The 57,671-nt window shown below is 54.2% G+C and carries 50 protein-coding genes (1 of these 50 running past the window's edge); 44 read left to right on the top strand and 6 right to left on the bottom strand.

What is annotated here, in order from left to right:
• Positions 1–172: 172 nt before the first annotated feature.
• Positions 173–1,810, bottom strand: coding sequence for an AMP-binding protein (locus tag HCN83_RS07085; protein ID WP_168006012.1), 1,638 nt, complete (start codon positions 1,808–1,810; stop codon positions 173–175).
• A gap of 305 nt (positions 1,811–2,115) precedes the next feature.
• Here HCN83_RS07085 and HCN83_RS07090 point away from each other — a divergent pair, with 305 nt between their 5' ends.
• From HCN83_RS07090 to HCN83_RS07140, 11 genes are all read left to right on the top strand, one after another.
• Positions 2,116–2,430 (top strand): hypothetical protein, encoded by a 315-nt coding sequence (locus HCN83_RS07090; protein WP_246238135.1) that lies wholly within the window; start codon positions 2,116–2,118, stop codon positions 2,428–2,430.
• Positions 2,402–4,048, top strand: a complete 1,647-nt coding sequence (locus HCN83_RS07095) for a solute symporter family protein (RefSeq protein ID WP_168005839.1) — start codon at positions 2,402–2,404, stop codon at positions 4,046–4,048. Before HCN83_RS07090 ends, HCN83_RS07095 begins: the two co-directional genes overlap by 29 nt.
• Positions 4,049–4,072: 24 nt before the next feature.
• Positions 4,073–4,612, top strand: a complete 540-nt coding sequence (locus HCN83_RS07100; RefSeq protein ID WP_168005840.1) for a YIP1 family protein — start codon at positions 4,073–4,075, stop codon at positions 4,610–4,612.
• A 36-nt stretch (positions 4,613–4,648) separates the two neighbouring features.
• Positions 4,649–6,223 (top strand): acyl-CoA synthetase MbcS, encoded by a 1,575-nt coding sequence (gene mbcS, locus HCN83_RS07105; RefSeq protein WP_168005841.1) that lies wholly within the window; start codon positions 4,649–4,651, stop codon positions 6,221–6,223.
• 358 nt (positions 6,224–6,581) lie between these two features.
• Positions 6,582–7,415 (top strand): polyamine aminopropyltransferase, encoded by an 834-nt coding sequence (speE, locus tag HCN83_RS07110; protein WP_168005843.1) that lies wholly within the window; start codon positions 6,582–6,584, stop codon positions 7,413–7,415.
• On the top strand, positions 7,416–8,297 hold the full coding sequence (gene speB, locus HCN83_RS07115; RefSeq protein WP_168005845.1) for an agmatinase: 882 nt from the start codon (positions 7,416–7,418) through the stop codon (positions 8,295–8,297).
• Positions 8,298–8,358: 61 nt separating this feature from the next.
• Positions 8,359–8,799, top strand: a complete 441-nt coding sequence (locus HCN83_RS07120; protein ID WP_168005847.1) for a DUF1934 domain-containing protein — start codon at positions 8,359–8,361, stop codon at positions 8,797–8,799.
• Positions 8,796–10,463 (top strand): arginine--tRNA ligase, encoded by a 1,668-nt coding sequence (gene argS / locus HCN83_RS07125; RefSeq protein WP_168005849.1) that lies wholly within the window; start codon positions 8,796–8,798, stop codon positions 10,461–10,463. Before HCN83_RS07120 ends, argS begins: the two co-directional genes overlap by 4 nt.
• Before the next feature lie 169 nt (positions 10,464–10,632).
• On the top strand, positions 10,633–10,803 hold the full coding sequence (locus tag HCN83_RS07130; protein ID WP_168005851.1) for a XapX domain-containing protein: 171 nt from the start codon (positions 10,633–10,635) through the stop codon (positions 10,801–10,803).
• A gap of 143 nt (positions 10,804–10,946) precedes the next feature.
• Positions 10,947–11,405, top strand: a complete 459-nt coding sequence (locus HCN83_RS07135; protein ID WP_168005853.1) for a nucleoside deaminase — start codon at positions 10,947–10,949, stop codon at positions 11,403–11,405.
• Positions 11,402–11,854 carry a nucleoside deaminase gene (locus HCN83_RS07140; protein ID WP_168005855.1) on the top strand — a complete coding sequence of 151 codons (453 nt, stop codon included), beginning with the start codon at positions 11,402–11,404 and terminating at the stop codon, positions 11,852–11,854. Before HCN83_RS07135 ends, HCN83_RS07140 begins: the two co-directional genes overlap by 4 nt.
• Before the next feature lie 202 nt (positions 11,855–12,056).
• On the opposite strand, the gene HCN83_RS07145 is transcribed toward HCN83_RS07140, so the two are convergent.
• The 3 genes from HCN83_RS07145 to HCN83_RS07155 all read right to left on the bottom strand — a co-directional run bounded on the left by HCN83_RS07145 (position 12,057) and on the right by HCN83_RS07155 (position 15,781).
• Positions 12,057–12,296, bottom strand: a complete 240-nt coding sequence (locus HCN83_RS07145) for a hypothetical protein (protein WP_168004821.1) — start codon at positions 12,294–12,296, stop codon at positions 12,057–12,059.
• 242 nt (positions 12,297–12,538) lie between these two features.
• A complete protein-coding gene (locus HCN83_RS07150) occupies positions 12,539–14,428 on the bottom strand; it encodes a heavy metal translocating P-type ATPase (RefSeq protein WP_168005857.1) in 1,890 nt (629 codons plus the stop codon).
• Between the two features lie 162 nt (positions 14,429–14,590).
• On the bottom strand, positions 14,591–15,781 hold the full coding sequence (locus HCN83_RS07155) for a phospholipase D-like domain-containing protein (protein WP_168005859.1): 1,191 nt from the start codon (positions 15,779–15,781) through the stop codon (positions 14,591–14,593).
• A 240-nt stretch (positions 15,782–16,021) separates the two neighbouring features.
• Between HCN83_RS07155 and HCN83_RS07160 the strand changes: the two genes are divergently transcribed.
• The 10 genes from HCN83_RS07160 (at position 16,022) to HCN83_RS07205 (ending at position 30,870) form a co-directional block, all read left to right on the top strand.
• The gene (locus tag HCN83_RS07160; RefSeq protein WP_168005861.1) at positions 16,022–18,124 is read left to right on the top strand and encodes a (Fe-S)-binding protein; all 2,103 of its coding nucleotides are present in this window, start codon (positions 16,022–16,024) and stop codon (positions 18,122–18,124) included.
• Between the two features lie 248 nt (positions 18,125–18,372).
• On the top strand, positions 18,373–19,563 hold the full coding sequence (locus tag HCN83_RS07165) for an acetyl-CoA C-acetyltransferase (protein ID WP_168005863.1): 1,191 nt from the start codon (positions 18,373–18,375) through the stop codon (positions 19,561–19,563).
• A 4-nt stretch (positions 19,564–19,567) separates the two neighbouring features.
• Entirely contained in the window at positions 19,568–20,419 is an 852-nt protein-coding gene (locus HCN83_RS07170) for a 3-hydroxybutyryl-CoA dehydrogenase (RefSeq protein WP_168005865.1), read from the top strand.
• A 19-nt stretch (positions 20,420–20,438) separates the two neighbouring features.
• Positions 20,439–21,581 carry an acyl-CoA dehydrogenase gene (locus HCN83_RS07175; RefSeq protein ID WP_168005867.1) on the top strand — a complete coding sequence of 381 codons (1,143 nt, stop codon included), beginning with the start codon at positions 20,439–20,441 and terminating at the stop codon, positions 21,579–21,581.
• A gap of 35 nt (positions 21,582–21,616) precedes the next feature.
• Complete coding sequence (locus HCN83_RS07180; RefSeq protein WP_168005869.1) at positions 21,617–22,759, top strand: acyl-CoA dehydrogenase; 1,143 nt, start codon at positions 21,617–21,619, stop codon at positions 22,757–22,759.
• A 20-nt stretch (positions 22,760–22,779) separates the two neighbouring features.
• Positions 22,780–23,703, top strand: a complete 924-nt coding sequence (gene meaB / locus HCN83_RS07185; protein WP_168005871.1) for a methylmalonyl Co-A mutase-associated GTPase MeaB — start codon at positions 22,780–22,782, stop codon at positions 23,701–23,703.
• A gap of 4 nt (positions 23,704–23,707) precedes the next feature.
• Positions 23,708–24,373 (top strand): TetR/AcrR family transcriptional regulator, encoded by a 666-nt coding sequence (locus HCN83_RS07190; RefSeq protein ID WP_168005873.1) that lies wholly within the window; start codon positions 23,708–23,710, stop codon positions 24,371–24,373.
• Positions 24,374–24,376: 3 nt separating this feature from the next.
• Positions 24,377–27,649: a fused isobutyryl-CoA mutase/GTPase IcmF gene (gene icmF / locus HCN83_RS07195; protein ID WP_168005875.1), complete on the top strand. Its 3,273-nt coding sequence runs from the start codon at positions 24,377–24,379 to the stop codon at positions 27,647–27,649.
• Between the two features lie 135 nt (positions 27,650–27,784).
• Positions 27,785–28,276: a DNA-directed RNA polymerase subunit delta gene (gene rpoE / locus HCN83_RS07200; protein ID WP_168005877.1), complete on the top strand. Its 492-nt coding sequence runs from the start codon at positions 27,785–27,787 to the stop codon at positions 28,274–28,276.
• Positions 28,277–29,274: 998 nt separating this feature from the next.
• The gene (locus tag HCN83_RS07205; protein WP_168005879.1) at positions 29,275–30,870 is read left to right on the top strand and encodes a CTP synthase; all 1,596 of its coding nucleotides are present in this window, start codon (positions 29,275–29,277) and stop codon (positions 30,868–30,870) included.
• Between the two features lie 144 nt (positions 30,871–31,014).
• Here HCN83_RS07205 and HCN83_RS07210 read toward each other — a convergent pair whose 3' ends face one another.
• Positions 31,015–31,521: a DUF2529 family protein gene (locus HCN83_RS07210; RefSeq protein ID WP_168005881.1), complete on the bottom strand. Its 507-nt coding sequence runs from the start codon at positions 31,519–31,521 to the stop codon at positions 31,015–31,017.
• A 207-nt stretch (positions 31,522–31,728) separates the two neighbouring features.
• Between HCN83_RS07210 and HCN83_RS07215 the strand changes: the two genes are divergently transcribed.
• The 13 genes from HCN83_RS07215 to fabG all read left to right on the top strand — a co-directional run bounded on the left by HCN83_RS07215 (position 31,729) and on the right by fabG (position 46,362).
• On the top strand, positions 31,729–32,103 hold the full coding sequence (locus HCN83_RS07215) for a response regulator (RefSeq protein ID WP_168005883.1): 375 nt from the start codon (positions 31,729–31,731) through the stop codon (positions 32,101–32,103).
• Positions 32,104–32,322: 219 nt separating this feature from the next.
• Positions 32,323–33,189: a class II fructose-1,6-bisphosphate aldolase gene (gene fba / locus HCN83_RS07220; protein ID WP_168005884.1), complete on the top strand. Its 867-nt coding sequence runs from the start codon at positions 32,323–32,325 to the stop codon at positions 33,187–33,189.
• A 114-nt stretch (positions 33,190–33,303) separates the two neighbouring features.
• Complete coding sequence (gene fsa, locus HCN83_RS07225) at positions 33,304–33,951, top strand: fructose-6-phosphate aldolase (protein WP_168006014.1); 648 nt, start codon at positions 33,304–33,306, stop codon at positions 33,949–33,951.
• Between the two features lie 113 nt (positions 33,952–34,064).
• Positions 34,065–35,351 carry a UDP-N-acetylglucosamine 1-carboxyvinyltransferase gene (locus tag HCN83_RS07230; protein ID WP_168006016.1) on the top strand — a complete coding sequence of 429 codons (1,287 nt, stop codon included), beginning with the start codon at positions 34,065–34,067 and terminating at the stop codon, positions 35,349–35,351.
• A gap of 15 nt (positions 35,352–35,366) precedes the next feature.
• Positions 35,367–36,335, top strand: coding sequence for a class II fructose-bisphosphatase (gene glpX, locus HCN83_RS07235; RefSeq protein WP_168005885.1), 969 nt, complete (start codon positions 35,367–35,369; stop codon positions 36,333–36,335).
• A 229-nt stretch (positions 36,336–36,564) separates the two neighbouring features.
• The gene (gene rho, locus HCN83_RS07240) at positions 36,565–37,836 is read left to right on the top strand and encodes a transcription termination factor Rho (RefSeq protein ID WP_168005886.1); all 1,272 of its coding nucleotides are present in this window, start codon (positions 36,565–36,567) and stop codon (positions 37,834–37,836) included.
• 134 nt (positions 37,837–37,970) lie between these two features.
• A complete protein-coding gene (locus HCN83_RS07245; RefSeq protein ID WP_168005887.1) occupies positions 37,971–38,213 on the top strand; it encodes a type B 50S ribosomal protein L31 in 243 nt (80 codons plus the stop codon).
• 181 nt (positions 38,214–38,394) lie between these two features.
• On the top strand, positions 38,395–39,024 hold the full coding sequence (locus tag HCN83_RS07250) for a thymidine kinase (RefSeq protein ID WP_168005888.1): 630 nt from the start codon (positions 38,395–38,397) through the stop codon (positions 39,022–39,024).
• A gap of 168 nt (positions 39,025–39,192) precedes the next feature.
• Positions 39,193–40,383, top strand: coding sequence for an acetyl-CoA C-acetyltransferase (locus HCN83_RS07255; RefSeq protein ID WP_168005889.1), 1,191 nt, complete (start codon positions 39,193–39,195; stop codon positions 40,381–40,383).
• Positions 40,384–40,405: 22 nt separating this feature from the next.
• Entirely contained in the window at positions 40,406–42,412 is a 2,007-nt protein-coding gene (locus HCN83_RS07260; protein WP_246238136.1) for a sigma 54-interacting transcriptional regulator, read from the top strand.
• Between the two features lie 302 nt (positions 42,413–42,714).
• Entirely contained in the window at positions 42,715–44,283 is a 1,569-nt protein-coding gene (locus HCN83_RS07265; protein ID WP_168005890.1) for an acyl CoA:acetate/3-ketoacid CoA transferase, read from the top strand.
• 15 nt (positions 44,284–44,298) lie between these two features.
• The gene (locus tag HCN83_RS07270) at positions 44,299–45,597 is read left to right on the top strand and encodes a GntP family permease (protein ID WP_168005891.1); all 1,299 of its coding nucleotides are present in this window, start codon (positions 44,299–44,301) and stop codon (positions 45,595–45,597) included.
• Positions 45,598–45,621: 24 nt separating this feature from the next.
• Entirely contained in the window at positions 45,622–46,362 is a 741-nt protein-coding gene (gene fabG, locus HCN83_RS07275) for a 3-oxoacyl-ACP reductase FabG (RefSeq protein WP_168005893.1), read from the top strand.
• A 667-nt stretch (positions 46,363–47,029) separates the two neighbouring features.
• Here fabG and HCN83_RS07280 read toward each other — a convergent pair.
• On the bottom strand, positions 47,030–48,358 hold the full coding sequence (locus tag HCN83_RS07280) for an FAD-dependent oxidoreductase (protein ID WP_168005895.1): 1,329 nt from the start codon (positions 48,356–48,358) through the stop codon (positions 47,030–47,032).
• Positions 48,359–48,550: 192 nt separating this feature from the next.
• Here HCN83_RS07280 and prfA point away from each other — a divergent pair, with 192 nt between their 5' ends.
• From prfA to glyA, 10 genes are all read left to right on the top strand, one after another.
• Positions 48,551–49,618 carry a peptide chain release factor 1 gene (prfA, locus tag HCN83_RS07285; RefSeq protein ID WP_168005897.1) on the top strand — a complete coding sequence of 356 codons (1,068 nt, stop codon included), beginning with the start codon at positions 48,551–48,553 and terminating at the stop codon, positions 49,616–49,618.
• A 10-nt stretch (positions 49,619–49,628) separates the two neighbouring features.
• Positions 49,629–50,483 carry a peptide chain release factor N(5)-glutamine methyltransferase gene (prmC, locus tag HCN83_RS07290; RefSeq protein ID WP_343033669.1) on the top strand — a complete coding sequence of 285 codons (855 nt, stop codon included), beginning with the start codon at positions 49,629–49,631 and terminating at the stop codon, positions 50,481–50,483.
• A 142-nt stretch (positions 50,484–50,625) separates the two neighbouring features.
• Positions 50,626–51,678, top strand: a complete 1,053-nt coding sequence (locus tag HCN83_RS07295; protein ID WP_168005901.1) for an L-threonylcarbamoyladenylate synthase — start codon at positions 50,626–50,628, stop codon at positions 51,676–51,678.
• A gap of 164 nt (positions 51,679–51,842) precedes the next feature.
• Complete coding sequence (locus tag HCN83_RS07300; protein WP_168005903.1) at positions 51,843–52,508, top strand: low molecular weight protein arginine phosphatase; 666 nt, start codon at positions 51,843–51,845, stop codon at positions 52,506–52,508.
• 5 nt (positions 52,509–52,513) lie between these two features.
• Entirely contained in the window at positions 52,514–52,954 is a 441-nt protein-coding gene (gene rpiB / locus HCN83_RS07305) for a ribose 5-phosphate isomerase B (protein ID WP_168005904.1), read from the top strand.
• A gap of 13 nt (positions 52,955–52,967) precedes the next feature.
• Positions 52,968–53,507, top strand: a complete 540-nt coding sequence (locus HCN83_RS07310) for a TIGR01440 family protein (RefSeq protein WP_168005905.1) — start codon at positions 52,968–52,970, stop codon at positions 53,505–53,507.
• Positions 53,508–53,709: 202 nt separating this feature from the next.
• Positions 53,710–54,681 carry a LytTR family transcriptional regulator DNA-binding domain-containing protein gene (locus HCN83_RS07315; protein ID WP_168005906.1) on the top strand — a complete coding sequence of 324 codons (972 nt, stop codon included), beginning with the start codon at positions 53,710–53,712 and terminating at the stop codon, positions 54,679–54,681.
• Positions 54,682–54,787: 106 nt separating this feature from the next.
• Entirely contained in the window at positions 54,788–55,639 is an 852-nt protein-coding gene (locus HCN83_RS07320; protein WP_168005907.1) for an ABC transporter ATP-binding protein, read from the top strand.
• Complete coding sequence (locus HCN83_RS07325) at positions 55,636–56,346, top strand: ABC transporter permease (RefSeq protein WP_168005908.1); 711 nt, start codon at positions 55,636–55,638, stop codon at positions 56,344–56,346. The genes HCN83_RS07320 and HCN83_RS07325 overlap by 4 nt, the downstream gene beginning before the upstream one ends.
• A gap of 225 nt (positions 56,347–56,571) precedes the next feature.
• Positions 56,572–57,671, top strand: the 5' portion of a protein-coding gene (glyA, locus tag HCN83_RS07330) for a serine hydroxymethyltransferase (RefSeq protein ID WP_168005909.1). The gene runs 166 nt beyond the window's last position; the window shows 1,100 of its 1,266 coding nt (coding positions 1–1,100); it begins with the start codon at positions 56,572–56,574; its stop codon lies off the right edge, out of view.

Below are 57,671 nucleotides of genomic sequence, written 5' to 3' on the forward strand. Positions count from 1 at the left end.
TTCTTCCCTTCATACAGGGTCGCCCTGAGAAATAGCTGAAGGCCAGCCCACGGCAGGCTCGGTAAGCAGAGGGGAAATACAATCAAACGAATAAATATGTAAGTTGAAAGACTTTTTCAACAGCCTGAAAAGCAGATCCCCTCTCATCGGGATCCGCTTTTTTGAGCTGCTGTTACCGGCTTTGTTCTTCTTTCAGGGCAATGCTTTCTTGTTTCAGCTTATATTTCTGGATTTTACCCGATGCCGTCATCGGATATTCCTCGCAGAAGGTGATGAAGCGCGGGATTTTAAAGTGGGAAATGCTGCCGCGGCAATAGTCGCGGATTTCCTCCGCCTCAGCGGATTCGCCTTCCTTTAAGCGAATCCAGGCGACAATCTCTTCGCCGTACTTTTCATCCGGCACGCCGACGATCTGGACGTCGAGAATTTTCGGGTGCTGATAAAGAAACTCCTCGATTTCCCGAGGATATATATTTTCGCCGCCGCGGATAATCATATCCTTGAGGCGTCCCGTGATGCTGAAATAGCCGTGCTCGTCCTGTACAGCGAGGTCCCCGGTGTAGAGCCAGCCGTCGCTGTCAATCGCATTTTCTGTTTCTTCAGCGTTATTGTAATAGCCGCGCATGACATGGTAGCCGCGCGTTATCAGCTCACCCTGCTCGCCGTTTGGCACTTCTTCGCGCGTGCCCGGGCGTACGACTTTCGCCTCTACGTTCGGCAGCGTCCGTCCGACAGTGGAGACGCGGACGTCGAGCGGGTCATCCGTCCGTGTCTGCGTGATCACCGGCGATGATTCCGTCTGGCCGTAGGCGATCGTAATATCAGATGCCCCCATGTCGTTGACGACTGCCTTCATGACTTCAATTGGACAGTTGGAGCCGGCCATAATGCCCGTTCGCAGTGACGTCAGGTCATAGGAGGCAAAGTCCGGGTGATTCAGCTCGGCAATAAACATCGTCGGGACTCCGTGAAGCGCCGTACAGCGCTCTTTCGATACCGCATCAAGCACCTGTTCCGGATCAAACTCCTGCACCGGCACGATCGTAGACCCGGCATTCACTGCAGCAAGAATACCGAGCACGCAGCCGAAGCAGTGGAAAAACGGCACAGGAATACACATGCGGTCATCCTTCGTCAGCTTCATGCATTCGGCAATGTTCAAGCCGTTGTTCACGATGTTTGAGTGGGTCAGCATGACACCCTTCGGAAATCCGGTCGTCCCGGACGTATATTGCATGTTAATAACGTCGGACGGATCGAGTGACGCAAGCTGCTGATCAAGCTCCGCTTCGCTCACGCTTTCAGCGGCGCCTGCGACTTCCTCCCAGGAATACGTGCCCGGATAGCGGTTGTCACCAAGCACGATCACGCGCTTGAGATGGGGAAGCTTTTCGGACTGGAGATTGCCCGGCTCTGCATCCTTCAGCTCGGGCGCAATGTCATACAAAATATCAATGTAGGACGTTCCTTTATACGACTCCATTAAAATCAGCGTGGAGCTTTCAGACTGCTGCAGCAAATACTGCAGTTCGGCTTTCTGATAGCTCGTGTTTACCGTAACGAGCACCGATCCCATCAGGCCGGTCGCGAACTGGGCTTCTATCCACTCCGGACGATTGGTCGCCCAGACAGCAGCATGATCGCCTTTTTTCATGCCGATTCCCATAAATCCACGGGCGGTGCGGCGTGCCCGCTCGTAAAACTGCTCGTACGACAAGCGCAGGCCGCGGTCGGGATACACGACGGCCTCGTGATCCGGATGGGCTGCGGCTTTTTCTGCAAGTAAACCTCCGACTGTCACACTGCGGATCTCTGCCATATGTAACTAACCTCCATGCGGGATCTGAACACCCGCTCAGAATGAGTGCTGTTTCCATTATAAGCAATATTCTAACAAAAAGAAAACGCTTTCAATAAAATAAGACGAATGACTTATACCAGGTCGTAAAACGACAAAAAATAAACTGTCGAAAAATTGAAAACATATTGACACTTTTTATTGAAAGCGATTACAATTTAAGACATGTACTAGAACAGAATTTGGGAAAGGAGGAAAACTGAGTTACTTCGACTGAACGGTCAGTCAGAATTTCAACTATGAATGGGGGACTCCGCTTGAAAGCGTATCGTATGGAGGTCAGGTTTACGGTCATCATGACGCTGCTGCTCGTCGCTGCCGGTAATGTCGCGCTCTTCTTTTCCATATTTCCGGTAGAGGGAATGCTGTTCGGCTTTCCGATTATGTACATCATTCCAATTTTGTCCGGCTGGTTTGGCATTCTGTTTCTCGCCATACTCGCCAATCATTTCGGCAATAAGATAGATGCGGAAATAGAGAAGGCGAACGAAGAGGAGATTGAGGAGCTGGAACAGAGATCAGAAGGAATGGGGGAAATGGAAGATGGAAGAGACAGCATGGCAGTTAAGTAATCCAATACTTGGGATCGTCGCCATCGTCGCGATGTTTGTCTTGTTTTATATCGTCAGCTTCATTTCGAATAAAAAGAGTCAGTCAGTCGCAGACCTCTACGTTGCAGGCTCCACGATCGGACCGGTCACAAACGGACTGGCCATGGCTTCTACATACATGAGCCTCGCGACGTTTCTCGGTATTACAGCGCTGATTTTAGAGCTGCAGGTGCCGTTTATCATGCTCTGGATCCAGCTGATCTTATCGATTCCTCTTATTACGATTATTTACGGTACGAGCCTGCGGCGAATGGGAGCTTTTTCGCCGACGCACTTCATCCGTGAGCGTTACGGCGTGAGTGCCTCCATCATTGCCGCGTTGTTTATGATTCTCGTCTCGCTCATGTATGCGCTCGGGCAGATGATCGGGGTCGCCCTTGCGTTTGAAATGGCGTTTGGTATCCCGTATCTGCCAGGTCTTCTCGTCGGCGGACTGCTGATCGTCGGCTACGTGACGCTTGGCGGCATGGCGGGAGCATCGAACAATGCCGCGATTCAGATGGTGATCATCGCGCTCATGTTCATTATTCCGCTCGGTGCGATCATGAAAGCCGTCGGCGGAAGCGGCTGGTTTTTCCCGCCGCTACTCTATGCAGATATGGTGCCGGCGATGGTCGACGCGATGCCGGGATTCTTTGACTACCAGTTCTCGCCGAAATGGTACGTCAGTCTGATCGGACTTACAATCGGCTCGCTAGGACTGCCGCATTTAGCCATGCGGATTTACACAGCATCCAACCTGAAGTCGGCGCGTAATGCGATGGTCTGGTTTACGTTTATTATCGGGCTGGTGTTTTCTGCCACGTACGCGATGGGCTTTGTCGGTGTATACGCGACACAGACACAGGGAGTATCGATTTCGTCTGCTGACGCGGATAAACTAACGCTCATTTTGAACCTCGTTTACAATCCGGAATGGGTAACCGCACTTGTTATTGCAGGGGCGATCGCAGCCGGACTGTCGACAATAAGCGGAAACCTGCTCGCAATCGGCGCTCTGCTGTCACAGGACATCATTACAACGCTGAAGCCGTCCATTCCGACGAAGATGCGCGTGAAGCTCGGCTATGCTGCTATTTTCACCGGTGGTATTGTCAGCATCCTGCTTGCCATTAATCCTCCGGCCTTCCTCGTCGTCAGTATTTTGTGGGCGTTCGGACTCGCCGGGGTAACGAACGCACCGCTTATCATCGTCGGTGTCTGGTGGAAGGAAGCAAACAAGTACGGTGCTATCGCAGCATCGGTTATCGGCGGGTTTCTTTACATCATCGTTTCCCCGTTCGTCTTTCCATCTGTCGTCATCACCGGCCACGGCGTGACAGACGGAATGGGCTTATCCGGTGCGATGCTGGCAATTCCGATCAGCTTTGTTCTGCTCATCATCGTTTCCTACGTGACGAACAGAATGCCGTCCCTGTCCAGACACTTAACGCCTGACGCCGATAAGCGTCTGATTGAACGGATCCACGGCTGGTCAAACGTCAATCCAAAGCGGTACAACAGCCAGCTCGGAGCGGCGATCACCGTTATTTTATTTTCTGCAGTAGCTGTATGGGCATTGTTCCCATGGAATATGTAGGGCAGTAGTCAGGAGGCCGCTTTGATGACCGTAGCACGCATGCTGCTTATGCAGCAGGACGCGTATCAGACATTTTTAGAAAAGGAAAACAGTGCCGTGCTCGTCCGGCTGCTCGTGTTGACGGTCGGCCTGCTGTACGGCATTGCCGGCATTCTTGCCAACCTGTCGTTCATTGCCGACTTTGACGCAGCGTTTTTACAGTATGGATTAGCCCCGCTTATCTTTATCATGTTCGGACTCTTCACCGCATGGCTTTCGCGGCTCGGACTCGGACTGCTTCTCTGGGCAGGGGCACGGGGGTTTGGAGGACCCGGCCGCGTGCGGGACGTCAGCCGGATGAGTTCTGTCATGCTGGTGCCCGGACTGCTCGCGGTGCCGCTCATGACCGGGCTTGCCGGCGGACCGGCTGCGGCAGTGCTGACAGCGGCCGGCGTCGCCTGGATGACGCTCGCCGGGATTCATGTCTTAATGACAACACAGCAGTTTTCCACGACGAAAGCAGCGGCCGCTGCCGTTGCGGTCATTATTTTCTTTTCAAGCATCTTTTATTTAATTCTCCCATAGACAGACTGTGGGGTATCACCATGAGGAGGGGCATGTATGCAAACGACTGAACTGATAGCACCAGAACAATACAATATTTCCGAAGAGGTGGACCGCCACCAGGACAGCACGACGCTTGCCGTCCGCTGGCGCGACCAGGCGGGGAACCGGCGGGACGTGACGTACAAGGAACTGACGGAGCGGACAAACCAGTTCGCACGGGCGATGCAGTCGCTCGGTCTGCGGAAAGGGGATAAAGTACTCGTTCTGCTGCCGCGGATTCCGGAAGCGTACATGACGTATCTTGGCTGCCTGAGGGCAGGAATCGTTGCTGTTCCGTGCTCGGACATGCTGCGCAAAAAAGACCTGCAGTACCGGGTGGAGCACTCCGGTGCAAAAGCCGTGATCGCTTACCACGAAAGCACCGGCGAAGTGAACAGCATGGAAACGGAAGAGAAGCTGCACAAGCTGATCGTCGGCGGTGAAGAGAGCGGCTGGGAGCGGCTTGAATCACTTGCTGAACAGGAGTCTGCGGAAGCACTGAAGCTGGAAACGACGCGTGATGACATGGCATTTCTTTCCTACACGTCCGGTACGACCGGCAATCCGAAAGGTGTGGTGCACACACACGGATGGGGCTACGCCCACGTGCGGACCGCTGCGAGAGAATGGCTCGGCGTCCGCGAAGGCGACGTCGTCTGGGCAACGGCTGCACCAGGCTGGCAGAAGTGGATCTGGAGCCCGTTCCTCTCCACCATTACGCTCGGAGCAACCGCCTACGTCTACCACGGACCGTTTGATGCGGAAACGTATTTACAGATGATGGAGGACGAAAAAATAAACGTCCTTTGCTGCACGCCGACCGAATACCGGATTATGGCGAAGCTCGACAAGCTCGGCTCGTATGACCTGTCGGCGATGAAGAGTGCGGTCTCAGCAGGAGAACCGCTGAACCGTCCGGTGATCGACGCCTTCCGTGAAGCCTTCCGGATCGAAGTCCGCGACGGCTACGGCCAGACCGAAAACACGCTGCTCGTCTGCAACGTGCAGGGGATGGAAGTGAAGCCCGGCTCGATGGGACGGCCGACGCCGGGCAACCAGGTCGACCTCGTCGACGAATCCGGAAGTCCGGCACCAGCCGGCGAGGTCGGGGATATTGCCGTGCACAAAGACTGTCCGGCACTCTTCCGTGAATATTACCTCGATCCGGAGCGGACGCAGGCAGCGTTCCGCGGCGACTGGTATATCACCGGTGACCAGGCGGTAAAGGATGAAGACGGCTACTTCTGGTTCAAAGGCCGCAGCGACGATATCATCATCAGCTCCGGCTACACGATCGGACCGTTTGAAGTGGAAGATGCGCTCCTGAAGCATCCCGCCGTCCGCGAATGTGCCGTCGTCGCCTCGCCGGATGAAACCCGCGGCCACGTCGTCAAAGCTTTCATCGTGCTTCGGGAAAAAGCCGACAAGCCGGAAGACGAGCTGATCCAAGAGTTGCAGGATCACACGAAGCAGATGACCGCGCCGTATAAATATCCGCGCCGCATCGAATTCATGGATGAACTGCCAAAAACGACATCCGGCAAAATCCGCCGTATCGAACTGAGGCTGCAGGAGCTTGGAGAATCATAAACAAGAAGGAACCGTCCCGGCTAGCAGCCGGGGCGGATTTTTTTATGACGGAAGAACAAAGAAATTTTCGACAAGAACGGTGATTCCATGTGGCAAAAGCTGCACAGCACCGAGGAAAAGGAATACAGCACTGCCTGAACGTTACTCAGCGGCGGATAAAAGCGATTCAGGCAACGTAACAGGCCGTTATAACGAATAAAGCCACTTAACGCTCCGCAAAAGCTGCACAAGCCCGTCCAAAAACAACAATCCCGCCGTCCGGGTCCTTTCAAAAGATAACGACCTGAAAACACTTGCGATTTCAGCGTTTTTCCGCTACGTTAAGAAACGAACTTAAAAGAACGGAGTGACGTTATTTATGAGCATTTGGTTTACGGAAAAACAGACAGAGCATTTCGGCATCACGGCCGAAATTACACGCACGTATGTCAGTGAAAAGACAGATTTTCAACAGCTCGATATGGTAGAGACGAAAGAATTCGGCAACATGCTGCTGCTTGACGGCATGGTCATGACGACAGAAAAAGACGAATTTGTTTACCACGAAATGGTGGCGCACGTACCGCTTCACACGCACCCGAATCCGGAAAACGTCCTCGTCGTCGGCGGCGGCGACGGCGGCGTCATCCGCGAAATTCTCAAGCATCCGGAAGTGCAGAAAGCGACGCTCGTAGAAATTGACGGCAAAGTCATCGAGTATTCCAAGCAGTACCTGCCGTCGATCGCCGGCGCGCTGAGCGATCCGCGTGTAGATGTAAAGGTGGCGGACGGCTTCATGCACATTGCCGAGAGCACGAATGAATATGACGTCATCATGGTCGATTCGACAGAACCTGTCGGACCTGCGGTAAACTTGTTTACGAAAGGCTTTTACGAAGGCATCAGCCGCGCACTGAAGGACGACGGTATTTTCGTCGCCCAGACCGATAACCCGTGGTTTCAGCGTCAGCTCGTGGCAGATGCCTTCCGTGACATTAAAGCAACATTTCCGGTAACGCGCATGTATACAGCCAACATCCCGACATATCCGAGCGGACTCTGGACGTTCACGCTCGGCTCGAAAGTGTACGATCCGCTCGAAATAGAAGACGACCGCTTCCATCCTTTTGAAACGAACTATTACACGAGGCAGATCCATACAGCTGCCTTTGCACTGCCAAAGTTCGTTCAGGACATTACGGAGGGCAAATAAATGAATCTGTTTGATGATGGCTACTCCTCCGGAAAATTCATCATGGCGGACAAGTCATATGACGAGGCGGAGATCGTACTGTATGGCATGCCAATGGACTATACGGTAAGTTTCCGGCCCGGTTCCCGGTTCGGCCCGCAGCGCATTCGCGAGGCGTCTATTGGCCTGGAAGAATACAGCGTCTATCTGGACCGGCACCTGGAACATATCCGCGTGCACGACGCCGGTGATATGCTGCTCCCGTTCGGGAACGCCGCTAAATCGCTGGAGCTGATGAAGCAGTATACGGCGGGCTTGTTCCGCGACGGGCGCTTTCCAATCGGACTTGGCGGCGAGCATCTCGTTTCCTGGCCGGTGATGCAGTCCGCGCATGAAGCGTTCGACAATCTTGCGGTGATCCATATCGACGCCCATGCCGACCTGCGTGAAGAATATGAAGGAGAAGAACTGTCTCATTCGACGCCGATCCGCAAAGCGTGTGAGCTGATCGGACCGGAGAACGTTTACTCGTTCGGGATCCGCTCCGGGATGCGGGAGGAATTTGAGTACGCTGCGTCATCCGGCATGCACATGAGCCGCTTTCACGTAGCGGAACCGCTGAAGCAGAAGCTTCCTGAGCTTGCCGGACGAAACGTATACGTCACGATTGACATCGATGTGCTCGATCCTGCCTTCGCACCAGGCACCGGCACGCCGGAAGCCGGCGGAATTACGTCGGCAGAGCTTATCGAAGCGGTGCGCCTCATTTCCGAGTCTGACGTGAACGTGATCGGCTGTGACCTCGTCGAAGTGCTGCCAGCTTATGACCCGGCTGATCAAACGTCTGTTGCAGCTTCCAAGCTGATCCGCGAAATGATGCTCGGGTTCCCGACGCGCCCTTGATGAACCTTACTTTTTTCCGTTATAATAGTCTGGTTATCAAGAAAGGATCGGGTGAAACACTATGACACAAAACCGCATGCCGGTGGACATCAGTATCCGAACAGACATTAAAGATGGAAAACAGCGCGAACGGCACACGATGGAAGCATCAGGCGAGGTGCTTTGGCGCGGGGATATGGTCGTGCTGAAGTTCCGCGAGCCGCGCGAGGAAAATGAGGCCGGAACGGATCAGACGATGCAGTACCGTGACGGGCGTCTTTCTGTCCGGCGCGAAGGAGACGTGACGATGAACCAGCGCTTTATAGAGGGCGCGAGTACGGAAGGCACGTACAACAGTCAGGCGGGTCCGATGCATATGATGACGAAAACAAAAGAGCTCACATGCGACTGGGATGCAGCCGCGGGAGCCGGCGTCATCCGGCTCGTCTACGTGCTGACACTGCAAGGATCCGAAACGGGCACATATACAATGAAGGTAACGTTTGAGGAGGGAACGCCATGAGCCAGGTAGAACAGATAAAAGAAACGCTGAAGCAGGAGTTAAAGCATGCCGTCACCGCAGCCGGACTGGCCTCCGCTGAAGAAATTCCCGACGTCGTCATTGAGACGCCGAAGGATAAAGAGCACGGCGATTTTGCGACGAACCTGGCAATGCAGCTTGCCCGCGTCGCCAAAAAAGCACCGCGAGCGATTGCGGATGATATCGCAGCAAACATCAACTATGAAGCAGCGGCAATCGACAAGCTGGATATCGCCGGACCGGGCTTCATCAACTTTTTCATGAAAAAAGACTATCTGTCGGACATCGTGAAAACGGCGCTGACGATGAACGAATCGTTTGGAACGACGGATATCGGTGCCGGAAAGAAGGTGCAGGTGGAGTTCGTTTCGGCGAATCCGACCGGCACGCTGCATTTGGGACACGCCCGCGGAGCAGCCGTCGGCGACACACTTTCCAATATTTTGACAAAAGCAGGCTACGATGTATCGCGTGAATACTACATCAATGACGCCGGCAACCAAATCGACAACCTTGTTTTGTCGCTTGAAGCACGCTACCTGCAGGAAATCGGGCAAGACGCGTCGATGCCGGAGGATGGCTATCACGGAGCGGACATCATCGGCTTCGCCAAAGAAATCGTGGAATCCTACGGAGACAGGTTTAAGGATGCGGACACCGATAAGCGTCGTGCTTTCTTCCGCGACTACGGACTGAAGCGGGAAACAGATAAGCTGAAAGATGACCTCGCCGACTTTCGTGTGAGGTTCGACAATTGGTTTTCGGAATCCTCACTGTACGAAGAGGAAAAAATCCAGCCGGTGCTCGACAAACTTTCCGCAAACGGTGAAACGTATGAAAAAGACGGTGCCCTCTGGTTCCGCTCCACAGAATACGGAGACGATAAAGACCGCGTTCTTATTAAGCAGGACGGAACGTACACGTACCTGACGCCGGATATTGCCTATCATCAGGATAAGCTGAACCGCGGCTTTGAGGAGCTGATTAACATCTGGGGAGCCGACCATCACGGCTACATTCCACGTATGCAGGCAGCGATTCAGGCGCTCGGCTACGAGAAGGATCAGCTGACGGTTCAGATCATTCAGATGGTAAACCTGTTTGAAAACGGAGAAAAGGTGAAGATGAGCAAGCGAACAGGTAACGCAGTGACGATGCGCGAGCTGATGGAAGAGGTCGGCATCGATGCGACGCGCTACTTCTTTGCCATGAGAGCTGCAGAGACGCACCTCGACTTTGACCTGACGCTCGCAAAATCGGAATCCAATGAGAACCCGGTTTACTACGTACAGTATGCGCATGCCCGCATTTGCAGCATGCTTCGCCAGGCAGATGAAAAAGGCCTGAAGCCGGATCACGAAGCGGATCTGTCTGTGCTGACGAGCGAGAAGGATCAGGATCTGATGAAGAAAATCGGCGAGTATCCGGAAGCCGTTGCAGATGCGGCGAAGCGCCACGCGCCGCATCGGATGACGAACTACGTCTACGATCTGGCCCAGACGCTGCACAGTTTCTATAACGCAGAAAAGGTGCTCACCGACGATGAGCAGCTCACGAAAGCGCGGCTTGCACTCGTGGAAGCCGTCCGTATCACGCTTCACAACGCCCTGAGCGACATCGGCGTTTCCGCACCGGAAAAAATGTAAAGACATTCCGCACCGGCAGCAGATCCGGTGCGGTTTTTTTGCAGCTTGAAGAACATTTTTTCTGAGTCTAATGAACTTATTTTCGGTAATTCATAAAAAGCACTAGATGTACGTACCTCTTTCTGGTAAGCTGTACAAGGTATAAAATGAACGCAAGGAGAGTGACAGCATGCAGGACGTCATACTGGCTACGCTGGCTGGACTGATTGTTGGATTTGTTTTCGCATGGATCCGTCTTCCGATTCCTGCTCCACCCGCACTGCCGGGCATTATGGGAATCTTCGGCATCTACTTCGGATATAAAATATTTCAGTGGGTTTCCACTTCTTTCTTTGGCTAGAAAGACAAACCGCCTTCCGTGTCTCCGCGACGCAGAAGGCTTTTTTGTATGCGGCAGGATGAAAGGTCAGAGAAACAAACTGTTTAAGGAACGGAAAACGGTGGGATAGTGGGGATAGATAGACTCATAAGGAGCGTGAGCGCATGACCCACGATGCATGGATGCAGAAATGTGTGGAGATGGCTGTACAGAACGTGGAGGACGGGATGCCGCCGTTCGCTGCGGTAGTCGTAAAAGACGGAGAGGAAATCGCGTCAGCCGTAAACGACGGACCGGCGGAACAGGATCCGACGGCACATGGCGAAATACGGGCGCTGCAAAAGGCCGGAAAAGAGCTTGGATCAACGGATTTAAGCGGCTGTGTGCTGTATACGAACTGCGAGCCTTGTCCGATGTGTCTCGGTGCTGTTTACTGGAGCGGGATAAAAGATGTCTATTACGGACTCTCCATTGAGGGCCAGGCGGAGTTTGACGACCTGCCGAAGCAGATGTACGAGGAATACCAGAAGGAAAAAGGCAAGCGGTCGGTGCGGGTACGCGGCATTATCCCGCACGAAGTCGATCCGAGGGCGCCTTTTGTTAAACAGGAGGAGAAAGCATGAACGAGCAGGACAGTCAGTGGATTAACCGGGCTACCGCACTTGCTCGCGAAAACGTACTTTCCGGGCGCGGACAGCCGTTTGGCGCCGTCATCGTGCAGGACGGCGTGATGCTTGCGGAAGCAGTCAACGATATTGACCAGACGCACGATCCGACCTCTCATGCCGAAGTGGAGGCGGTTCGCAGAGCGTGCCGGCGCATCGGTTCACCGGAGCTTCCCGGTGCGGTTTTGTACACGAGCTGTTATCCGTGTCCGATGTGTCTCGCGGCGGCTTACTGGGCAAAAATCGACCGGATCGTCTACGCCTCGGACCCGGAGGACGCAGCCGCATACGGACACGATGCAGCCTGGCTTTATCAAGCGCTCAGCAGCGAAAGCAGCACCATCAGCATGGAACACGCCGGCAATCCAGAAGTGCTTCATCCCTTTTATCTGTACGAAAACAAGTAGCTTTTCAGGCTGTTGATAAAGTCTTTATGGAGGAATAATCTTGCATCTGCCTGTATCTGCGGACACTCGCTTTCCGGAGGGAACGGGCTCAGCTAACCGCTTCCTCCTGCTGTCGGAATCGCTGGATCTTCGCCTCGTTCTGATCCTCCCGGAGTCGAGTTCCTTCGACGTCGGTAGCTGGCAGTACGGTTCATATGTGTGGTTAGGCCTGCACGATCGGCTTCCACACAGATTGAACCTTCCCTATGCGACGTTTCGATGTTGAATAGGGATGCCAATTCTTCCTACAATTCAGTATAAAAGGTAAAAAAAGCGGTCGCACCTGCCTGTCGTGACGTTGTTCTCCATGAATCAGAGCCGTTTCCCCGATGTGTCCGGCGGGGACGCCCGTGGGATCAGCGCAGTCTGAAGATCCAGTGCCGTTCAGATCTGCGAACGGCATCAACGCACGAGCGGAGCCGGACTGGGTCTTGAAGGCTTCTCGCGAGAAGCCTGTGTCCGAGTGAAGCCGTGCCTTTCTTCCCTTCATACAGGGTCGCCCTGAGAAATAGCTGAAGGCCAGCCCACGGCAGGCTCGGTAAGCAGAGGGGAAATACAATCAAACGAATAAATATGTAAGTTGAAAGACTTTTTCAACAGCCTGGGAAAGCCCTGTCAGGTAATGACAGGGCTTTCCTTCTATATCTAGGCTCTCAGCAGCCGCAGGCCGTTCAGGATGACGAGAATCGTGCTGCCTTCGTGTCCGATTACGCCGAGCGGAAGCGTCAGCGACTGGGCAAAATTGGCGGTTAACAGAAACAGAATGACGGCACTGGAGAAGACGAGATTTTGAATCACGATCCGCCGCAGTCTTGATGAGAGGCGGACAGCAAGCATGATTTTTGAGAGGTCGCTTTTCATGAGCACCATATCCGCGGTATCAACGGCGACATCAGTCCCGGATCCCATGGCGATGCCGATATCGGCTTTTGCCATTGCCGGCGCATCGTTCACGCCGTCACCGATCATGACAACGGCACCCTTTTCCCGCCTCAGCCGTTCGATCTCGGTGACCTTCTGCTCCGGCATGCAGCGGGAAACCCAGGAACGGATGCCCGTTTCCGAAGCGATCGCCTTCGCGGTTTCTTCATTATCCCCGGTGATCATCACCGTTTCGATTCCATATTTTGTCATCTCTTTTACGAACGCAGCTGCCTCAGGACGAACTTCATCTTTTAAGGCGATCATCAGCCTCGGCGTGTTATCCTGAAGCGCGAAAATGACGGTATGTCCGGTGCTCGTCCAGGCACGATGCTGCCTGCGCGCTTCTTCAGGCCAGCTGTCTGCACGGGCCCATGTTTCGTTGCCGATCTGCCAGATTCCATCCTCAAACGCTGCTTCAATGCCTTTCCCTGTATGACTTGTCGTCGTAAGCGGAGAGCGGAGCTGAATCCCCTTACGCGAAGCATACGATGTGACAGCGCGGGCGAGCGGATGGGACGATTCCGCTTCCGTTCCGGCAACGGCGGCAAGAGCCTGCTCCTCTGAGCCGTTCAGCGCGTAAACGTTTGTTACGCGTGGACTTCCTTTCGTTAGCGTCCCAGTCTTGTCAACGGCGATCACATTTGTTTTCACCAGCTGTTCGAGCGGAATACCGCCCTTGGTCAGCAGGCCGAAGCGGGCCCCGGTGGAAATCGCGGAGAGCAGCGCAGGCATAATGGAGGCAACGACGGCGCATGGGGAAGCAACGACTAGCATGACCATCGCCCGGTAAAAGGTCGCTTCAAACGGTGCCTGCCAGAGAAGCGGGGGGAGGGCAATGAGCAGTGCGGTGGCGATTAAAACCGTAATGACGTAAGGGCCTTCGATCCGTTCAATAAAGCGCTGGGCCGGCGGACGGCTCGTTTTCGCTTCATCGACGAGAGCGATCATTTTTTGAAACAGCGAATCTTTGTTTTCGCGGGTGACTTCCACTTCCAGCGTCCCGCTGCCGTTCATCGTTCCATTAAATACGTCACTTCCGTCCAGCTTTTCAACCGGGACCGGTTCACCGGTGATCGCCGATTCATCGACCGCAGAGGCGCCGCGCCGGACGATACCATCGGCCGGAATGCGTTCCCCGTTGCGGACGAGGACCACGTCCCCCCGGCGGAGCGAATCGACGGGGACAGTGACGGTTTTCCCATTTGTCACAAGTACCGCCTGTTCCGGTGCAAGCTTTACCAGTTCGGAAAGATCTTTCTCACTTTTCTGGAGCGTGTACGTTTCCAGAGCACCGCTCATGGCGAAAATAAAAATAAGGATGGCGCCTTCACTCCAGTAGCCGATCGAGGCGGCGCCAAGGGCAGCAAGAATCATGAGAATTTCCACGTTCAGCGAGCGGTCGTGTATCAGGTCGGTCAACCCTTCGCGAGCCTTAAAATAGCCGCCTACTCCATAAGAGAGAATATAGAAAAAGACTGCAAGTTCCACTGGACCGGCTGCAAGACCGGCCAGAAAAAACAGACCGCCGGCAATGGCGAAAACAAGCTCCTTATGGGCAAGCAGGCGAGGGCGTCGAAACGGCTGATTAAGAGCAGTTGATGAGACAGTCATGCGGTACCCTCCTCGGTATATGAGAAAGAGAATCATCCTCACTGATCTGCTGAAACGAGAAATTGCTGCCGCCCGGAAGGACAGCAGCAACTAATCATGTAATCTTGGTGCCGATTCATGGTGTTAATAATATTTACCCCATCCTCGCCTTTATAAACGCATTTACATCCACGAAGATATGAGCGTAGCTGTTTTTTCGCGCAGACGGTCGGGCCACGTCCGGCTGCTTAGAAGATGGTACGTAATCGGCTCGCCATACTCATAAAAGTCGGAGTCGAGTCCGGGTCTGATGGATGTAATCCAGCTGCGGTCGCGAATCGTGCAGGAAGCTTCGTGATTAATATAGAAGCTTCTCATATCAAAGTTAGCTGTCGTAATGTCAATCACATGATCGTCGATTAGAATCACTTTGGCATGATAAAATCCTTCTGCAAACTGCCGTACTTCCACGCCGGCATCAAGAAGCTCCCGGAAATAAGGAAAGGCTGCGTCCTTTACGAGCGGATGATCCGGGTGCTTCGGAATGAGAATACGGACCTTGATGCCGCGTTGAGCAAGTCGAATCACTTCGCGATGCATATCAGCTCCCGGAATGTAGTAGGGAGTGCCGATAAACACGGACGTTTCAGCTTCTGCAAACAGCTCTTTCAAATGATCCGTTACATGGGCACCATCCGTGGAGCGGAACTCGAGTGGAGTCGGATCGCTGTCCGCTTCGACGGGATCCGGGATTGTCAGTGGTTCACGCGTATCGGTCTGCCAGTCGCGGGCGAACTGCCGGCTTAACGCCGGAATCGCAGCACCGGTCACATACAGATGATAGTCGCGCCAAATACCGATGCGCGGGTCGCTGCCTGCGTATTCATTGCCGGCGTTAAAGCCGCCGATATACGCGTGTTTATTGTCGATCACCGTCACTTTCCGGTGATTCCGCTCATTAATGGAGTAAAATAAAAACGGGAGCCTCGGTTTCTGCGCGTAGGAAAAGAGCACGCCGGATTTTTTGAGCTCCCGTCTCGTACGAAGCGGCAGTCGGGCGCCGACCCAGTCGAGCAACAGCCGGACGTCAAGCCCCTCCGATGCTTTTTGCATGAGGACATCGAGAAATTCCCGGCCGACATCGTCATCGCGAAAGATATAAAAGTGCATGTGAATACACGTATCCGCCTGCTTCATTTTTTGAAGCATGTGCGTAAATAGTTCATCTCCCTGATTAAAAAATGCAGCGTTCCCACTTGTTTTCACAGGCGGAGCAGGTTCGCCGCTGCGGCGCTTATGACGCTTTTTTCCAATGTATAAATCGAGCGATATCCAGGCCAGCATAGCTGCGAGGCCCCAGCGAAGTTTTCTCATCTTACATCCCCCTCGTTGTGACTGCTTTCGTTATCTTCCCGTTTTTAAAGTACATTAATCTAACGAGACAGGTCAAAAATGGAAAAGAAAGCGCTTTCCAAAAAGGGATATTGTGCTATAATAATCGTACAAGTCAATTTCCTGCGAAAATTTTATGAATGAATGCTCATTCAGTTCCAAATTGTGCTATACTGTTTTCAGACATTATCTGATTACTTTATTTGAAAGGGGCTGCTCCATATGGATCCAATCGTCATTAACTGGATCATGTTTCTGCTTGTAACCGCTTATGCTGTCTACCTGTTTGCTTCACTGGTCCGGACACGTACCGCCTATATCAAAATGGGGAAGAAGCCGGAATTCATCATGTCGATGAAAGAGCGGCGCGACGCGCTCATCAAGCAGGTATTTGGTCAGAAAAAACTATTGAAGGATAAGAAGAGCGGGATCATTCATGTCATGTTTTTCTATGGCTTCCTGCTCGTGCAGTTCAGTGCGATCGACGTTATCTGGAAGGGGCTGAATCCGGGAAGTCACCTTCCGCTCGGACCAGTCTATCCGTTTTTTACGTTTTTCCAGGAAATTGTCGTCCTGATGATTCTCGTCGCGGTTGTATGGGCATTCCACCGCCGCTACGTGGAAAAGCTCGTTCGTCTGAAGCGCAACTTTAAAGCCGGACTCGTGCTGATATTTATCGGCGGCCTGATGGTATCGAAGCTGTTCGCCAAAGGGATGGAGTTTATCTGGCTCGATAAAAACCTGACTGCAGCGGAACCGATCGCTTCGGGGATTGCAGCTGCATTCGCACCGATCGGAGCCGGAGCGGCCGGCGCCGGATTCTTCATCTTCTGGTGGGCGCACCTGTTGTTCCTGCTCATCTTCCTTGTTTACATTCCGCAGTCGAAGCACGCGCACCTGATCGCAGGACCTGCGAACGTCTGGCTCGGGCCGACACATAAGCGCGGTCAGCTGGAAGCGATCGACTTTGAAGATGAAGAAGCAGAGAAATTCGGGAAAAACCAGATTGAAGACTTTGATCAGAAGCAGCTGATGGATCTCTATGCCTGTGTGGAATGCGGACGCTGTACAAATATGTGTCCGGCGACCGGCACCGGAAAAATGCTTTCACCGATGGATTTAATTCTGAAGATGAGGGATCACTTAACGGAAAAAGGAGCTGCGGTAACGTCGCAGTCGCCGTGGATGCCGGCTTACGCCTTCGGTCACACGCGCGGAAACCAGCTTGCCGGTGCAAGTGAAGAAGAGTTGAAAGGCATGGACATCAACCCGTACGACGTAAGCCTGATTGGCGACGTCATCACAGAAGAAGAGCTCTGGGGCTGTACGACATGCCGCAACTGTGAGGATCAGTGCCCGGTAGCAAACGAGCACGTCGATAAAATTATCGACATGCGCCGCTACCTCGTCTTGACAGAAGGAAAGATGGACCCGGATACCCAGCGTACGATGAAAAATATCGAAAAGCAGGGCAACCCGTGGGGCATCAACCGTAAAGAGCGGGAAAACTGGCGCGAAGGACGCGAGGACATCGACGTTCCAACCGTCCGTGAAATGAAAAAGCGGGAGGAAGAGTTTGAGTACCTCTTCTTCGTCGGCTCCATGGGGTCGTACGATAACAGAAGTATGAAGGTCGCGCAGTCGTTCGCAAAAATCATGAACGAAGCCGGCATCAAATTCGCCATCCTCGGCAACAAAGAGAAAAACTCCGGTGACACGCCGCGCCGTATCGGAAACGAATTCCTGTTCCAGGAGCTCGCGGCAGCGAACATCCAGGAGTTTGAAAAGAATAACATTAAAAAGATCGTCACGATCGATCCGCATACGTACAATACGTTTAAAAACGAGTATCCGGATTTTGGACTTGAGGCGGAAATATTCCACCACAGCGAGCTCTTATTCCAGTGGATTCAGGAAGGACGCATCAAGCCGACGTACGAAGTGAACGAGCAGATCGTGTACCATGATTCCTGCTACCTCGGCCGCTACAACGACGTCTACGATCCGCCGCGTGAAATTTTGAAGGCGATCCCGGGCGTGAAGCTCGTCGAAATGGAGCGCAACCGTGAGAACGGCATGTGCTGCGGAGCAGGCGGCGGCATGATGTGGATGGAAGAGGACACTGGAACGCGAGTCAACGTCGCCCGCACTGAGCAGGCGCTCGCCACCTCCTCTTCGATGATCGGCAGCGCGTGTCCGTACTGCCTCACGATGATGAGCGACGGCACGAAGGCAAAAGAAGTCGACGAAGACGTGCAGACGCTCGACGTCGCGGAAATTCTCGAACGCTCGATCGTGAAAAAAGAAGAACCAGCAGCCGTTTAACACGTAGGCACGCGAAGGGCTGTTCCGAATGCGGGACAGCCCTTCGTCCATTTTCACAAGGCAGAAGAGGTACGGAACGAAAAACGGAAAGAATATCCGGGAAACGGGAGACAGTTTCTGCAAAATGTTTTACAATAGAAAGTATGTAAGCGCTTTTATTTTTGCGGGGACCTGAGCGAGCGTTCATTCGACTGCGGAAAGCATCAGAATACGCCGCATGATCTACATAAGCTGAAGGAGGATGTTAGATGAGTAGAACAGTTATTGTCAGTGGTGCACGGACCCCGGTTGGTAAGCTGGGAGGGGCGCTGTCCGGATTTACAGCTTCCCAGCTCGGCGGTATGGCGATTAAAGAAGCAATGAAGCGGGGCGGTACGGAAGCCTCGGCAGTCGATCACGTCATCATGGGCTCGGTGCTTCAGGGCGGACAAGGTCAGCTTCCGTCGAGGCAGGCGCTTCACGAAGCCGGACTGCCGTGGGAAACGGAAACCGAAACGGTTAATAAGGTATGTGCTTCCGGGATGCGAAGCATTACCCTCGCGGATATCCTGCTTCGCGCAGGTGAACACGAAACGATCGTTGCCGGCGGCATGGAATCGATGAGCCAGGCGCCGTTTTTCGTAAAAGGAGCGCGGTTCGGCTTTAAAATGGGCGAGCAGAAGTTCCACGATATGATGATTCACGACGGGCTGACGTGCTCGTTTACCGGGGCGCATATGGGCACATACGGCAATAAAACAGCAGCCGAGCATGATTTGACGCGTGAGCAGCAGGATGAATGGGCGTTCCGTAGCCACCAGAAGGCTGCGGCTGCCCGGGATGCCGGTAAAAACGACGAGATCGTCCCGGTCGAAGTACCGCAGCGTAAAGGCGATCCGCTCGTAGTCGAGCACGACGAAGCACCGCGCAGCGATACAACGGTGGAGCGTCTGGCTAAGCTGAAGCCGGTTTTTGGAAGCGACGGCACGATTACGGCAGGCAATGCACCTGGTGTCAATGACGGAGCCGCAGCTGTCGTGCTGACGACAGAAGCGAACGCCGAAAAGCAGGGTCTGAAGCCGCTTGCCGTGATCACCGGTCATACACAGCTGGCTGTTGAGCCGGAGAATTTCCCGAAAACACCGGGACTTGTCATCAATAAGCTGCTTGAGAAAACAGGCATGAGTGTGGACGATATTGATTTGTTTGAAGTGAACGAAGCATTTGCGGCTGTTTCGCTTGCAAGCGGTCAGATCGCCGGACTTGATCCGGAAAAGCTGAACGTGAACGGCGGTGCCGTTGCGATCGGCCATCCGATCGGCGCAAGCGGAACGAGAATCATTTTGACGCTCGCGTATGAACTGAAGCGTCGCGGCGGCGGACGCGGCATCGCTGCAATTTGCAGCGGGGGCGGCCAGGGAGATGCCGTCATGATCGAAGTCAGCGGAACGGAGGCGTAATCGCATGAACATAGAGAAGGTAATGGTGGTCGGTGCAGGGCAAATGGGCGCCGGCATCGCCCAGGTATGTGCAGCAGGCGGCTACGACGTCTACATGCATGATGTCAGTGAAGAAGCTGCTGAGAAAGGCTTGAAGGGAATTGAAAAGCGGCTGTCGCGCGACGTGGAAAAGGAACGTATCTCGGATGCCGATAAAGAGCGGATTTTACGAAGGATCCAGATTTCCACGGATCTCGCAAATGCAGAAGATGTCGATATGGTCATCGAAGCAGCCGTAGAAAACATGGAAATAAAAAAGAACATTTTCCGGCAACTCGATTCAAGAGCGCCAAAGCACGCGATTCTGGCAACGAATACGTCGTCGCTCCCGATCACGGAAATTGCGGCAGAGACGAAGCGGGCGGATCAGGTAATCGGCATGCACTTTATGAACCCGGTGCCGGTGATGAAGCTCGTGGAAGTCATCCGCGGTCTGCAGACGTCCGATGAGGTATATGAGGCGGTTGCAGAAATGACGGGCAAGCTCAAAAAAACGGCAGTGGAAGTGAATGACTTTCCGGGGTTTGTATCCAACCGGATTTTAATGCCGATGTTAAACGAAGCTATTTATACGGTTTATGAAGGTGTCGCCGGCCCTGAAGAGATTGATAACGTAATGAAGCTTGGTATGAATCACCCGATGGGGCCACTCACGCTCGCTGATTTCATCGGACTCGATACGTGTCTATACATTATGGAGACGCTTCATGAAGGCTTCGGTGATGATAAGTACCGGCCGTGTCCGCTGCTGCGTAAATACGTAAAGGCAGGCTGGCTAGGAAAGAAAACAGGACGCGGTTTCTACGTGTACGACTGATTGGAAGGATGACGACAGCATGAATTTAACCTTTACAGAAGAACAGGAAATGACAAGACGCATGGTGCGCCAGTTCGCCCAGGAGAAAGTGGCGCCGGCCATTGAAAAAATGGAGCAGGAAGACCGGTTCCCGGAGGAGATCGTCCGACAGATGGGTGAACTCGGCCTGATGGGCATGCCGATCCCGGAGCAGTACGGAGGCATGGAGATGGACTACACGTCCTACATTCTCGCGATTCATGAGCTTTCCCGCGTCAGCGCGACCGTAGGCGTTATTTTATCGGTGCATACCTCCGTCGGAACGAACCCGATTCTCTACTTCGGAACAGAAGAGCAGAAAGCGCGCTGGGTGCCAAAGCTCGCATCCGGGGAATATTTAGGCGCTTTCGCCGTATCCGAAGCCGGAGCAGGAAGTGACGTATCCGGGATGAAAACGACTGCGATTGCAGACGGGGACGACTACATTCTGAACGGATCGAAAATGTGGATTACAAACGGCGGCTACGCCGATACGTATATCGTCTTTGCCCGCACCTCCAAGGATCCGGGCAGCAAAAGCATCAGCGCGTTCGTCGTAGAAAAAGATACCCCGGGCTTTACCGTGCAGCCGAAGGAAAAGAAGATGGGACTGAAAGGCTCGAGCACATGCCCGATCACGTTTGAAGACTGCCGCATTCCGAAGGCAAACCGGCTCGGAGAAGAGGGCGACGGCTTTAAAATTGCCATGGCCAATCTGGACGCCGGCCGGATCGGCATTGCGGCCCAGGCGCTCGGCATTGCAGAAGCAGCGCTTGACGCCTCAACAGCTTATGCGAAGGAGCGCAAGCAGTTCGGCAAGCCGATCGGGCAGATGCAGGGCATCGGCTTTAAGCTTGCCGACATGGCAACGAGCGTAGAGGCGGCCAGGCTGCTGACGTACCGTGCAGCTTCCCTGCGCACGAACGGCCACCCAGCTGGAAAAGAGGCCTCGATGGCAAAAATGTTCGCTTCTGATACCGCGATGAAAGCGGCGATCGAGGCGGTGCAGATTCACGGCGGCTACGGCTTTACGGAAGACTATCCGGTTGAACGGTATTTCCGTGACGCGAAAGTAACACAGATTTACGAAGGCACCAACGAAATTCAAAAAATCGTCGTCAGCAACCACCTGCTACGAGGGTAATTGCCGACAGAACGAATCATAAAGGAGCGAAAGACATGCAGTTTCAATTAACAGATGAGCAGGAAATGATCAGAAAGATGGTACGTGACTTTGCCGTAAACGAAGTAGAGCCGACAGCAGCTGAGCGGGATGAAGAGGAACGGTTCGACCGCAGCTTGTTTGATCAGATGGCAGAGCTTGGACTGACAGGCATTCCATGGCCGGAAGAGTACGGCGGAATCGGTGCCGACTACTTGAGCTACGTCATTGCCGTGGAAGAATTGTCGCGTATTTGTGCTTCCACCGGCGTCACGCTGTCCGCCCACGTATCACTCGCCGGCTGGCCGGTGTACACGTTTGGCACAGAAGATCAGAAACAGCGCTACTTAAAGCCGATGGCAGAAGGCAAGCTGCTCGGAGCCTACTGTCTGTCCGAGCCGGGATCCGGAAGTGATGCAGCGGCGATGAAAACGACGGCAAAGCGGGATGGCGACGACTACGTACTGAACGGTTCCAAAGTCTGGATAACAAACGGCGGTGCAGCAGACGTCTACCTTGTGTTTGCCCTGACCGATCCGGAGAAAAAGCATAAAGGCTGCACGGCCTTCATTCTCGAAAAAGGCATGGACGGCTTTACGATGGGCAAGAAGGAGAAGAAGCTCGGAATCCGTTCCTCGCCGACGCTTGAAGTGATCATGGACAATGTCCGCGTTCCGGCAGCAAACAGGCTCGGCGAAGAAGGAGAAGGCTTTAAAATTGCGATGATGACCCTCGACGGCGGCCGTAACGGTATTGCCGCACAGGCAGTCGGCATTGCGCAGGGCGCGCTCGACCACGCAACGGCGTACGCAAAAGAGCGCAAGCAGTTCGGCAAGCCGATCGGGCAGATGCAGGGGATCAGCTTCAAGCTCGCGGACATGGCGACGAAGATCGAAGCATCGCGTCTGCTCACATATCAGGCTGCGTGGCGGGAGTCAGAAGGCGTATCGTACGGCCTTCAGTCGGCGATGTCGAAGCTCATGGCCGGTGATACTGCCATGGAAGTAACGGTAGAAGCAGTGCAGGTGCACGGCGGCTACGGCTTTACGAAGGACTATCCGGTAGAGCGCTACATGCGCGATGCGAAAATCACGCAGATTTACGAAGGTACAAACGAAGTGCAGCGGCTCGTTATTTCGAAGATGCTGCTCGCAGACTAACGCAGTCAGGAGGGAAGCCGGTGAAGGTGAATCTGGAGGCGCTGCTGGATGGCCGGGAACGGCAGGTCGGCCGCGCCATCTCCATTGTAGAAGACCGGCATCCGGACCAGCGGGAGCTGATGCAGGAAATCCATCCGCATACCGGCCGGGCGCAGGTCGTCGGCATCACCGGGTCACCCGGCGCCGGAAAAAGCTCGCTCGTCAATCAGCTGTTAAAGCACTGGCGCAAGAAAGGTGAAAAGGTAGCGGTCGTTGCGGTTGATCCGACGAGCCCCTTTTCAGGAGGCGCGCTGCTCGGCGACCGGATCCGCATGCACGACCACGATGCCGACAGCGGCGTCTTCATCCGCAGCATGGGAACGCGCGGAAGTCTCGGCGGGCTCTCGGAAGCGTGCCAGGATACGGTGCGGCTTCTCGATGCCGCAGGCTACGACCGGGTCGTCGTGGAAACTGTCGGCGTCGGTCAGTCAGAGCTCGATATTATGAAAACAGCCGATACGGTCGCGCTCGTGCTGTATCCGTCAGGCGGCGACATCATTCAGGCGTTTAAAGCCGGAATCATGGAAATTGCCGACTTGTTTATCATTAACAAGGCCGATCTGCCCGGCGTCAATCAGCTGAAAGCAGAGCTTGAAGATCTGCTCCACATTTCCGGAGCCCCGTCCTACAAAACGATCAGCGAAACCGTTTCGACGACAGGCGAAGGCACAAAAGCAGTGATTGAAGCACTGGAGCAGCACCACGAGTGGCTGAAGCAGTCAGGGGAAAAGCAGGACAGGCGGGCGCGTCAGCTGGAAACAGACGTACGCCGGCGCGTGCTGGAACGGCTCGAAAAAGAAATGGAGCCGGTACTGAAAGAAGTGATGCAGAAGCCGGATACGCAGGATCCGTATGAGCTGGCAGACCGTATTTATAAACGGCTTCAGGAGAGGAAAGGGGAGTGATCCGATGGGGAAAAAGCAGGTGCCGTCGCTCGTAAAGGACGAACGGCTCATCTCACGGCGCAGAGCGCAGATCGTCAAGGCAGCCGTCGGTTTATTTAACGAAAAAGGCTATCATAAAGCAACGACGAGGGAGGTCGCCAACGCTTCCGGATTCAGCATCGGTACGCTGTATGAGTACATCGGATCGAAGGAAGACATCCTCTTTCTCGTTTGTGATTCCGTTTACGATGAGGTCGTAAGCAAATGGGAAAAGCTGCTGGACAGCAACCTGCGCGGGCTGGAGCGGCTCCGGCAGGTGATCGAATCGTATTTCCGCGTCGTCGATGACCTTCAGGATGAGGTGCTTGTCATGTATCAGGAGACAAAGTCGCTCTCCGGTGAAGCGCTTCGTTACGTACTGGAAAAGGAGATCCGCATCAAGAACGTATTTGAAAAAGAGCTGATTCATGCACGGGAAGAAGGGTTTTTAACGATGGATGACAGGCAGCTGTCGCTCGCTGCCCACCACATCCTCGTCGTCGGGCAAATGTGGACTTTCCGACGCTGGGCCGTGCAGAAGGAATACAGCGTAGATGAATACATTGAGTACCAGCTCCGTCAGCTGATTTACGGATTTGGAGTCAACGAACAGGCGCCGGATAAACAGCCGGTGCCGCAGAAGGAGGAATAGCGTATGGAAAAGACGTCTCAACAACCGGTTCAGCAGCAGGAAAAGTACGTGCCGAAGCATCCGGTCCGCTTTGTGACAGCATCCGCTCTGTTTGATGGGCACGACGCGTCCATCAATATCATGCGCCGTATGCTGCAGGCATCCGGAGCCGAGGTGATTCATCTCGGACATAACCGTTCCGTCGGAGAAGTAGCCCAGGCAGCCGTGCAGGAAGACGTGCAGGGGATTGCGATCTCGTCCTATCAGGGCGGTCACGTGGAATATTTCAAGTATTTGCACGATGAGCTTGAACGTCTGGGCGCCGGCCATATTAAGCTGTTCGGCGGAGGCGGCGGGGTGATTATTCCTGCCGAAGTCCGTGAGCTGCACGACTACGGCATCACGCGCATCTTCTCACCGGAAGACGGCCGCCGCTTCGGTCTGCAGGGCATGATCGATCAAATGATGGAGGCGTGTGACTTTGAAACACCGGCCACAGGACTTGGACTGGAGCACGTGATCGACTCCGACCGCCGTGCGCTTGCCAAATTTATTACGAGCGCTGAGAAAAAGGCGTTCGGCGAAGCACTGAACGACGAAGAAAGCGGCGTGCTGGAAGCGATAAGCGAAAAAGCGGCTGCGGATGCACCAGTGCTCGGAATCACCGGTACCGGCGGAGCTGGAAAAAGCTCGCTCACCGATGAATTGATCCGCCGCTTTCTGCGAGCGTTTCCTGATAAACGCGCAGCTGTGCTCTCCGTTGATCCGACAAAGAAGAAAACCGGCGGCGCCCTGCTCGGCGACCGCATCCGCATGAACGCGATTCACCATGACCGCGTTTATATGCGCTCGCTGGCAACACGCGACAGCCGGCAGGAGCTCTCTAAGGCAGTGGAAGAAGCCATTCCGGTTGTCAGGCTCGCCGGCTATGACCTGATCATCGTGGAAACGAGCGGGATCGGTCAGGGGGACGCGGCAGTGACGGACGTGTCAGACGTATCGATGTACGTTATGACGAGTGAGTTCGGTGCACCGTCCCAGCTGGAGAAAATCGACATGATCGACTTTGCTGACATCATCGCCATCAATAAATTTGACCGCAAAGGCTCCGAGGATGCACGGCGGGAAGTGCGCAAGCAGTATCAGCGCAGCCATCTCCGCTTTGACGAAGATCCGGAACGTATGCCGGTGTACGGAACAGTCGCCAGCCAGTTTAACGATCCGGGCACGAACCGTCTGTTCTTTGAGCTCGTAAAGGTGATTAACGCAAGCTGCGGCAAAGACTGGGAAACCGATCTCGGCGAGCATGACGAAATTCAGCTTCGCAGCGCTGTTATTCCGGCCGAGCAGGTACACTACCTGCGTGAAATCGCCCAGACGGTCAAAGGGTATCACGAAGAAACAGAAGAACAGGCCGGCTTCGCGCGCAGCCTGTTTCAGCTGGAAGGCACGCTGCAGCTGCTCGAAGAAACAGGAGCATCGGTGGAAGACGTTGCCAGGCTGAAGCAGCAAACAGAAGAGAAGCTGCTTCCGGACGTGAAAAAGACGATTGAGACGTGGGAAAAGACGAAAGAGGCCTACGCTCAGGATACGTTGACGACAAAAGTTCGTGACAAAGAAATCGTGACAGAGCTGAAAACGCGTTCGCTTTCCGGACTCGACATTCCGAAGGTCGCGCTGCCAAAGTACGAAAACTACGGGGACATCATCCGCTGGGTCCGCAGCGAAAATGTGCCAGGTGTTTTCCCATACACTGCAGGCGTATTCCCGTTTAAGCGAAAAGGGGAGGACCCGAAGCGTCAGTTTGCGGGTGAAGGCAGCCCGGCCCGCACGAACCGCCGTTTTCATTATTTGTCGGAAGGCGACGACGCAAAGCGGCTCAGCACCGCCTTCGATTCCGTAACACTTTACGGCGAGGATCCGGACTACCGTCCTGACATTTACGGGAAGGTCGGTGAATCCGGCGTCAGCATCTGTACGCTCGATGATATGAAGCAGCTTTATGAAGGATTTGATCTGACGGCACCGTCCACGTCGGTATCGATGACGATCAACGGCCCTGCGCCGATCATTCTGGCGATGTTTATGAATACAGTAGTTGATCAGCAGGTGGAGCTTTTCACCGAGCGCGAAGGCCGCAAGCCAACGGAAGACGAGCATGCCCAGATTCAGGAGCAGACGCTCCAAGTCGTGCGCGGCACCGTTCAGGCCGACATCCTGAAAGAAGACCAGGGCCAGAACACGTGCATCTTCTCGACGGAATTTGCGCTGCGGATGATGGGAGATATTCAGCAGTACTTTATCGATCATCAGGTGCGCAACTACTATTCCGTCTCGATCAGCGGGTATCATATCGCCGAAGCCGGAGCGAACCCGATCAGCCAGCTCGCATTTACGCTCTCCAACGGCTTCACGTATGTCGAGTACTACTTAAGCCGCGGCATGAACGTAAACGACTTTGCGCCGAACCTGTCCTTTTTCTTCAGCAACGGTCTCGATCCGGAGTACGCCGTCATCGGTCGCGTCGCTCGCCGCATCTGGGCGACAGCGATGAAGAAGAAATACGGTGCCAATGAACGCAGCCAGAAGCTGAAGTATCACATTCAGACATCAGGCCGTTCCCTGCACGCCCAAGAAGTGGATTTTAACGATATCCGCACGACACTGCAGGCACTGATGGCGATTTACGACAACTGTAACTCGCTCCATACAAACGCCTACGACGAAGCAGTGACGACGCCAACGGAGGAAAGCGTGCGCCGGGCAATGGCGATCCAGCTCATCATCACAAAAGAGATGGGCCTTGCGAAAAACGAAAATTCGCTGCAGGGATCGTACATTATTGAAGAGCTGACCGACCTCGTCGAAGAAGCAGTTCTGCTTGAAATGGAGCGGATGAGTGACCGAGGCGGCGTCCTCGGCGCGATGGAGACGCAGTACCAACGCGGAAAAATCCAGGAGGAATCACTCCTCTACGAAACAAAAAAGCACAACGGCGACCTGCCGATTATCGGCGTGAACACGTACCTGAATCCGAACCCGCCGTCTGAAGAAGACTTCGATATGGAACTGGCGCGCGCATCCCGCGAGGAAAAAGAAGGCCAGATCACGCGGCTCAAAGATTTCCAGGAGCGTCACGCGGCAGAGTCCGATGAGGCGCTGGAGCGGCTGAAGCGTACGGCACTGTCAGGAGGCAATATTTTCGCCGAGCTGATGCGGACTGTCCGCTCTGCCAGTCTTGGGCAGATCACCTCCGCCCTCTACGAAGTAGGCGGTCAGTACCGCCGCAACCTGTAAAAATAATTTTACGCATCCGCTGGAAAAACAGGCGGCAGTATGTTTATAATGGAAGGTATGAATTTATGCGTATAATGGGAGCTGTCCGGCTTCTGATTATGGATACAGGATGAAGGGAAAGGGTGTGCCTCACTTATGGCGTTAAAAGATTACACAGAAGAACAGCTGAAAGAAATCTCCATGATCGAAGTGACGTTTGAGCTGCTTACCGAAAAGAACAGTCCGGAAGACTACAGCGTGCTGATCAACCGAGTGGCCGAAATTCAGGGACTGTCAAAGGAACGGATGCAGGAGCGCATTGCGCATTTGTATACGGCGATGTCGCTGGACGGCCGTTTCGTTAATCTCGGTGACAACCGCTGGGCGCTCCGATCCTGGTACCCGTTTGAGCAGACAGAAGAAGAGCTGTCACAAATGATGCCGAAAAAGCGGAAGGCTGACGCAGAAGAAGCACTTGAGGACGAACTGGAAGAATACGACGAGTTTGAGGACATCGAGGATGAGCTGGACGAGCTCGCTAACGAAGAGGACTCCGACACAGACGAAGCCGACGAATTCGATACCGGTGAACCAGTCGTGGAAGAAGACGACGAAACCGATACGGACGAAGAGGAAGAAACCAATTAACAATAATGGAAGGCCGTCCCGGGCATCAGCCCGGTGCGGCTTCTTTTGTGATGCATGAACGCATTCCGGCTGCGGTGAAATAGTGGAGGAGGGACGAGCGTTTCGGAAATGTTCAACTTTCTCCGCAAAAACGGTAACCTCGTCTGTCATATCGTCAACTTTCGTTCCAAAAGCGTGAAGCACCTCTGTCATATGTTTACGAGCTTCAACTTAGAACTGCTATACAGAATAAACGTTCATCCTGTTCAGTCAACTAATCAGCTTCCCAGACAAAATGGTCAACTTTCGCACTCTAAAAGAGTCGAGTCCGGCTTTCTGCGTTTCCGTGCTCCGTTCCATAAGATGTCGGAGCATGTGGTGAAGAAACATCGACCTCAGTGTTGAAATAATAACGTCAGCCTCCTGATTGAAAACTTCCGGCATCAGTTTGATAAGATTTTCGCTATTGCGAACGCCGTTTGAAAGCTTTGATAAAATTCAGCCTCAGAATAATAAGTTGGGCATGGTGTTTGAAAAGTTTGAGGCCTAATATAATAAGATGCCGCGCGCATTTAATAACTTTCGTCCAGAAAATAGATGACTTGAACGTTTCTGCTGATCCGTCTCCCGCATAACGGACCGGATCCAGCTCCGAAACGGCTCTGTCCGCTTTTTCAAATCGTCACGTTTGTTCGCCGGATGGGAAGGCGAAACAGACTAACTAGTTACATCGTTCCTCGCATGGCCCGGTCCGATCACGGCGAGGTGCGTCTGACGCGTGCAAATCGTCTCCACACGGAGGGCTTTCGCCCGATTTTGCGAGAGCTCTCAAATCCGCCTTGACTTTTGATCATGCCCCGGATAGAATCATGTTTGGGCTCCCTAAAACGGAGTAGCGGAACAGACATGTACGCGCCCCCTCTTTCTGAGAGGGGGCGCTTTTCTTTTTTGCACACACAGCCCGGACGTAAAGCAGCGCCGGAAGGCATTCGGCATGCACGATAAAGGAGATGAGCAGAATGACAAAGTATATTTTCGTAACAGGCGGTGTCGTTTCCTCGCTTGGAAAAGGCATCACAGCGGCATCACTCGGAAGACTCTTAAAAAACCGCGGCATGAAGGTCACGATTCAGAAATTTGATCCATACATTAACGTCGACCCAGGAACGATGAGCCCGTATCAGCACGGGGAAGTGTTTGTTACAGATGACGGAGCGGAAACGGACCTCGACCTCGGTCACTATGAGCGTTTCATCGACATCAACCTCGGTAAATACAGCAACGTAACGACAGGAAAGGTCTACTCCTCTGTCCTTAAAAAAGAGCGCCACGGCGACTATCTCGGCGGCACCGTGCAAGTAATTCCGCATATCACAAACGAAATCAAGGGCCGCATCAAGCAGGCTGCTTCAGAAGGCAATCCGGACATCGTCATCACGGAAATCGGCGGTACGGTCGGAGATATTGAGAGCCTTCCGTTTCTCGAAGCGATTCGACAGGTGAAGAGCGACCTCGGTGCCGAAAATGTTCTTTACATTCACTGCACGCTCATCCCGTATCTTGCAGCAGCCGGGGAAATGAAATCAAAGCCGACTCAGCACAGCGTAAAGGAGCTCCGCAGCCTCGGTATTCAGCCGAACGTGATCGTCGTGCGCACCGAGCGCCCGGTCCCGACAGAAATGAAAGATAAAATTGCGTTGTTCTGCGATATTGATAAGCGGGCTGTAATCGAAGCACGTGACGCTGACACGCTCTACGAAGTGCCGCTTCACCTGCAGGAGCAGAAGCTTGATCAGTTCGTCTGCGACCATTTGAGCCTGAACTGCCAGGAGGCAGACATGACCGAGTGGAATGCGCTCGTCGACCGGGTGAAAAACCTGTCCCGCAGCATCACGATTGCTCTCGTCGGAAAATACGTGGAGCTGCCGGATGCGTATCTGTCGGTTGCAGAAGCACTGAAGCATGCAGGCTTTCAGTTTGATGCAGACGTATCAATCAAATGGGTTAACTCGGAAGAAGTTTCACGTGAAACAATCGCCGAGCAGACCGCTGACGCAGACGGCATTCTCGTGCCAGGCGGCTTCGGCGATCGCGGCGTCGAAGGAAAGATCGCAGCGATTGAGCACGCACGCGTGAACGGCATTCCGTTTCTCGGTATCTGCCTCGGCATGCAGCTCGCAACAGTTGAATTTGCCAGAAACGTACTCGGCTACAGCGAAGCACACTCCGCAGAGCTCGATCCGGCGACACCGGATCCAATTATCGACCTGCTTCCCGAGCAGAAGGACGTGGAGGACCTCGGCGGCACGCTCCGCCTCGGCCTCTATCCGTGCAAGCTGACACCTGATACGAAGGCCTTCTACGCATACGGGGAGCCGGTCGTATACGAACGGCACCGTCACCGCTACGAGTTCAACAACAAATACCGTGAAGAAATGGTTGAGAAAGGCTTCGCCTTCTCCGGCACGAGTCCGGACGGCCGGCTCGTCGAAGTCATCGAAATTACCGATCATCCGTTTTTCGTTGCTTCCCAGTTCCATCCGGAATTCGTATCGCGTCCGACAAGGCCGCAGCCGCTTTTCCGTGAATTCATCCGCGCAGCTTCCGACAGCTGACCGGTTGTCAAAAGAAAGGCCCGGCGGCTGCCGGGCCTTTTCCTGTCTTCATTCACTGCGAAAACGATCACGCATGGACAAAAGCCCCGCGCTCGAAACCGAGTGCGGGGTTTGCTTTAACGCTTTATGAGACAGGTTCAGCGTTCAATCACCGTGCTCTTCCATGATTTCCTGCAGCTGGAAGTAAAGCATGTAGTAAAGGTGAAGCGACACGAGCAGATGCGGCTCTCCGGTACGTGCGCCGGATTCGGTCGGCAGCAGCGGACGAGTGACGCCTGTCGGAAGCGAAAACGAGCGGATACTGTCCGCTTCCTCAACCGCTTCGGGTGAGGCGGTGACAAGTACGGCGCCTGCCTCCGCAGCTCGCGTTTCTGCTTCCAGCGTTTCCGTGCGGCTGGATGTGAACACCCAGACGGTATCGAGGTCGGTCAGCTGCGTTTCTGCTTCAAAACGTTCGGCACCGGTCACGGCATCTGCTCCGTGAACCGCCTGGGAAACGATCCCGCCGAGATCAGCACTCGATGCCACGTAGAGGTGTCCGTCACCGATCAGACTCTGCGCCGTCATTCTTGCAGCGTCTTCGACATCCTCCTCCAGCAGCTCCAGCTTGTTCAGCAGGCCGCTCACTTGCGTATCAAACATTTTTTTCATGACGTATCATCCTTTCGTATCCGATCAGCTTAAGCGTATCATGCGCTATTCACTTCTTTCTATCTGTTGCCTGAACAAAGGCGTTTAAAACCAGACAACAGCGGCTTTTAAAAACAATGATTGATCTTTTCGTTAAGATTCACTATTATGGTAACAAAAGGTAATTGAAGGAAGAAAATAGGGGAGTATGAAGGAAGGAGAATACGTATGGGCCAGAAACTGCTGGTAGTGGATGATCAAATTGGCATCCGCCTCCTGCTGAAGGAAGTGCTGGAAAAAGACGGCTATGAAACGTTCGAGGCGTCCAATGGGCAGGCCGCACTCGACATGATTCAGTCCGAAAAACCGGATCTCGTGTTGCTCGATATGAAGATACCGGGTATGGACGGCATTGAAATTCTCCGTGAAATGCGGGCAAGAAGCATTCCGACAGAAGTATTTATGATGACGGCGTATGGAGAAATGGAGCTGATGAGAGAAGCAGCAGACCTTGGTGCCTCCCAGCAATTTTCCAAACCGTTTGATATCGATATCGTCCGGCAGAGCGTGCGCCGCTTTTTTGAGGAAAAGGCGAAACTGTAAGCGCTGTCGTTGAAAATAATCGGTTGAAACCCGTGAAATGAGAATGGAATGTGCTATAATGAGGGCGTGAGTTTTTCCGGGGTGCAGCTGGTAAAACGTCCGAATCATACAAATAAAAGCCGCGATCTTGCACGATCGCTTTTATTTGTATGCTTTACCCTGCATCTTTCAGAAAAGCTGAAAGAAGCACGTGACCATTCAGAAGGAGGACTTTAGCACATGCCTTTAGTATCGATGAAAGAGATGCTGGAAACAGCAAAAGCCAATTCTTACGGGGTAGGTCAGTTCAACCTGAACAACCTTGAGTTTACGCAGGCGATCCTGCAGGCGGCAGAAGAAGAAAAATCACCGGTTATTCTCGGTGTATCCGAGGGTGCAGCCCGCTACATGGGCGGATTTAAATCTGTCGTAGCGATTGTCGAGGGACTTATGGAAAGCTACGGAACGACTGTTCCGGTTGCGATTCACCTGGACCACGGCTCCAGCTTTGAGAAGTGCGTGGAAGCAATGTATGCCGGCTTCACATCCGTGATGATCGACGGCTCCCACCACCCGCTTGAGGAAAATATTGCGCTTACGAAGAAGGTTGTCGAAGTGGCACACCTGCTCGGCGTTTCTGTTGAAGCAGAGCTCGGCCGCATCGGCGGACAGGAAGACGACCTGATTGTAGACGACGCTGAAGCGGCGTATGCGATCCCGTCCGAGTGTGACCAGCTGATCCGTGAAACGAACGTAGACTGCTTCGCACCAGCTCTTGGTTCCGTACACGGCCCATATAAAGGCGAGCCGAACCTCGGCTTTGACCGCATGGAGGAAATCTCCACAATGACGGAAGTGCCGCTCGTTCTGCACGGCGGAACTGGTATCCCGACAAAGGACATCAAAAAGGCGATTTCATTCGGCACAGCTAAAATCAATGTGAACACGGAAAGCCAGATTTCTTCTGCGAAAGCAGTCCGCGAAACGCTCGATGCGAATCCGGACATGATCGACCCGCGTAAATACCTCGGGCCGGCCCGTGAAGCGATCAAGGAAACCGTGATTGGTAAAATGCGCGAGTTCGGTTCTTCCGGCCAGGCGCAGTAAGCAAAAGGAGAAGGAGGTCAGCAGTGCGCTGACTCCTTCTTTTCCATCATGAGAGAAAGCGTTATCATTCGCCGGCAGCGTCCGGCCAATCCGCAGCGGAGGAGGAAGACAGCAGTGAAATTTTTTATTGATTCAGCGAATACAGATGAAATCCGCCAGGCTCAGGAGCTTGGCATTCTGGCAGGGGTGACCACGAATCCGTCTCTCGTCGCCAAAGAAGGGGCAGACTTTCATGAAAGGCTCCGGGAAATTACGAGCTTCGTCGAGGAGTCTGTCAGTGCGGAAGTAATCGCGACAGACGCGGACGGCATGATCCGGGAAGGGAAAGAACTTGCGGAAATCGCACCGAACATTACCGTGAAGGTGCCGATGACACTGGAAGGTCTGAAAGCTGTTCGGACGTTCAGCAGCCTCGGGATCAAAACAAATGTGACGCTCGTCTTTTCCGCGAATCAGGCGCTGCTTGCTGCTCGGGCAGGCGCGAGCTACGTATCGCCGTTTCTCGGCAGGCTCGATGACATCGGACACGACGGTCTGGAGCTGATTGGCACAATCTCCGACATGTTTGATTTGCACGGCATCGAAACGGAAATCATCGCAGCTTCGATCCGCCATCCGCAGCACGTGACAGAATCGGCTCTGCGCGGCGCGCATATTGCGACGCTTCCGTGGAAAGTGGTCGAGCAGCTGACGAAGCATCCACTCACCGACATCGGCATTGAAAAATTCCTCAGCGACTGGCAGAAAAGCCAGAACGCCTGATAAAGCAAACTGACAGAGGCGGACCTGGCGTCCGCCCGTTTTTCTCCGTACGAAAACAGCCCCGGGTACGCAGCATGAATCATCTCATTTTCGTTCAAGGAAGGAACCACGTGATGGATAAACTATTAATTGAAGGCGGTCACCTGCTCGAAGGCAGTGTCTCGGTCAGTGGTGCTAAAAACAGCGCTGTTGCCCTGATTCCGGCAGCCATGCTGGCAGACTCCACCGTCGTCATTGACAATCTGCCTGCTATTTCAGATGTAGGCATACTCGCAGATCTGCTTCAGGAAGCAGGAGCGGAAACAGAATTTATAAATGGAGCACTTTCCATCAACCCGGAGCGGATGATCGCGATGCCGCTGCCGAACGGCCGTGTGAAAAAACTGCGTGCCTCCTATTATATGATGGGAGCGATGCTGGGACGATTCGGGAAGGCGGTTATTGGTCTCCCCGGCGGATGTAACCTCGGTCCGCGGCCGATTGACCAGCATATTAAAGGGTTCGAAGCGCTCGGTGCAAAAGTAACAAACGAGCAGGGAGCGATTTACCTGCAGGCTGAAAAGCTGACCGGAGCGCGAATCTACCTGGACGTCGTAAGCGTCGGCGCCACCATTAACATCATGCTTGCAGCTGTTAAAGCCGAAGGACGCACGGTGATCGAGAACGCGGCGAAGGAGCCGGAGATCATCGATGTTGCGACGCTGTTAACGAACATGGGAGCAGAAATAAAAGGAGCAGGAACGAACGTCATCCGTATCGAAGGGGTAAAGGAGCTTCACGGATGCCGTCATTCGATCATTCCTGACCGCATTGAAGCCGGTACGTATATGATTTTTGCAGCAGCAATGGGGCGCGGTGTGACGGTCGATAATATTATTCCGCTTCACTTGGAGGCGCTCATGTCGAAGCTGCGCGAAATGGGCGTACATATCACAGAAAGCGAGGATGCGGTTCATATCGAACGGACAGATCATCTGAAGCCGGTTGATATTAAGACGCTCGTCTATCCTGGGTTCGCGACCGACCTGCAGCAGCCGGTGACGGCACTGATGACGCAGGCTGACGGGTCGAGCATGGTCACAGATACGATTTACAGCGCCCGCTTTAAGCATACGGACGAACTTCGGCGCATGGGCGCGGATATCAAAGTGGAAGGCCGGGCCGCGCTTGTCAGCGGAGCCTCCCGTTTGCAGGGAGCCCGCGTCCGGGCGACCGATCTGCGGGCTGGAGCAGCACTCGTCGCTGCCGGCCTGATTGCAGACGGCGTGACGGAAATCACGGACGTGCACCACATTGACCGCGGCTATGCCAACCTTGAAGAGAAGCTGAATGCGCTTGGAGCAAACGTATGGCGGGAAAAGCTTTCGATGGAAGAGGAAGAAGAAATTAAAAATTCATAACGGGAGGAATGCAGGATGGAGCGCAGTTTATCGATGGAGCTGGTCCGGGTTACGGAAGCAGCGGCCCTTGCGTCGGCGCGCTGGATGGGCCGCGGCCAGAAGGATGAGGCCGACAACGCGGCAACAGAAGCGATGCGTGACGTATTCGACACGATTCCAATGAAAGGCACAGTCGTCATCGGCGAAGGCGAAATGGACGAAGCACCGATGCTCTACATTGGTGAACGCCTCGGCAACGGCTATGGCCCGCGCGTGGACGTCGCTGTCGATCCGCTTGAAGGGACGAACATCGTCGCAAGCGGCGGCTGGAATGCGCTTGCGGTTCTCGGAGTAGCTGATAAAGGGCACCTCCTGCACGCCCCTGATATGTATATGGATAAAATTGCAGTCGGACCGGACTGCGTCGGCAAAATCAGCCTGGATGCGTCCGTCGAACAAAACATTCAGGCGGTTGCCGCGGCCAAAGGCAAAGACGTGGAAGACATCGTCGTCGCCATTCTCGACCGCGAACGTCATCAAACGCTCGTCTCTGATATCCGCAGCGCCGGTGCGCGGATCAAGCTGATGGGAGACGGGGACGTTGCTGCAGCGATCAACACGGCATTCGACGATACCGGCGTTGACCTCATGCTCGGCTCCGGCGGTGCTCCGGAAGGGGTGCTTGCAGCAATTGGTCTCAAGTGTCTCGGCGGAGAGATTCAGGGAAGACTACTGCCGAGCTCCGATGAGGAAGTGGAACGTTGCCACCGGATGGGTATCGGCGACGTGAACCGGGTGCTTCACATGGATGACCTCGTATCCGGTGAAGATGCTATTTTTGCCGCTACCGGCGTAACGGACGGCGAGCTGTTAAAAGGTGTCCGCTACAAGGCGCAGACAGGCGCCACCCACTCGCTCGTTATGCGGGCCAAGTCAGGAACGGTCCGCTTCGTGGAAGGCGACCACCGTCTTGATAAAAAGCCTGACTTCGTTATCCGGGGGTAGCCGCCGTGTTGCCCCGGCTGCAGCGTCCGCTTCGTACCATTTACGAAGCGTACAGCCCGTTTTCCTCGTACTTCCGCATACCGTCCTCCCTTGTCAGTCCAGCTGGTTTATGATTAGATAAATAAGTCTCATCTCGTACCGACAGTAAACGATCGCTGCCGGACGCTTCCTGCTGGATTTTTGGGAGCGCCGTTCAGCTTGAAAACGAAGAAAAGGTTTGGTGACATAAATGGGTGTAACATTAAATGAAATGGAGCATATGAAGCTGAAAGAGCTTTATGCGCTAGCGAAGGAACATAAAGTTTCCTACTACAGCCAGCTGACGAAAAAAGAGCTGATTTTTGCTATTTTTAAAAAACAGGCTGAGAACGAAGACCTGATGTTTATGGAGGGGATCCTGGAAATTATCCAGTCGGAAGGCTTTGGCTTTCTGCGGTCTAATACATACAAGCCGAGCCCTCAGGACATATACATTTCCGCCTCGCAGATCCGCCGCTTCAGGCTCCGTAACGGCGATAAAGTCTCCGGTAAAGTAAGAAAACCGAAGGAAAACGAACGCTACTACGGTCTGCTGCAGGTCGCAGCTGTGAATGGGGAAGACCCGGACAAAGCATCCGAGCGCCCGCATTTTCCACAGCTGACGCCGCTTTACCCGGACCATAAGATGAAGCTGGAGCACGAGCCGAAAATGGTCGCCTCACGCGTACTCGATATGATTTCTCCAGTCGGCTACGGTCAGCGCGGACTGATTGTCGCGCCTCCGAAAGCCGGTAAAACGCTTCTCTTAAAAGAAGTCGCCAACAGCATCGCCGTCAATCATCCGGACATGGAAATCATCGTGCTGCTCATCGACGAGCGCCCGGAAGAAGTGACGGATATGGAACGCTCGGTGAAAGGGGAAGTCGTCAGCTCCACGTTTGATGAAGTGCCGGAAAACCACATCAAAGTAGCCGAGCTCGTACTCGACCGTGCAATGCGGCTTGTCGAAGCGAAGAAGGACGTCGTCATTCTCATGGACAGCATCACGCGCCTGGCACGCGCCTATAACCTCGTCGTACCGCCAAGCGGGCGGACGCTTTCCGGCGGGATCGACCCGGCGAGCTTCCACCGTCCGAAGCGCTTTTTTGGAGCCGCCCGGAACATTGAAGAAGGCGGCAGCCTGACGATTCTCGCAACAGCGCTCGTCGAAACCGGCTCACGCATGGATGACGTCATTTATGAAGAATTTAAAGGGACCGGCAACATGGAGCTGCATCTCGACCGAAAGCTTGCCGAGCGCCGCATTTATCCGGCGATCGACATTCGCCGCTCCAGCACGCGTCGTGAAGAGCTGCTTCTGCCGAAAGAGCAGATTGAGAACCTGTGGGCGATCCGCCGCACGCTGAACGACCAGCCGGACTTCATGGAAAAGTTCCTGAAAAAGGTCAAGGAAACAAAAACGAACGAAGAGCTGTTCGATTCGCTGAAGCGGGCATCCAAGCCGAAGTCCTCCGACAAATAATCCGGTGCCGCAGCCGGATGAAATAGGACTTGCATTCCGCCTGTCTGCTTGTTATACTCCATCTATGTGTGAAGAAGTTAGTGCACAGACTTACTCTGTTTCGAGAGATTCAGGGCGGAAGGAGTTGAAAAGACATGAAACAAGGAATTCACCCGGAATACCGTAAAGTCGTATTCAAAGATTCCAGTACTGGCTTCATGTTCTTGAGTGGATCTACAGCGAGCACGAATCAGGAAATCGAGTGGGAAGACGGGAACACATACCCGCTTTACACTGTCGAAGTTTCTTCTGATTCCCACCCGTTCTACACTGGCAAGCAGAAGTTTGCTGATGCAGGCGGACGCGTAGACAAGTTCAAGAAGAAGTACGGAATGTAAGCAGACTCATTCAGAGAAACGGCCGGATCATTCCGGCCCGACTCTGTCAGAACACGTGCGGAACCGACGCTGGATTACCCGTTGGAGCTCAGGCTCTTACCGGATGCGTCGCGGATGCCGTGTTTTTTTTATGATAATTTGACCGTCCTACATACAAAAACGTGAACAGGGAGCGTCGCCTATGCATCTGACCAGTAAAGAAGGCTGGATTGAAGTCGTCTGCGGCAGCATGTTTTCCGGAAAATCGGAGGAGCTGATCCGCCGGGTCCGCCGCGCAAGCTTCGGCCGCCAGAAGATACAGGTTTTCAAGCCGCAGCTTGACGACCGCTACAGTGAAACCGAAGTCGTCTCGCACAACGGGTCAAAAGTGTACGCGTATCCGGTGACGGATTCCGAAGATATTTACACCCTGCTTAAAAAAGATACGCAGGTAGTGGCAATCGATGAAATTCAGTTTTTCGACCCGGCCATCGTCGACGTCGTGCAGACGCTGGCGGATGACAACAAGCGCGTCATCTGCGCCGGACTGGATCAGGATTTCCGGGGCGAACCGTTCGGCTGCATGCCGATGCTGCTTTCACTCGCTGAATCAGTGACGAAGCTGCAGGCAATCTGCCTTTCCTGCGGCTCGCCTGCAAGCCGCACGCAGCGTCTGATTAACGGCAATCCGGCCTCCTACGATGATCCGATCATCCTCGTCGGTGCCTCCGAGCAGTACGAGCCGCGCTGCCGCCACTGCCACGACGTGCCCGGCAGACCGAAAACGACCCACGTTCCAGCCATTAACCTGGCCCGTAACACCGATCAGTGACCGAAAAGTCAGCTTGCGTCTTTGCGCACAGCTGGCTTTTTTGCTGCATGTGCCCGGCTCTAACTGACGCTTATTCTATCTGTACGGAAAAATGAACACTTTACGGGAGTGGCACGTTTATTGCATGATAAAGAAAGCGCATACGTAAAATAAAAGGAGGACATACACATGCGAAATGTTGTTATTGCAAGCGCAGCACGAACGCCGGTCGGAAATTTTGGAGGTGCCCTTTCCGGAGTATCAGCCGTTGAACTCGGGGCACATGCCGCAAAGGAAGCGGTCCAGCGGGCAGGCATTCAGCCTGATCAGATTGAGGATGTCTATATCGGGAACGTCTTGTCTGCAGGACTTGGACAAAACGTAGCACGGCAGACGGCGATAAAGGCCGGAATTCCGGACACGGTACCGGCGACGACAATCAATAAGCTCTGCGGATCCGGGCTCCGGTCGGTGAGCATGGCGGCCCAGTTTATTATGCTCGGCGATGCCGATATTATTCTCGCCGGGGGCACAGAAAGCATGAGCAACGCGCCTTACGTGATGCCCGGAGCCAGGTGGGGCCAGCGCATGGGCGACGGCAAACTCGTCGATACAATGCTCAAAGACGGACTGATGGACGCCTTTAAGCCGGTGCATATGGGCATTACGGCTGAAAACATCGCAGAACGATGGGGCATCTCCCGTGAACGGCAGGATGACTTTGCGCTGGAAAGCCAGCAGCGTGCGGGCCGTGCCGTGGAAGAAGGACGCTTCCGGGATGAAATTGTGCCGGTCGACGTACCAGGCCGTCGCGGAGAAGTAACAACAGTAGCAGACGACGAGTTTCCGAAGCCGAACGTGACGATCGAAAAGCTGGCTAAGCTGAAGCCGGCCTTCAAAAAAGAAGGCGGCACCGTGACAGCAGGAAACGCTTCCGGCATTAACGATGGGGCAGCGATGCTCGTCGTCATGTCAGAAGAGAAGGCAAACGAGCTCGGCGTAAAGCCGCTCGCTGTCTTAAAAGCGTACGGCAATGCAGCACTTGACCCGGATATTATGGGCTACGGGCCGGTTCCTGCTGCGAAACAGGCGTTGGAGCGTGCCGGCTGGGCCATCGATGATCTTGACGTTGTGGAAGCAAACGAAGCATTTGCAGCCCAGTCGCTTGCAGTCGTCGATGATTTAAAGCTCGATCCGGCAAAAGTGAACGTTAACGGTGGCGCCATTGCACTCGGACACCCGATCGGAGCATCCGGAGCGCGCGTGCTGACGACGCTGCTGTACGAATTAAAACGAAGCGGGAAGAGCCGTGGCATGGCAGCACTTTGCATCGGCGGCGGACAGGGAACAGCACTCCTCGTCGAACGTTCAGAGCAGTAACCCGCATGAAGGAGAGACCGATATGCTGAGCCGGATTCACGTTCACCACATTTTAAAGCAGCCAAATCTCGTTCTTAAAACGACAGATACGATTCAGGAAGCAGCCGCGGGCCTGTATCGGCTGAAGGATGAAGCCGTTCCGGTCGTAGACGCCGAAGGAAAAGCGGCCGGCTGGATTTCTGCCGATACGCTCATGAGCTCGATGATGAACGGCCTCGGACCGGATACGCCGGTAGAAGCGGTGATGGAGAAGCCTGAAGTGATGCTGCGGGAGAACGATGTTCCTGCTGGCTGGCGCTGGCTTCCCCCGGTCCTGCCTGTAGCAGATCAAACAGGAGGCCTCGCCGGCGTCGTGCATGCTGAGGACTGGCTGCAGGAAGCAGACAGGCTGGCAGCTGCAGAACGAGCGGAGATTCTGAACGCGCTCTGTCCCGATCAGGGCATGCTCTGCCTGGTTTCCGGGAGCGGCGATATTCTCGCTGCCGCCGGGACAGAAGCAGCGCGGCCGGAGGAGATTCCCGGTGGCAAAGAGCTGCTTGCTTACGTTCGCGGCGATGCAGATCATATGCCGGTTTCCGTCGAGCAGAACGGTCAGACGTATCATGTCGTGACGGAACCAGCCGGCGGAGCATTTTTGCTGCAGGTACGCTCTGATGAAGCGCCGGCAGACGACGTCTGGAAAGACAAAGCAGAACAGATGGAAATGGTAATTGAACTTTCCTCCGACGGCATTATCATGGTAGACCGCAATGGTATCATTACGATGGTGAACAAGGAGTACGCCCAGTTTATCGGCATGAAGGAAGAGGATATGGTCGGCCGGCACGTCGCTGACATCATTGAAAACACGCGCATGCACATCGTCGCGGAAACCGGCAAGCCGGAAATTGCCGATATTCAGAAGATAAACGGCGACTATATGGTTGCCAACCGCCTGCCGCTTTATAAAGACGGCGAGCTCGACGGTGCAGTCGGCAAAGTATTGTTTAAAAACTTAGGCGGATTTAAAGCACTGAAGCGCCGAATTGAAAAGCTGGAGCGCGAGCTTGATTCCTATAAAGGTGAATGGCGTGAGACGAACCGGGCGAGCTATCAGTTTCACCAGCTGCTCGGCCGGAGCACCGCCTGGAACCGGACGAAGGAAATGGCGAAACGGGCGGCCGCAACCGACAGCAGCGTGCTGCTCCAAGGCGAAAGTGGAACGGGTAAAGAGCTGTTTGCCCACGCGATCCACCTGGCAGGTCCGCGGTCGCCGGGACCGTTTGTAAAAGTAAACTGCGCTGCGATCCCTGGCGACCTGATCGAGTCCGAGCTGTTCGGCTACGTGGAGGGCTCGTTTACCGGTGCCAAACGCGGCGGGAAAAAAGGCAAGTTTGAAGCAGCAGACGGCGGTACGATTTTTCTTGATGAAATCGGGGAGTTGCCGCTTCATCTGCAGGTGAAGCTGCTTCGGGTGCTGCAGGAGCGGGAAGTGGAACCGGTTGGAGCGACGGCGTCGCGAAGCGTGGACATCCGCGTTATCGCGGCGACGAACCGCGATCTGGAGAGTATGATTGAAGACGAGCAGTTCCGGCTCGATCTGTACTACCGGCTGAACGTCTTTTCCATCCTGATTCCGCCGCTCCGTGAAAGAACGGATGATTTAGAAGAACTCGTGCCACATTTTCTCGCTCGTGCCTCGGAGCGAACCGGAACAACGGTTGCTGATGTCGAAGAAGACGTCTGGAGGCTGCTCCGCACGTACAGCTGGCCGGGAAATACGCGCGAGCTGGAAAACGTGCTCGAACGCTCTGTCACGATCGCGCGCGGCAGCAGAACATTGAAGCCGGAGCATCTGCCGCCGTCGCTCCGCGGCAGTAAGGCGATGGAGCAGCCGGCTGCCCTGCAGCAGGTGCTTCAGGAAGCCGAACAAAAAGCAGTCGAGCAGGCAATCCGGTACGCGAATGGAAATAAATCACTCGCTGCCGGTCTGCTCGGTATCAGCCGTACGTCGCTGTATGAAAAGCTGAAACGCTATGAAAAAGTGTAAGGAGAACGCGCCGGAAACTATTTCCGCGCGTTCTTTTTTTTCGGAGAACATTACCCATGCATCGAAAGCAAAGCGACTGTTCGAATTTTCGTACAGATGTACATAAATCCTGAAAAACGTGTTTGAATACGCTTACATATAGCGAAAGTCAGTTTCTTTTCGTGTTCGTAAATCTGTACATGAACGACACTCAAATTGAAAGCGCTTTCCAAAAAAGCCTGCTGCAGCGCAATTTTTGTCGATCAGAACTTGGCATGGAATTTGCAATAGTAAAACAGCAGAACGTTTTAGGAGGGACTCTCATGTCAAAAGTAAAGAGCGCCCGTGAAGCAGCGGGTATGATTGAAAGCGGATCAACGGTAGCGACAGGAGGATTTGTCGGCACCGGAGTACCGGAAGGACTGGCGATTGCCATTGAAGAACGCTTTTTAGAAGAAAAGGCACCGGCAGATCTGACACTCATGTATGCCGCTGGTCAGGGAGATGGCAAAGAAAAGGGGCTTAACCATTTCGGCCATCCTGGGTTTTTAAAGCGGGTTGTCGGAGGGCACTGGGGCCTCGCGCCGAAGATGGCGGAACTTGCGATTGCCGATAAAGTGGAGGCTTACAACCTGCCGCAAGGGATCATCACGCACATGTTCCGGGATACGGCCGCCGGAAAGCCGGGCACGATCTCGCACGTCGGTCTGCGCACGTTTGTCGACCCGCGTAAAGGCGGAGGGCGGATTAACAATGTCACGACGGAAGAACTCGTCGAGCTGATAGAAATCGGCGGCAGGGAATATTTATTTTATAAAACGTTCCCGATCCACGTCGGCCTTATTCGCGCGACGTATGCAGATGAAGAGGGAAATGCTGTCATGACGAAAGAAGCCGGCAGCCTGGAGGCACTTTCGATTGCGCAGGCAGCTAAAAACAGCGGCGGCATCGTGCTGCTGCAGGTGGAAAAGGTGGTCGAGCGCGGCACGCTTGATCCGAAGCTCGTCAAAATACCGGGCATCCTCGTCGATGCAGTCGTAGAAGCAGCGCCGGAGCATCACATGCAGACATTTGCCGAGCAGTACAACCCGTCTTACTCGGGCGAGATTAAACGCTCGCTTGATTCACTCGAGCCGCTGCCGCTCAATGAACGTAAAATTATCGCGCGCCGTGCTGCGATGGAGCTGATCCCGGCAGCGATCACGAACCTTGGCATTGGCGTGCCGGAAGGAGTGGCAGCTGTAGCAAGTGAAGAAGGCGTACTCAGCGACATGCGTCTGACGGTGGAATCCGGACCGATCGGCGGTATGCCGGCAGGCGGACTGAGCTTCGGTGCAGCAAATAATCCGGATGCGATCATCGACCAGCCGTACCAGTTTGATTTTTATGACGGCGGCGGCCTCGATATTGCCTTTCTCGGACTAGCGCAGCTCGACCAGGAAGGAAACGTAAACGTGAGCAAGTTCGGCTCGAAGGTAACCGGAGCGGGCGGCTTTATCAATATTTCGCAAAACGCACAGAAGGTCGTCTTCTGCGGTACGTTTACCGCAGGCGGACTGAAAGTAGATGTGGAAGACGGCGAACTTCGTATCCTGCAGGAGGGAAAAGTTCAGAAGTTCGTCGAGCAGGTGGAGCAGACGACGTTCAGCGGCACGTACGCTGCCGAGCTGGAGCGGCCGATCATGTACGTGACCGAACGGGCGGTGTTTGAGCTGACGAAAGACGGGCTGATGCTGACCGAAATCGCACCGGGGATCGACATGGAAACCGATGTTCTTGCACAGATGAACTTCCGGCCGGTCATCTCGCCGGAGCTGAAAACGATGGATAAAACGATTTTCAACCGCGAGCGCATGGGCCTTCAGGAGGCTATGCAGCCGGCAGTGAACTAAGGGGGAGGGACAATCATGCTAGGGATTTTTCTAGGACTGTTACTTATTATGGGGCTTGCATACGCCGGATGGTCGATTATCTGGGTAGCCCCAATCGCAGCAGGGGTCGTAGCATTAACCGGCGGACTGGATCTGCTGGATGCCTATACGAATACGTATATGGACGGTTTCGTCGGCTTTGCGCGCGACTGGTTTCCGGTCTTCATGCTCGGTGCTATTTTCGGGAAGCTGATGGAGGACACTGGAATGGCGCGCTCCGTTGCAGAAGCGCTCACGAAGGTCATCGGTACGAAGCGGGCGATTCTGGGTGTCATCGTATCAGCCGCCGTACTGACATACGGCGGAGTCAGCTTGTTCGTCGTTGTATTTGCAGTGTACCCGCTTGCGCTTGCGATGTTTCGGGACGCCAATATTCCGCGCCGGCTCATTCCGCCTACGGTCGCACTCGGTGCCTTCACCTTTACGATGACGGCTATTCCGGGGACGCCGCAGATTCAAAACCTGATTCCGCGTGACTACTACCAGACGGATGCGATGGCTGCCCCGATTATGGGTATTTCAGCCGCAATCGTCATGGCCGTCGGCGGCTACTTGTATTTACGCTGGCGGGAAGGAAAGCTGCGTGCTGCCGGTGAAGTATATACGGAGCCGAAGGATAAAAAGGTGTTTAATCAGGAGGATGAGGAAAAAATTCCGCCGAAGCTGTTTACGGTGCTGTCGCTCGTGCCGCTTGCAGCAGTCGTTCTCTCATTAAACCTGTTCGGTCTCGACATTGTCGTGGCTCTCTTGATCGGTATTTTTCTCATCATGGCGTTTAATATCCATAAATTCCGCGGCTTTTCTGCGGCTGTTAACGCCGGGGCAGGCGGCTCGGTGATTGCGATCGTCAACACGAGTGCTGCAGTCGGCTTCGGTGCAGTCGTGCAGGCGGTGCCGGGCTTTGACCGGCTGACGCAGCTTGTCTTGAGCGTGCCGGGCAACCCGCTCTTTTCCCAGGCAGTGGCGATCAACGTGCTCGCCGGGGCGACCGGTTCTGCCTCGGGCGGGATGACGATTGCGCTGAACGCGCTCGGCGACCGCTATTATGAAATTGCCATTGCGACGAATATGGAACCGGAAGCCTTTCACCGGATTGCTTCGATTGCCTCCGGCGGCCTGGATGTGCTCCCGCATAACGGAGCCGTGCTCACGCTGCTCGCGATCACCGGCATGACGCATAAGGATTCCTATAAAGATATATTCGTCGTCGGCGCCCTGATTCCAGTTTTCTCAGCAGTTGTTGCCATTGCGGTATACGCAATCGGCCTGCTGTAAACCACTATTGAAGGAGAGATACACATGCGATTAAACAATAAAGCAGCTGTCATCACAGGAGCAGGACGAGGAATTGGAGCGGCAACCGCCATCCGGTTTGCAGAAGAAGGAGCCTCTGTCGTCGTGGCAGATATGAACGAGGACGATGTGAAGCAGACGGTGGATACGATTAAACAGGCAGGCGGACGTGCTTCTGCCTGCACGGTCAACGTCACGGACCGTGATTCCGTGAAGGCAATGCTCGAACAGTGCCAGCAGGAATTTGGCTCTGTCGATATCGTCGTCAGCAACGCCGGCATCACCGCAGACGCGCAGCTGCTGAAAATGGAGGAAGATCAGTGGGACCGCGTGATCGACGTGAACTTAAAAGGGGTCTTCAACACGGGTCAGGCAGCCGCTGCCATCATGAAGGAGCAGGGAAGCGGCGTCATTTTAAATGCGTCTTCCGTCGTCGGCAGCTACGGCAACTTCGGCCAGACAAATTACGCAGCCGCGAAATGGGGCGTGAACGGCATGACGAAAACGTGGGCCAAGGAGCTCGGCCGCTTTAATGTGCGCGTCAATGCAGTCGCTCCCGGATTCGTGAAAACTCCGATGACTGAAAAAATGCCGGATAAGGTGCTTACCTTTATGGAAGAGAAGTCCGTCATGAACCGGCTCGCCGAAAGCCGTGACATCGCAAACGCCTATCTGTTCCTCGCCTCAGACGAAGCATCGTTCATTACCGGCGAAATTCTCGCCGTGGACGGCGGCGTTGTGATCTGATTGATGTTAAATAAACCGGGCCGCCGCCCGGCCTCTAGTAAGAATAAAATAGCTTATTTCAGCTGCAGTCTATTTTCACAAGATCAACTCCCACTCTTGCAGCTGAAATTGAAGGAATAGCACCAGTCTTCTATGCATGCGTGTATACATGCATGCAAAAGCCTTTCAACTTACATGTTTTTTCGATTGATTGTATTGCCCCTCTGTTTACCGAGCCTGCCGTGGGCTGGGCTTCAGCTATTTCTCAGGGGGACCCCTGTATGAAGGGAAGAAAGGCACGTAGGATGGCGCGGCTTCCACGGGCACGCCGGACACGAAGGGAAAATGGATTTGTTTGATGGAGAAAAAACGTCCCGATCGCTGACGCTGCGGCTTTTTTGGTGGATACGTTGACGTACCTCCCTATTCGACATCGAAGCGTTGCCTAACGAAAGGTTCCATCCACATGGAACAAGCTTGTATGAACCATCACCAGGCGTTTCAACCGGACTGCCAGCTGCCAAATCGGAGGAACTCGACTCCGCGAGGATCAGAACGAGGCGAAAGCCGAGGCCGTTCCCTCCGGAAAGCGATTGTCCGCAGATACAGGCAGATGCAACGTTATTCACTTAAAATGACTTTATTCACACTCTGAAAAGCCCGCACATCAATGTGCGGGCTTTAATCGTTATTTAAAGGCTCTGGCGCCTTTTTGTACGGGGTCCCACGTCGAGTTATACGGCGGGGCATAGCTTAAATCCAGGTTTTGAATATCGGTCGTCGTCATGTTGTTGTAAATCATGACCGACGCGGCGTCGATCCGCTTGTCAACGCCGGTCGTGCCGACGGCCTGGATGCCGAGGAGCCTTCCGCTGGCGTCATCCTTTACGAGCTGCAGCTTCATTTTATTGGCGCCCGGGAAATAATCGGCATACGGATGCGTCTCGATCACTTTCACGCTGCAGGCGTAGCCGGTTTCCTTCGCTTCACTCACGCCGATGCCGGTCCGGCCGGCTGTGAGATCGAAAAAGCGCATGATGGCCGTTCCGACAATGCCCTGAAACGTTTTCCGCTCACCGGAAATGTTGGCGCCGGCAACCCGGCCCTGCTTGTTGGCGTGCGTGCCGAGCGGAACGTAGTCGTGCTGCTCCTTTACCCGGTGATATTGGGTGGCGCAGTCGCCGGCTGCATAAATGTTGGCCACGTTCGTGCGCATGTACGGATCGACAATCGCGGCTCCGGAGTAGTGGAGATGGACGCCGGTTCCTTCCAGATACGACGTGTTTGGCGAAATGCCGACCGCAACGATGACGCCGTCCGCATCGTAGGAGCCTTTTGTCGTCACGACACGCGCAACACGGCCGTTTTCTCCTTCAAAGCGCGTGACGTCCTCGTGCAGGTGCAGCTCAATGCCGTGCTTTTCTGCTTCTTTGCGCAGCGCCTCGCTCACGGTTTCATCGAAGTTGCTGCCGAGCTTATCGGAGCGGTTAATAAGGCGAACCTTTTTACCCTGCTCAAGGTAATTTTCCGCTACCTCCAGTCCAATGTAGCCGGCGCCGATGATCGTAATCTGCTCTGTCTGCCCGAGGTCGTCTTTAATCGCTTTCGCATCCGGGATCGTCTTCAGCGTATGAATCCCCTCCAGATCAGCGCCGTCTACAGGGAGACGCACCGGACTGCCGCCGCTTGCACAGAGCAGCACGTCGTAGTTGAACAACACCTCGCTGCTGCTCTCATGATCAAACGCATGGACGAGCTGCTTGTCCGACTCGACCTTCGTCACCTCGTGATACGTTTTCGCATCGATTCCTTTGTCACGGAAAAAGGAAACCGGACGGGCAATCAGGTCCTCCGCCTCGTCAACGGTCCCGCCTAAATAATAGGGAAGCCCGCACTGGCCGTAGGAATAAATACCGCCTCGCTCCAATACGGTGATCGAAGCATCCTCCCGTTTATGTACGACTTGCATCGCCGCACTCATGCCGGCTGCGTCTCCGCCGATAATCACTACTTTCATGCTATCCCTCCTTGCATACTGGTTTCTCTATACCCCCCGGCCCACTTTTCGTAAACACGCAAGCGCCCGCTTCGAATCCGGCTCTGCCCGTTGATTTTCGCGGGGTTTACGCCTATACTGTGAAAAGGATAGAAAGTGCCTTCGTCTGCCCGATGGACGAGGTGACGCGAATTTAAGGTGAGGTGAAGCGACGTGTTTGATCGTCTGCAAGCAGTAGAGGACCGGTACAATCAGCTGACAGAGCTCTTGATGGACCCGGACGTCATCAGCGATAATAAAAAACTGCGCGATTATTCCAAGGAACAGTCCGACATGCAGGAAACGGTGGAAACGTACCGCCGCTATAAAGATATTAAGCAGCAGTACGACGAAGCAAAGGAAATGCTGCAGGACAGTCTCGATGATGAGATGCGCGAAATGGTAAAGATGGAAATGGATGAACTTGGCGATGAGATTCCGGAGCTGGAAGAAAAGATGCGCGTGCTCCTGCTTCCGAAAGATCCAAACGACGATAAAAACGTCATCGTGGAAGTCCGAGGCGCCGCCGGCGGCGACGAAGCGGCTCTGTTTGCAGGGGACTTGTACCGCATGTACTCGCGCTACGCCGACCAGCAGGGCTGGAAGACAGAAGTGATTGAAGCAAACGGAACCGGCATCGGCGGCTATAAGGAAATTATCTTTATGGTAAACGGAAAAGGGGCCTTCTCCCGGCTGAAGTACGAAAATGGCGCTCACCGCGTCCAGCGCGTGCCGACGACGGAATCCGGCGGACGGATTCACACGTCGACAGCGACCGTTGCCGTGCTCCCCGAAGCAGAGGAAGTGGAAGTCGATATTCATGATAAGGACATTCGCGTCGATACGTTCGCTTCAAGCGGACCGGGCGGACAGTCCGTGAACACGACGATGTCTGCCGTTCGGCTGACGCATATGCCGACAGGTGTCGTCGTCTCCTGTCAGGATGAAAAATCGCAGATTAAAAACAAAGAAAAGGCCATGAAAGTCCTTCGTGCCCGTATTTATGATAAGTTTCAGAAAGAAGCGCAGGCGGAGTACGATGAGCACCGGAAATCCGCTGTTGGCTCCGGCGACCGCTCCGAGCGGATCCGCACGTACAATTTCCCGCAGAGCCGCGTGACGGATCACCGCATTGGACTGACGCTGCAGAAGCTGGATCAGATTTTGGAAGGCGGACTGGATGAAGTGATCGATCCACTTATCATCGAAGAGCAGTCCCGCATGATGGAGAACGCGAACTAAGGAGATGTCCATGACGATGATGTTTGAAGCCCTCTCCCGGGCTTCTTCTTTTTTGGAAGAAGCCGGAGAAGAAACGGAAATTGCCTCGATTTTACTGCAGCATCATACCGGCTACAGCCGGGCGCGCCTGCTCGCAGAAATGCGCAGCCAGATCGATGAGTCCCTTTTGGAACGGTACATGGAGGATGTGCGCACGGCCGCATCCGGCGTGCCCGTGCAGCATATCACCGGAAGTGAACAGTTTTACGGCCGTCGTTTTCACGTCAACCCGGATGTGCTGATTCCGCGGCCGGAAACAGAGGAGCTCGTGCAGCACATGCTGGAACAGTGCCGGAAGCCGGATGCTTCCATTGTCGATATCGGTACGGGGAGCGGAATCATTGCCATTACACTGGCACTGGAGCTGCCGGAGTCTTCTGTCACGGCAGTTGATATATCTGAACGGGCGCTTGCGACAGCCGAGCGAAACGCGGCATCGCTTCAGGCAGACGTCACGTTTCTGCTCGGTGACCTCGTCAGCCCGGTAGCCGGAAGAACGTTTGATGTGCTCGTCTCCAATCCGCCTTACATTCCGGAAGGAGACCGGCAGTCTATGAAGCGTAACGTCACCGAGCATGAGCCGGAGGGGGCGCTGTTTGCGGGGGAGGACGGTCTGGTCATATACCGGAAGCTTGCCGCCTCGCTCCCGGAAATGCTGACAGCAGACGGGATAGCAGCGTTTGAGATTGGCGACGGTCAGGGAGAAGCAGTCGCGTCGCTCATGAAACATGCGCTTCCGGAAGCGGACGTCACGGTGCTTCGCGACATCAACGATCGGGAGCGAATCATATCTGTCATTCGGCAGCCTGTTCGTATCCGTGGATAACTTTTCCGGTATTCCACAAAGTTATCCACGGAATATGCGGAAGTTATACCCAATTTCTGTGGATAAGTTAAATTTATCCACAGATAAAAGAGACTTGTACGACGAACACAACGTTAAATAAATCGAAGGGAGTGGATAACTGATGGATTATCAACACACTGTCCACTGGTCTGTGGATAATGTTGGGGACAAAGCATTTCAATCGGCAGTCGATGAAGCGGGCGCCATGCTCCGCGATGGAAAACTCATTGCTTTTCCTACTGAAACGGTCTATGGGCTCGGGGCCGACGCCAGGTCGGATGCGGCAGTCGAAGCGGTATTTCAAGCCAAGGGACGGCCGGCAGATAACCCGCTGATCGTGCACATTGCAGACGAGCAGGACGCGCTGCTCGCTGCAGCGGCAGTAACGGAAACAGCGGAAAAACTGATGCAGGCGTTCTGGCCGGGTGCACTCACCATTATTTTGCCGCATAACGGAACGTTATCCACAAAGGTCACAGCCGGATTGCCGACGGTCGGCATTCGTCTTCCGGATCACCCGGCAGCAAGGGCAGTGATCCGCGCCTCGGGCTGTCCGGTCGCAGCTCCGAGTGCCAATCGATCCGGCAGACCGAGCCCAACGCGAGCCGTGCACGTGGCGGAAGATTTAGACGGCCGCATCGCCGGCGTTCTCGACGGGGGACCAACCGGAGTCGGCCTGGAATCAACGGTGATCGACTGTACGGTGGAGCCGCCGCTCATTTTGCGGCCCGGAGGCGTGACGCAGAAAGAAATAGAAAACGTCATCGGCGCAGTCGGCGTGGATCCGGCGCTTGCCGGGGACAGCCAGCCGAAATCGCCCGGGATGAAGTACCGCCACTATGCTCCGGAAGCACCGCTTACGCTGCTGGACGGAAGTGCAGCGTTTATGCGAGAACAGATCAGTGCAAGCCGTGAACGAGGAGAGCGGGTCGGCGTCATTTTGACGAAGGATCTCGCCGGAGAAAGCGGAGCAGAGCGGGAATATGTGCTCCCGGATGGAGATCCGGAAACGGTGGCGCGCGAGCTGTACCATGCACTGCGCACGTTCAAACAAACCGAGGTCGATCAGATTTTTATGCAGGTGATCACAGGAGAAGATCTCGGTTTTGCGGTAATGAACCGGCTCGTGAAAGCAGCCGGAGGACGGGTTCTCACAGAAAATCGCATGCTTTAACACGAAGCAGCATCCCGAAGCACCGGGGTTCTGCTTTTTTGTGCTGCTATCCACATGTGGATAACGGCTGAAAACCGGAAAATGTGATAAAATAGAAGAGAGATTTACGACGGACGGCGTCGGGTATGAGACTAGTATTAAGACAGATTAAAGGAAGTGACAGGATGGAGAGAGTGTTATTTGTCTGCACCGGAAATACGTGCAGAAGCCCGATGGCAGAAGCCGTATTTATGGAAAAAAGAGAGAATGAAGACATGCAGGCGAAATCAGCCGGTGTGCACGCCATGGACGGCATGCCGATTTCAGAAGGGGCAAAACAGGCGCTCGCGCGTCACAATCTGATGGAAAGCCATCAGTCGCAGTCGCTGACAGAAGATCTTCTCAGCTGGGCGGACCTCGTGCTGACGATGACAGAGTCGCACAAGCAGGTCGTCATCGAGCAGTTCCCGGAGCGGGCGGAGCACGTCTACACGCTGAAAGAGTATGTACTCGACGATCAGGAAGCCCTCGATAAAATCGATGAGCTGCGCGATCATCTCGCCCAGATCGAAATGAAGCGTGCTGCTTTTGTAGCTGACAATCAGTCGGCTGTGGATAAATACAATCATGAAAAAGCGATGCAGTCCGATAAGCAGAAGAAGATGGAAGAAGAACTGCTTCAGGCGCTTGAACCGCACCAACGTGCGATCGACCGTCTCGAATGGGATCTGCCGTCGATGGACGTCCGCGACCCGTTCGGCGGAGACGAAGCGATTTACAATGCGACGTATGAAGAGATTGAAGAAGCAGTCGATAAACTAATCAAAAAGCTAGCGCAAAAGGAGACGTGACAAACGTGAAAATTGTAGTTGGATCTGACCACGCAGGATACGCATTGAAGGAACAGCTCGTGCCGGTGATTGAAGAGCTCGGGCATGAAGTGAAGGATGTCGGCAATCATTCTGCTGATTCCGTAGACTATGCCGATTACGGCATTCCGGCTGCGGAAATGGTCGCCTCCGGAGAAGCGGACCGCGGCATTATTATTTGCGGAACGGGAATCGGTATGTCGATTTCGGCGAACAAAGTGAAGGGGATCCGCTGTGCGCTCGTGCACGACTTGTTTTCTGCAAAAGCAACGCGCGAGCACAATGACACGAACGTACTGGCGATGGGAGAGCGCGTCGTCGGACCAGGGATCGCTCAGGAAATCGTTAAAGTCTGGCTCTCTACGGAATTTGAAGGCGGCCGCCACGAGCGGCGCGTCGAGAAGATGATGAAATACGAAAACCGTTAGGAGGGGATCGGCCGTGGAAGAAAAGCTGAAGCATGACGTCACGCTGGCACTGGAAGAACTGCAACAGCAGGCAGAGCTTAAGCCCGGCCAGCTGCTGGTCGTTGGAACGAGTACGAGTGAAGTGCGCGGAAAAAAGATTGGCAAAGCTGGAACAACAGACGTAGCGCGTGAGCTGTGGGACGCTTTTTCGGCATTTCAGACAAAGTACGGCGTTCACCTCGTGTTTCAAGGCTGCGAGCACATCAACCGTGCTCTCACACTCGAAGCAGAGGCAGCGGAGCGGTACCGCCTCGATCCGGTTACTGTCGTTCCGGTACCCGAAGCAGGCGGCTCCATGGCCGCCCTTGCGTATGAGAAGATGAAGGAACCGGTCGTCGTCGAAGGAGTCCGCGCTCACGCAGGCATCGATATAGGCGATACGTTTATCGGTATGCATTTAAAGGAAGTTGCCGTGCCGGTGCGCACCTCGGTAACCTCGATCGGGGAAGCCCACGTCACGTTTGCGCGCACCCGCCCGAAGCTGATTGGCGGGGCACGCGCCTCTTATCAATAAGCAGCACCCCCTCAAGTGAAAACGACTTGAGGGGGTTTGTTTTATGCCTGAAAACAATCGCAATCATACTGTTAATTCTAAATAAGAACATACGTTCCTGTTTGCGGATGCAAAACGACGATGCACATTTTTTAGCTGTGCGGTAGAATAAGGAAATAAACGACTATTTCCCGGGAAATGATGACGGGGAGAGGAGAACGTTATGGCTGAGCTTCACTTTATTCCACGTGCCGGTGCAGGACGAAGGCTGCCGGAGCTGACGGTTCCGCTGCAAAACGGAGCGATCACCGCCTGCCACGCCGCAAGCGAACATCAGCTGGAGCTGATTCAGGCAATCGTGTCGAAAGAAGCAGTGTTAAACGAGAGAGAATCCGAGATACCTGCCGGAAAAACGTCGCTTATGCTGCGTGAGGAAGGGCTGTACCCGAAGCTCACGGTAAAAGATCAGCTCACCTTCTATAAACGGCTGCATCAGTCCGATCTCCCAGTGAAAGCAGCAGCTGAAGCAATGCAGCTGCTCGACTGCTACCGGGAACGAATTGACCGGCTTTCCTATTCCGTACAGCGCCGCATTTGTGCGTCGAAAATGCTGTTTCAGCAGGCTTCGGTCTATATTATAGAAGAAATGGAGCAAAACGTAGATACGGAATCTAGAAAAATCATCCGCGCGCAGCTGCGAAAGCTGGCCGATAGCGGGAGTGCGGTGCTGCTGCTCACTTCTGTCATGGAAAGTGCCGTTACCGCGGCGGATACGATTTACAGGCTGAATGAACTGGAATTGAAAGAAGTACCGATCGATACCGGCGATCAGGAGAGTGACGACCCTGCAGAGGAAGTCCGCTTCTCTAAAATTCCGGCAAAGCTCGAGGATAAGATGGTTTTGTTTGATCCGCCGGAAATTGACTATATCGAAAGCCGGGACAGCCGCTCGTACATATGCATTAATAACGAAGCCTATCCGTGCGCCTATACCCTGCAGGAACTCGAGGAAAAACTTAAGTCATTCGGCTTTTTCCGCTGCCACCGTTCCTACATCGTGAACCTGCAGAAAGTCCGAGAAGTGATCACGTGGACGCGCAACAGCTACAGTCTGCAGCTCGCGAACAAAGTGAAAACGGAAGTGCCGCTTTCCAAGCAGAAACTCGACGAACTGCGCGCGGTTTTCGGCCTGTGATTTGCTCATGTCAGCCTGCGGGCTGCTCTGTTCAGCGGCTTTTTACTGCAGCAGCACCGCTTTCCTTTTACGCTGAAAGCATCAACCAGCCAAGGAGGAAATGCACATGAGTATCATTTACATGCATCAGGTCAGCAAATACTTCGGGCAGGAAAAAGCGCTCGACGGACTGGATGTAGAGATTGGAAGCGGTGAAATTTACGGCTTTCTCGGACCGAGCGGAGCCGGAAAGACGACGACCATTCATCTGTTAACTGGACAAATGCCAATTACGGACGGGGAAGCAGAAGTATTCGGAAAGCCGGCGCTGCAAATGAAGCGGCGGGAAAATTTACAGCGGATCGGAATCATGACGGAGGCGAGCGGTCTCTACCAGCGGCTGACGGTGCAGGAAAACCTGGCGCTGTTTGCAAAGCTGTACGGCGTCAAACAGCCAAAAAAGCGGATCGATGAGGTGCTGGAGCTGACTGGAATGCAGGGGGATCATAAGAAGCTGGCCTCCAAGCTTTCGAAAGGCATGACGCAGCGGGTGCTGTTTGCACGAGCTGTGCTGCACGAACCGGAGCTGTTGTTTCTCGATGAACCGACTGCGGCGCTCGACCCCGCAAGCTCAAGCCGGATTCACCGCGGACTGAAGGAAATGAGGGAGCGAGGAACGACGATCTTTTTAACGACGCACGACATGCAGGAAGCGGAAACGCTCTGCGACCGTGTTGCCTTTCTGGATGACGGACGGGTGCAGCTGAGCGACAAGCCGAAGCTGCTTCGTCAGGCGTACGCCGATGGCACGATCTCTGTCGAACTGAAGGACGGCTCGGCTTACAGCCTGCAGCAGACGAAGGATGATGCGGCAAAGCTTGCCGACTGGATCGGCAGCGGCCGGGTGGCTGAAGTAAAAACGAATCTGCCCACGCTCGGAGACATTTTTATTCAAACAACGGGGAGGGAGCTCGTATGAATTTTTCCATCGTCAGAACCTACTCCATCGCTGCAAAGGACATGAAGGAGCTCTCCAAGAACATGTTCGTGCTGACAACAGCCGTGATGCCATTTCTCTTTGCCCTCATGTTTGGACGCCAGGACGATATTCCCCTTGTCGTGCATTACCTCGTCATTAACCTGACGTTTGCTTCGGTCACCTGCTTTGTTCAGACGGCGCTGATCGCCGAAGAAAAAGAAAAGAAGACGCTGCGTTCTCTCATGCTTTCGCCTGCGACGTCCACGGAGATTTTAACGGGAAAAAGCGCGGTAGCTGCCGCATTGACTGCGGCCACGCTCGTCATCTGTATGCAGATCACCGGCTATGTGCCGGAAGGAGTGTACGTGTACGCCGGTCTTGCGATTTCACTCGTGTTCTATTTAATGGTCGGTCTGCTGCTCGGCCTGCTCGCCCGGACGCTCGTGGAAGCATCCGTCCTGATTCTGCCGGTTATTTTCATCCTCGGAATGGGCGGCTTGTTCATCGAGTTTTTCCAACAGTATGACATCGCCGCCTGGCTGGAATACTTACCGAACTTTCAGCTGGAATACATTGCGGCCGCCGTCGGCCGGGGAGGCGGCCTCGCTGACGTATCCGGATACCTGCTTGTCATTACGGGTTGGACTGTTGCAGCAGCTGTACTGACGGTCGCTGTCTACCGGAAGCGGACATTCATCGAGGAGTAGACAAAAAACGAATGTTTGAGTTAGAAGAGCGAATAGACATCCGTCTTTTCGCTTCTTTTTTGCGTGTGATATCACCTGAGAAGCGATATTTTTGCGGAAAAACAGAATGAAAGCGTGTTCATTTGTCCGACGAGTGTAAATTCCTTTGCTTATTTCAGTTGCAGGCGTTAAAATGAAGGGCAGTATGAAGCTAATTACGAAGAGCTTAGGGAGGGTCCATGTATAATGACAACGATTGATAAGCAGGCACTTAGTCATGTAAAGGCACAGGACGCGGAACTTTTTGAGGCAATGGAGCTGGAATTGAAGCGTCAGCGCGATAACATCGAGCTGATCGCATCCGAGAACTTTGTATCACGTGCAGTGATGGAGGCGCAGGGATCTGTGCTGACTAACAAATATGCAGAAGGATATCCGGCAAAGCGCTACTACGGCGGCTGTGAGCACGTGGATACGGTGGAGAACATCGCACGCGACCGCGCCAAGCAGCTGTTTGGTGCAGAATACGCCAACGTGCAGCCGCACTCCGGTGCCCAGGCGAACATGGCTGTTTACTTTGCCTTTCTTGAGCACGGCGACAAAGTGCTCGGCATGGACCTGAACCACGGCGGACACTTGACGCACGGCAGCCCGGTTAACTTCAGTGGAAAGCAGTATGAGTTTGTCGGCTACGGCGTCGAGCCGGACACCGGTAAAATCAACTACGATACGGTGCGCGAGCTGGCGAAAGAGCACAAGCCGAAGATGATCGTTGCCGGTGCAAGCGCCTATCCGCGTGAAATTGACTTCAGCGTGTTTAAAGAAATCGCAGACGAAGTCGATGCTTACCTGATGGTCGACATGGCCCACATCGCAGGACTTGTGGCAACTGGTGACCACATGAACCCGGTGCCGTATGCGGACTTTGTGACGACGACAACGCACAAAACCCTTCGCGGACCCCGAGGCGGCATGATTCTTGCGAAAGAAGAGTACGGCAAGAAGCTCGATAAAGCGATTTTCCCTGGACTGCAGGGCGGACCGCTCATGCACGTGATCAGCGCGAAGGCTGTCGCATTCGGGGAAGCGCTTCGTGATGACTTTAAAACGTATTCCCAGCAAGTGAAGAAAAACGCGGTGGCACTAGGCAAAGCGCTCACGGACAACGGGATTGATCTCGTTTCCGGAGGCACTGACAACCACCTTGTCCTGCTCGATCTGCGCAGCTTGAACCTGACAGGAAAAGTAGCAGAAAAAGCACTTGATGAAGTCGCGGTAACGACTAACAAAAACGCAATTCCATTCGATCCGGAGAGCCCGTTTGTCACAAGCGGTATTCGAATCGG

The organism is Alkalicoccus luteus (assembly GCF_012034335.1).
Lineage (GTDB): Bacteria > Bacillota > Bacilli > Bacillales > Salisediminibacteriaceae > Alkalicoccus > Alkalicoccus luteus_A.

Excerpts from the sequence above, each read along its gene's own strand:
- HCN83_RS07095 (WP_168005839.1), top strand. The coding sequence starts at position 2,402 with ATGGAAGAGACAGCATGGCAGTTAAGTAATCCAATACTTGGGATCGTC.
- HCN83_RS07100 (WP_168005840.1), top strand. The coding sequence starts at position 4,073 with ATGACCGTAGCACGCATGCTGCTTATGCAGCAGGACGCGTATCAGACA.
- mbcS (WP_168005841.1), top strand. The coding sequence starts at position 4,649 with ATGCAAACGACTGAACTGATAGCACCAGAACAATACAATATTTCCGAA.
- speE (WP_168005843.1), top strand. The coding sequence starts at position 6,582 with ATGAGCATTTGGTTTACGGAAAAACAGACAGAGCATTTCGGCATCACG.
- speB (WP_168005845.1), top strand. The coding sequence starts at position 7,416 with ATGAATCTGTTTGATGATGGCTACTCCTCCGGAAAATTCATCATGGCG.
- HCN83_RS07120 (WP_168005847.1), top strand. The coding sequence starts at position 8,359 with ATGACACAAAACCGCATGCCGGTGGACATCAGTATCCGAACAGACATT.
- argS (WP_168005849.1), top strand. The coding sequence starts at position 8,796 with ATGAGCCAGGTAGAACAGATAAAAGAAACGCTGAAGCAGGAGTTAAAG.
- HCN83_RS07130 (WP_168005851.1), top strand. The coding sequence starts at position 10,633 with ATGCAGGACGTCATACTGGCTACGCTGGCTGGACTGATTGTTGGATTT.
- HCN83_RS07135 (WP_168005853.1), top strand. The coding sequence starts at position 10,947 with ATGACCCACGATGCATGGATGCAGAAATGTGTGGAGATGGCTGTACAG.
- HCN83_RS07140 (WP_168005855.1), top strand. The coding sequence starts at position 11,402 with ATGAACGAGCAGGACAGTCAGTGGATTAACCGGGCTACCGCACTTGCT.
- HCN83_RS07145 (WP_168004821.1), bottom strand. The coding sequence starts at position 12,296 with ATGCCGTTCGCAGATCTGAACGGCACTGGATCTTCAGACTGCGCTGAT.
- HCN83_RS07150 (WP_168005857.1), bottom strand. The coding sequence starts at position 14,428 with ATGACTGTCTCATCAACTGCTCTTAATCAGCCGTTTCGACGCCCTCGC.
- HCN83_RS07155 (WP_168005859.1), bottom strand. The coding sequence starts at position 15,781 with ATGAGAAAACTTCGCTGGGGCCTCGCAGCTATGCTGGCCTGGATATCG.
- HCN83_RS07160 (WP_168005861.1), top strand. The coding sequence starts at position 16,022 with ATGGATCCAATCGTCATTAACTGGATCATGTTTCTGCTTGTAACCGCT.
- HCN83_RS07165 (WP_168005863.1), top strand. The coding sequence starts at position 18,373 with ATGAGTAGAACAGTTATTGTCAGTGGTGCACGGACCCCGGTTGGTAAG.
- HCN83_RS07170 (WP_168005865.1), top strand. The coding sequence starts at position 19,568 with ATGAACATAGAGAAGGTAATGGTGGTCGGTGCAGGGCAAATGGGCGCC.
- HCN83_RS07175 (WP_168005867.1), top strand. The coding sequence starts at position 20,439 with ATGAATTTAACCTTTACAGAAGAACAGGAAATGACAAGACGCATGGTG.
- HCN83_RS07180 (WP_168005869.1), top strand. The coding sequence starts at position 21,617 with ATGCAGTTTCAATTAACAGATGAGCAGGAAATGATCAGAAAGATGGTA.
- HCN83_RS07190 (WP_168005873.1), top strand. The coding sequence starts at position 23,708 with ATGGGGAAAAAGCAGGTGCCGTCGCTCGTAAAGGACGAACGGCTCATC.
- icmF (WP_168005875.1), top strand. The coding sequence starts at position 24,377 with ATGGAAAAGACGTCTCAACAACCGGTTCAGCAGCAGGAAAAGTACGTG.
- rpoE (WP_168005877.1), top strand. The coding sequence starts at position 27,785 with ATGGCGTTAAAAGATTACACAGAAGAACAGCTGAAAGAAATCTCCATG.
- HCN83_RS07205 (WP_168005879.1), top strand. The coding sequence starts at position 29,275 with ATGACAAAGTATATTTTCGTAACAGGCGGTGTCGTTTCCTCGCTTGGA.
- HCN83_RS07210 (WP_168005881.1), bottom strand. The coding sequence starts at position 31,521 with ATGAAAAAAATGTTTGATACGCAAGTGAGCGGCCTGCTGAACAAGCTG.
- HCN83_RS07215 (WP_168005883.1), top strand. The coding sequence starts at position 31,729 with ATGGGCCAGAAACTGCTGGTAGTGGATGATCAAATTGGCATCCGCCTC.
- fba (WP_168005884.1), top strand. The coding sequence starts at position 32,323 with ATGCCTTTAGTATCGATGAAAGAGATGCTGGAAACAGCAAAAGCCAAT.
- HCN83_RS07230 (WP_168006016.1), top strand. The coding sequence starts at position 34,065 with ATGGATAAACTATTAATTGAAGGCGGTCACCTGCTCGAAGGCAGTGTC.
- glpX (WP_168005885.1), top strand. The coding sequence starts at position 35,367 with ATGGAGCGCAGTTTATCGATGGAGCTGGTCCGGGTTACGGAAGCAGCG.
- rho (WP_168005886.1), top strand. The coding sequence starts at position 36,565 with ATGGGTGTAACATTAAATGAAATGGAGCATATGAAGCTGAAAGAGCTT.
- HCN83_RS07245 (WP_168005887.1), top strand. The coding sequence starts at position 37,971 with ATGAAACAAGGAATTCACCCGGAATACCGTAAAGTCGTATTCAAAGAT.
- HCN83_RS07250 (WP_168005888.1), top strand. The coding sequence starts at position 38,395 with ATGCATCTGACCAGTAAAGAAGGCTGGATTGAAGTCGTCTGCGGCAGC.
- HCN83_RS07255 (WP_168005889.1), top strand. The coding sequence starts at position 39,193 with ATGCGAAATGTTGTTATTGCAAGCGCAGCACGAACGCCGGTCGGAAAT.
- HCN83_RS07260 (WP_246238136.1), top strand. The coding sequence starts at position 40,406 with ATGCTGAGCCGGATTCACGTTCACCACATTTTAAAGCAGCCAAATCTC.
- HCN83_RS07265 (WP_168005890.1), top strand. The coding sequence starts at position 42,715 with ATGTCAAAAGTAAAGAGCGCCCGTGAAGCAGCGGGTATGATTGAAAGC.
- HCN83_RS07270 (WP_168005891.1), top strand. The coding sequence starts at position 44,299 with ATGCTAGGGATTTTTCTAGGACTGTTACTTATTATGGGGCTTGCATAC.
- fabG (WP_168005893.1), top strand. The coding sequence starts at position 45,622 with ATGCGATTAAACAATAAAGCAGCTGTCATCACAGGAGCAGGACGAGGA.
- HCN83_RS07280 (WP_168005895.1), bottom strand. The coding sequence starts at position 48,358 with ATGAAAGTAGTGATTATCGGCGGAGACGCAGCCGGCATGAGTGCGGCG.
- prmC (WP_343033669.1), top strand. The coding sequence starts at position 49,629 with ATGACGATGATGTTTGAAGCCCTCTCCCGGGCTTCTTCTTTTTTGGAA.
- HCN83_RS07295 (WP_168005901.1), top strand. The coding sequence starts at position 50,626 with ATGGATTATCAACACACTGTCCACTGGTCTGTGGATAATGTTGGGGAC.
- HCN83_RS07300 (WP_168005903.1), top strand. The coding sequence starts at position 51,843 with ATGGAGAGAGTGTTATTTGTCTGCACCGGAAATACGTGCAGAAGCCCG.
- HCN83_RS07315 (WP_168005906.1), top strand. The coding sequence starts at position 53,710 with ATGGCTGAGCTTCACTTTATTCCACGTGCCGGTGCAGGACGAAGGCTG.
- HCN83_RS07320 (WP_168005907.1), top strand. The coding sequence starts at position 54,788 with ATGAGTATCATTTACATGCATCAGGTCAGCAAATACTTCGGGCAGGAA.
- HCN83_RS07325 (WP_168005908.1), top strand. The coding sequence starts at position 55,636 with ATGAATTTTTCCATCGTCAGAACCTACTCCATCGCTGCAAAGGACATG.